The 57,671-nt window shown below is 67.8% G+C and carries 43 protein-coding genes and 2 tRNA genes (1 of these 45 running past the window's edge); 16 read left to right on the top strand and 29 right to left on the bottom strand.

What is annotated here, in order from left to right:
* The 16 genes from VGR67_02465 to VGR67_02390 form a co-directional block, all read right to left on the bottom strand.
* A protein-coding gene (locus tag VGR67_02465; protein HEV8335263.1) for a type II secretion system protein crosses the window boundary here: on the bottom strand, window positions 1-259 show its 5' portion. The gene continues 209 nt to the left of window position 1, outside the view; 259 of the gene's 468 nt are visible here — the first part of the coding sequence; its start codon is at window positions 257-259; the stop codon falls past the left edge of the window.
* 16 nt (window positions 260-275) lie between these two features.
* A complete protein-coding gene (locus VGR67_02460; GenBank protein ID HEV8335262.1) occupies window positions 276-2,648 on the bottom strand; it encodes a cohesin domain-containing protein in 2,373 nt (790 codons plus the stop codon).
* A gap of 46 nt (window positions 2,649-2,694) precedes the next feature.
* On the bottom strand, window positions 2,695-3,396 hold the full coding sequence (locus tag VGR67_02455) for a hypothetical protein (protein HEV8335261.1): 702 nt from the start codon (window positions 3,394-3,396) through the stop codon (window positions 2,695-2,697).
* Complete coding sequence (locus VGR67_02450; protein ID HEV8335260.1) at window positions 3,396-4,025, bottom strand: GspMb/PilO family protein; 630 nt, start codon at window positions 4,023-4,025, stop codon at window positions 3,396-3,398. Before VGR67_02450 ends, VGR67_02455 begins: the two co-directional genes overlap by 1 nt.
* On the bottom strand, window positions 4,022-5,338 hold the full coding sequence (locus tag VGR67_02445) for a hypothetical protein (GenBank protein HEV8335259.1): 1,317 nt from the start codon (window positions 5,336-5,338) through the stop codon (window positions 4,022-4,024). Before VGR67_02445 ends, VGR67_02450 begins: the two co-directional genes overlap by 4 nt.
* The gene (locus tag VGR67_02440) at window positions 5,335-6,381 is read right to left on the bottom strand and encodes a hypothetical protein (protein HEV8335258.1); all 1,047 of its coding nucleotides are present in this window, start codon (window positions 6,379-6,381) and stop codon (window positions 5,335-5,337) included. The genes VGR67_02445 and VGR67_02440 overlap by 4 nt, the downstream gene beginning before the upstream one ends.
* 7 nt (window positions 6,382-6,388) lie before the next feature.
* Window positions 6,389-7,993, bottom strand: coding sequence for a GspE/PulE family protein (locus tag VGR67_02435; GenBank protein HEV8335257.1), 1,605 nt, complete (start codon window positions 7,991-7,993; stop codon window positions 6,389-6,391).
* A gap of 118 nt (window positions 7,994-8,111) precedes the next feature.
* Window positions 8,112-9,329, bottom strand: a complete 1,218-nt coding sequence (locus VGR67_02430) for a type II secretion system F family protein (GenBank protein HEV8335256.1) — start codon at window positions 9,327-9,329, stop codon at window positions 8,112-8,114.
* 16 nt (window positions 9,330-9,345) lie between these two features.
* Window positions 9,346-10,074, bottom strand: a complete 729-nt coding sequence (locus VGR67_02425) for a secretin N-terminal domain-containing protein (GenBank protein ID HEV8335255.1) — start codon at window positions 10,072-10,074, stop codon at window positions 9,346-9,348.
* Window positions 10,075-10,215: 141 nt separating this feature from the next.
* Window positions 10,216-10,659 carry a hypothetical protein gene (locus tag VGR67_02420; GenBank protein ID HEV8335254.1) on the bottom strand — a complete coding sequence of 148 codons (444 nt, stop codon included), beginning with the start codon at window positions 10,657-10,659 and terminating at the stop codon, window positions 10,216-10,218.
* The gene (locus VGR67_02415) at window positions 10,659-11,237 is read right to left on the bottom strand and encodes an RNA polymerase sigma factor (protein ID HEV8335253.1); all 579 of its coding nucleotides are present in this window, start codon (window positions 11,235-11,237) and stop codon (window positions 10,659-10,661) included. Before VGR67_02415 ends, VGR67_02420 begins: the two co-directional genes overlap by 1 nt.
* A gap of 240 nt (window positions 11,238-11,477) precedes the next feature.
* Complete coding sequence (gene thiL, locus VGR67_02410; GenBank protein HEV8335252.1) at window positions 11,478-12,617, bottom strand: thiamine-phosphate kinase; 1,140 nt, start codon at window positions 12,615-12,617, stop codon at window positions 11,478-11,480.
* Window positions 12,571-14,982: an endopeptidase La gene (gene lon / locus VGR67_02405; protein HEV8335251.1), complete on the bottom strand. Its 2,412-nt coding sequence runs from the start codon at window positions 14,980-14,982 to the stop codon at window positions 12,571-12,573. Before lon (VGR67_02405) ends, thiL begins: the two co-directional genes overlap by 47 nt.
* Window positions 14,979-15,422, bottom strand: a complete 444-nt coding sequence (locus tag VGR67_02400) for an Hsp20/alpha crystallin family protein (protein HEV8335250.1) — start codon at window positions 15,420-15,422, stop codon at window positions 14,979-14,981. The genes lon (VGR67_02405) and VGR67_02400 overlap by 4 nt, the downstream gene beginning before the upstream one ends.
* 91 nt (window positions 15,423-15,513) lie before the next feature.
* Entirely contained in the window at window positions 15,514-15,972 is a 459-nt protein-coding gene (nrdR, locus tag VGR67_02395) for a transcriptional regulator NrdR (protein HEV8335249.1), read from the bottom strand.
* Complete coding sequence (locus VGR67_02390) at window positions 15,969-16,991, bottom strand: lysylphosphatidylglycerol synthase transmembrane domain-containing protein (protein ID HEV8335248.1); 1,023 nt, start codon at window positions 16,989-16,991, stop codon at window positions 15,969-15,971. Before VGR67_02390 ends, nrdR begins: the two co-directional genes overlap by 4 nt.
* A gap of 248 nt (window positions 16,992-17,239) precedes the next feature.
* Between VGR67_02390 and VGR67_02385 the strand changes: the two genes are divergently transcribed.
* Window positions 17,240-17,452, top strand: coding sequence for a DUF5668 domain-containing protein (locus VGR67_02385; GenBank protein ID HEV8335247.1), 213 nt, complete (start codon window positions 17,240-17,242; stop codon window positions 17,450-17,452).
* Complete coding sequence (locus VGR67_02380) at window positions 17,449-18,660, top strand: DUF4097 family beta strand repeat-containing protein (protein HEV8335246.1); 1,212 nt, start codon at window positions 17,449-17,451, stop codon at window positions 18,658-18,660. The genes VGR67_02385 and VGR67_02380 overlap by 4 nt, the downstream gene beginning before the upstream one ends.
* Here the strand turns inward: VGR67_02380 and VGR67_02375 are convergent.
* From VGR67_02375 to VGR67_02365, 3 genes are all read right to left on the bottom strand, one after another.
* Window positions 18,657-20,396 (bottom strand): NFACT family protein, encoded by a 1,740-nt coding sequence (locus VGR67_02375; GenBank protein ID HEV8335245.1) that lies wholly within the window; start codon window positions 20,394-20,396, stop codon window positions 18,657-18,659. The genes VGR67_02380 and VGR67_02375 overlap by 4 nt on opposite strands.
* Window positions 20,397-20,486: 90 nt before the next feature.
* Window positions 20,487-20,993: a CarD family transcriptional regulator gene (locus tag VGR67_02370; GenBank protein HEV8335244.1), complete on the bottom strand. Its 507-nt coding sequence runs from the start codon at window positions 20,991-20,993 to the stop codon at window positions 20,487-20,489.
* 85 nt (window positions 20,994-21,078) lie between these two features.
* Window positions 21,079-21,879, bottom strand: coding sequence for a hypothetical protein (locus tag VGR67_02365; protein HEV8335243.1), 801 nt, complete (start codon window positions 21,877-21,879; stop codon window positions 21,079-21,081).
* Window positions 21,880-21,965: 86 nt separating this feature from the next.
* Here VGR67_02365 and VGR67_02360 point away from each other — a divergent pair.
* The 5 genes from VGR67_02360 (at window position 21,966) to VGR67_02340 (ending at window position 27,077) form a co-directional block, all read left to right on the top strand.
* A tRNA-Leu gene (locus VGR67_02360) sits at window positions 21,966-22,051 on the top strand.
* Window positions 22,052-22,159: 108 nt separating this feature from the next.
* Complete coding sequence (locus tag VGR67_02355) at window positions 22,160-24,856, top strand: protein kinase (protein ID HEV8335242.1); 2,697 nt, start codon at window positions 22,160-22,162, stop codon at window positions 24,854-24,856.
* Window positions 24,820-24,941, top strand: a tRNA-OTHER gene (locus tag VGR67_02350). The genes VGR67_02355 and VGR67_02350 overlap by 37 nt, the downstream gene beginning before the upstream one ends.
* Before the next feature lie 134 nt (window positions 24,942-25,075).
* On the top strand, window positions 25,076-26,386 hold the full coding sequence (locus tag VGR67_02345; GenBank protein ID HEV8335241.1) for a PDZ domain-containing protein: 1,311 nt from the start codon (window positions 25,076-25,078) through the stop codon (window positions 26,384-26,386).
* A 493-nt stretch (window positions 26,387-26,879) separates the two neighbouring features.
* The gene (locus VGR67_02340) at window positions 26,880-27,077 is read left to right on the top strand and encodes a hypothetical protein (GenBank protein ID HEV8335240.1); all 198 of its coding nucleotides are present in this window, start codon (window positions 26,880-26,882) and stop codon (window positions 27,075-27,077) included.
* A gap of 94 nt (window positions 27,078-27,171) precedes the next feature.
* Here the strand turns inward: VGR67_02340 and VGR67_02335 are convergent, their stop codons facing one another.
* From VGR67_02335 to VGR67_02320, 4 genes are all read right to left on the bottom strand, one after another.
* Window positions 27,172-28,506: an MFS transporter gene (locus VGR67_02335; GenBank protein HEV8335239.1), complete on the bottom strand. Its 1,335-nt coding sequence runs from the start codon at window positions 28,504-28,506 to the stop codon at window positions 27,172-27,174.
* Window positions 28,503-29,846: a lysophospholipid acyltransferase family protein gene (locus tag VGR67_02330; protein HEV8335238.1), complete on the bottom strand. Its 1,344-nt coding sequence runs from the start codon at window positions 29,844-29,846 to the stop codon at window positions 28,503-28,505. The genes VGR67_02335 and VGR67_02330 overlap by 4 nt, the downstream gene beginning before the upstream one ends.
* Before the next feature lie 117 nt (window positions 29,847-29,963).
* Entirely contained in the window at window positions 29,964-30,422 is a 459-nt protein-coding gene (locus VGR67_02325) for a CBS domain-containing protein (protein ID HEV8335237.1), read from the bottom strand.
* 163 nt (window positions 30,423-30,585) lie between these two features.
* Window positions 30,586-31,281 carry a carboxypeptidase-like regulatory domain-containing protein gene (locus tag VGR67_02320; protein ID HEV8335236.1) on the bottom strand — a complete coding sequence of 232 codons (696 nt, stop codon included), beginning with the start codon at window positions 31,279-31,281 and terminating at the stop codon, window positions 30,586-30,588.
* Between the two features lie 222 nt (window positions 31,282-31,503).
* Here VGR67_02320 and VGR67_02315 point away from each other — a divergent pair, with 222 nt between their 5' ends.
* The 3 genes from VGR67_02315 to VGR67_02305 are packed head-to-tail and all read left to right on the top strand — an operon-like array spanning window position 31,504 to window position 37,883.
* Window positions 31,504-35,334 carry a tetratricopeptide repeat protein gene (locus tag VGR67_02315; protein ID HEV8335235.1) on the top strand — a complete coding sequence of 1,277 codons (3,831 nt, stop codon included), beginning with the start codon at window positions 31,504-31,506 and terminating at the stop codon, window positions 35,332-35,334.
* A 15-nt stretch (window positions 35,335-35,349) separates the two neighbouring features.
* Window positions 35,350-37,509: a tetratricopeptide repeat protein gene (locus VGR67_02310; protein HEV8335234.1), complete on the top strand. Its 2,160-nt coding sequence runs from the start codon at window positions 35,350-35,352 to the stop codon at window positions 37,507-37,509.
* The gene (locus VGR67_02305; protein ID HEV8335233.1) at window positions 37,506-37,883 is read left to right on the top strand and encodes a hypothetical protein; all 378 of its coding nucleotides are present in this window, start codon (window positions 37,506-37,508) and stop codon (window positions 37,881-37,883) included. Before VGR67_02310 ends, VGR67_02305 begins: the two co-directional genes overlap by 4 nt.
* An 11-nt stretch (window positions 37,884-37,894) precedes the next feature.
* Here the strand turns inward: VGR67_02305 and VGR67_02300 are convergent, their stop codons facing one another.
* Window positions 37,895-39,454 (bottom strand): hypothetical protein, encoded by a 1,560-nt coding sequence (locus VGR67_02300; protein ID HEV8335232.1) that lies wholly within the window; start codon window positions 39,452-39,454, stop codon window positions 37,895-37,897.
* Between the two features lie 133 nt (window positions 39,455-39,587).
* Here VGR67_02300 and VGR67_02295 point away from each other — a divergent pair, with 133 nt between their 5' ends.
* A complete protein-coding gene (locus VGR67_02295; protein ID HEV8335231.1) occupies window positions 39,588-40,553 on the top strand; it encodes a threonine/serine dehydratase in 966 nt (321 codons plus the stop codon).
* A gap of 31 nt (window positions 40,554-40,584) precedes the next feature.
* On the opposite strand, the gene VGR67_02290 is transcribed toward VGR67_02295, so the two are convergent.
* The 3 genes from VGR67_02290 to VGR67_02280 all read right to left on the bottom strand — a co-directional run bounded on the left by VGR67_02290 (window position 40,585) and on the right by VGR67_02280 (window position 48,234).
* Window positions 40,585-44,052, bottom strand: a complete 3,468-nt coding sequence (locus tag VGR67_02290) for a UvrD-helicase domain-containing protein (GenBank protein HEV8335230.1) — start codon at window positions 44,050-44,052, stop codon at window positions 40,585-40,587.
* Window positions 44,052-47,210, bottom strand: coding sequence for a PD-(D/E)XK nuclease family protein (locus VGR67_02285; protein ID HEV8335229.1), 3,159 nt, complete (start codon window positions 47,208-47,210; stop codon window positions 44,052-44,054). Before VGR67_02285 ends, VGR67_02290 begins: the two co-directional genes overlap by 1 nt.
* 106 nt (window positions 47,211-47,316) lie before the next feature.
* Window positions 47,317-48,234 carry a hypothetical protein gene (locus tag VGR67_02280; GenBank protein HEV8335228.1) on the bottom strand — a complete coding sequence of 306 codons (918 nt, stop codon included), beginning with the start codon at window positions 48,232-48,234 and terminating at the stop codon, window positions 47,317-47,319.
* Between the two features lie 131 nt (window positions 48,235-48,365).
* Here VGR67_02280 and VGR67_02275 point away from each other — a divergent pair, with 131 nt between their 5' ends.
* Window positions 48,366-49,649 carry an amidohydrolase gene (locus VGR67_02275; GenBank protein HEV8335227.1) on the top strand — a complete coding sequence of 428 codons (1,284 nt, stop codon included), beginning with the start codon at window positions 48,366-48,368 and terminating at the stop codon, window positions 49,647-49,649.
* Window positions 49,646-50,998 carry an amidohydrolase family protein gene (locus VGR67_02270; GenBank protein ID HEV8335226.1) on the top strand — a complete coding sequence of 451 codons (1,353 nt, stop codon included), beginning with the start codon at window positions 49,646-49,648 and terminating at the stop codon, window positions 50,996-50,998. Before VGR67_02275 ends, VGR67_02270 begins: the two co-directional genes overlap by 4 nt.
* A 113-nt stretch (window positions 50,999-51,111) precedes the next feature.
* On the opposite strand, the gene amrS is transcribed toward VGR67_02270, so the two are convergent.
* Entirely contained in the window at window positions 51,112-52,209 is a 1,098-nt protein-coding gene (gene amrS, locus VGR67_02265; GenBank protein HEV8335225.1) for an AmmeMemoRadiSam system radical SAM enzyme, read from the bottom strand.
* Window positions 52,210-52,463: 254 nt separating this feature from the next.
* Here amrS and VGR67_02260 point away from each other — a divergent pair, with 254 nt between their 5' ends.
* The 3 genes from VGR67_02260 (at window position 52,464) to lon (VGR67_02250) (ending at window position 56,509) form a co-directional block, all read left to right on the top strand.
* Window positions 52,464-53,009 (top strand): arginine decarboxylase, pyruvoyl-dependent, encoded by a 546-nt coding sequence (locus VGR67_02260; GenBank protein ID HEV8335224.1) that lies wholly within the window; start codon window positions 52,464-52,466, stop codon window positions 53,007-53,009.
* 62 nt (window positions 53,010-53,071) lie between these two features.
* Window positions 53,072-53,980 carry an agmatinase gene (speB, locus tag VGR67_02255; protein HEV8335223.1) on the top strand — a complete coding sequence of 303 codons (909 nt, stop codon included), beginning with the start codon at window positions 53,072-53,074 and terminating at the stop codon, window positions 53,978-53,980.
* Window positions 53,981-54,058: 78 nt separating this feature from the next.
* Window positions 54,059-56,509: an endopeptidase La gene (lon, locus tag VGR67_02250; protein ID HEV8335222.1), complete on the top strand. Its 2,451-nt coding sequence runs from the start codon at window positions 54,059-54,061 to the stop codon at window positions 56,507-56,509.
* A 15-nt stretch (window positions 56,510-56,524) separates the two neighbouring features.
* Here lon (VGR67_02250) and VGR67_02245 read toward each other — a convergent pair whose 3' ends face one another.
* A complete protein-coding gene (locus tag VGR67_02245) occupies window positions 56,525-57,436 on the bottom strand; it encodes a hypothetical protein (protein HEV8335221.1) in 912 nt (303 codons plus the stop codon).
* Between the last annotated feature and the right edge of the window lie 235 nt (window positions 57,437-57,671).

The raw sequence follows: 57,671 nt of genomic DNA, 5'->3' as shown, positions 1-57,671 counted from the left end.
CCAGCGTGTCGAGATCCGGCGGATACCCTTCCGAGTCGAGTCCCTCCTTCTCGATCTGCCCCGTGTCGGAATACTGCTTGTAGAGATCGATCGCCTCGCGCATCGTCCGGAGGGTCCGTCTCAGCTCCAGCTCCTTCTGGCGTTTCAGCGTGACCTTCGCCAGCGGCATCACCGCCCCCGCCAGGATCAGCAGCACCGCGATGACGACCAGGACCTCGATGATCGTCAGACCCTTCGTTTTTCCTCCTCGAAGCTTCACCGCGTCTCATCCTTCGCTACTGGATGCTGACCTGGACCACCGGTCCGAACTGGGCCGGCAGCGGCAGTCCGGACGGATCGAGAACCGACGACTCCTTGAACGAAAGCGTGGTGTTGCCGGTGGCGACCGCCTGGAACGTCAGGGTGCAGAGGACGCCGTTGCCGCTGACCCCGGTCGGCACCCCCAGGCGCGCCAGCGCCACGAAGACTTCATTGAGGGAGGAAGCCTGCGCGTTGAAGACGGTCGAAGCACCGTCGCGCTTCAGGAACTCACCCTCCTCTCCCTTGACGAACTGGAGGATCTTCGGATCGTAGGCGACGTGGAAGGGAGCGCTTCCCACTCGCGTCCCCTGGTTGAGCAGCACCTGCACCTGAATCGTGTCCCCGGCGTGGCTGAGGAAGCTGGTCGGGCTGAAAGTGACGAAGGCCTGCGCCGGCGGCTGCGGCGTCGGCGGCGCCTCCCCCTTGGAGATCGCTTCCTTGCTGCCGAATCCATCGCTCGGCGGCGTGCCCGGCTCGGCAGGCTGCGGCTCGATGCGTCCCGCCAGCGGCGCGCCCGGAACCATGACCCCCAGCGAGGCGCCCGCCGCGTCTTCTTCGCGGCTCTCCTCTTCGGAGCCGTCGGGCTCGAAAGGCGCCCCGAACGGGCTGGTGCGCGACACGCCGCGGAGCCCCACGTCCTGGTCGGTCCCGATCCACAAGGGCTTGAGGTCGGTGGCGGTGATGTCGGGGATCCGGATGATGTGGGGCGTCAGGGTCAGGACGATGTCGGTCTGCTGGACCGTCGTCTCGGTGCTTCCGAACAAGCGCTTGAGGACCGGGATCTGGGTCAGACCCGGCACGCCGCTTAAGGAGGTCCTTTCCTCCCGGCGGATCAGCCCGGCGAGGAGGTTGGTCTCGCCGTCCTTCAGACGTATCTGGGTCTCGATCTCCCGGGTCCCGATGATCGGCTGCGTGACGCCGCCGCCCGCGTTGACGGAGCCCGCAAGCGACGAGAGCTCGACCTTGAGCTTGAGCGTGACTTCCTTGTTGTGGTGGACCCGCGGCTCGAGGTCGATGTTGATCCCGACGTTCTGGTAGGTGAAGGAGGTGATCGGCACCACCGTGCCGCCGACGGTCTGCGTCGTGTTGAACGTCGTCGTGGGGATCGGGATCCGGTCGCCGATCTTCACCGACGCCTTCTCCCCCTCGGAGACCCGCAGCTGCGGCTTGGCGATGACCTGGGCGTCGGCGTCGGTGAGCAGGAAGTTCAGGATCACGGCCGGGATAGGGCCGACGCTGTAGTTGCCGAGCTGATTGAGCAGCCCCAGGTTGTTCAGCGGGACGGAGGTTCCCCCGGTGTAGCCGATCGTCAGGGACTTCCCCGTTCCCCCGCTCGATCCCCCGGTCAGATCGATCCCGAGGTTCTGCAGGAGGTTCCGGTTGAACTCCAGGAGCTGCACGTCGACCACCAGCTCCGCCTTCGCCTTGTCGTTGGCCTCGATGATCTTCTCGGCCACCTGGACCCGATCCGGAGTGTCGCGGATCGTGATGGCGTTGAGCCGGTCGTTCTGCGCCAGCTGCCGGGCGTCGAGCAGGGAGCGCAGCAGGACCTGAACGTCCTTCACGTCGGCGTTGCTCAGGTAGAAGGTCTGGATCACCAGATCGTCGTATTCCTTGTGCTTCTGCTGGTTGTCGTCGGCGATCATGATCGTGTTCTCGTCCCAGATCTTGTAGAAGTGCTTGTTCTGGGCCATCAGGATCTCGAGCGCCTTGGCGAAGTTCACGTCGACCAGATCGATGTTCACCTTCTTGTTCAGATCGACCCGCTCGTCGTAGAGGAAGTTGATGCCGCTCGCCTTGCTGAGGGCGTCGTAGACGTTCTTCGCCGTCTCGTCCTTGAACTTCAGGACGATCGGAATGTTCGATTTCGGGTTCAGCCGCGGCGTGACCCGTCCGGCGAGCCTGGCCCGCTCCTTCATCTTCTCGATGTCGGACTGCTCCTCGCCCCGGCGCCGCTGGTATTCCTTGATCGCCTTGTTCAGCTCGTCGGCGGCGTACTGGTTGTTGGGATCGAGGAAGACCGTCTGCTGCAGCTCCGCCATCGCCGGCTCCAGCTGCCCCGCAGCCAGGTACTTCTTGCCGCGATCGAAGTGCTCCTGGGAGGCGCGCAGCCGCGCCCGGGCGAGCGCCACCTTGTACTGCGTGTTCCCGGGACTCTGGGAGAGCGCTTTGGAGAAAGCGAGGACCGCCTGGTCCCAGTTTTCCGCCTCCGCGAGTTTCTCACCTTCATGGAAGGCCTTGGAGGAGGCGCAGGCCGCGGTGAGGAGGAGCGTCAGGAGCAGGAGAACTCCGGAGAGCGCGCGCGCCCTCCGCAGCTTCCCGGAGGTTGCCCGGCTTCGCTTGGTCATCGCGTTTGCCTCGCTGGGTCGCCCGTTGCGAAAAAAAGCCCCCGCGTCACGGTCCCATCCGGAGTTTCTGATACTGGTCCGCGAACTGGGGGTCTACGTATCCGATCTTAACCCAGTCATAGCCTATATCGAGCACTTTGAATTGTTTCTCCACCGTGTCTCCGACGCGGGCCAGGATCACGTCCTGCCCGCTGTACAGCACCGCCATCCGGTTCTCCGCCGCGCCCAGCACCCCCGAATAGCGCAGGGAGATCGCCGGCGGCGAGGGGCGCGGCGGGGGCGGGGGAGTCTGCCCGAACGGCAGGCCGGTCGAGGGATCGATGGGGGGCAGCTTCGCCCGCGCCTCCTCGTCGGCCTTCTGCCGCAACAGGTTCTCCTGCTCCGCCCGGATCGCCGCCTGGCGCGCCGCCTCGGCCTGCCGCCGCGCCTCGTCGATCCGCGCCAGCTCCTCCGGACTCGGCGGAGGGGGCGGAATGTTGCCGTAGCGGAAGATGTTTCGCTGGGTCGGATCGTACGGCGCCTTCCCCTCCTGCAGCCGGTCCAGCATGACGCTCGGGAGCTTGACGGAGGAGAGCTGCGCGAGCGCCTTGGTCACGGCGGCAGGCGGGGCCGTGACGAAGACCGCCTGCTCCCCGGCTCCCGCCTCGGAGCTCCCGGCGCGGTAATAGAGGAAAAAGGCCAGGGTCGCCACCAGCACCCCCCCCAGAATCAATTCGCGCCGGTGCTTCTGCAGGTCGAGCGCCGGCATCACGTCTTCCCTGCCGGCTTCGCGGCCGCCGGAATCGTCTTCAGCTCGGGGGCGTTGAAAAAGGTCGAGAGCTGGATGTTCAGGTCCAGCAAGGCTCCTCCCTCCTTCGAGCCGCCCAGCGTGACGCTGTCAATCGTGAGGAAGTTCTGCGAGTTCTCGATCTTGCTGATGAACTGCCGGAGATTCCGGTAGTCGCCCGCCAGCGGCACGCCGATGGTGAACCGCACCAACCCCACCTTCTCCAGGAACTCGGGCTGATAGGCGATGCTCTCGGGATCCATGCCGAGCGACGCGGCGATGGCCCGCACTTCCCTCTGGATGCGGATCATCCGCGCGTCCTTGGTGCCGAGCAGATCGTTGTAGAAGATGTCCACTTTCCCCTTCTCGCGGCCGAATCGTCGATCGAGATCCTTCATGATCCCGACCCGCCGGGAGAGCTCGCTCAGGCTCTGGGTCAGCGCCTCCACGCGCCGCTGCTCCACCGACTCCCGGTGGATTCGGGGAAGGCTCATCGTCAGGTAGAGGATCAGGTTGAGCCCGGCGACCGCCGCCAGGACGAGGGCTAGACGCAGCTTCTCCTCGCGGATGTCGAACCGCGAGGACAGGCCCCCGAAGGGCGCCGCGCTCACGGCTGCTCCTCCGGAGGGGGATTCTCCGGCGGCGCCTCGTCGCCCGGCGTGTCGTCCGGCGCCGGCTCGACCTCGACCGGCGGCTCCTCCAGAGGCTCGCCCCCCGCCTTGAGGGCGAGACGGTAGGCATGCGGCCCCTCCTGGTTGATCTGGCAGTCGAGCAGCTTGGCGAGCTGCTCGACGATCTGCACCTCCTCCTTGTCGTTCAGGTCGATCGTGACTCTCTGTCTCAAGTCCAAGTCGCCCGAGAACAGAAACGTCATGCCGCGGTTCTTCATCAAGTAGTCGAAAACCGCCTGAACGGGCTGATTGGTGAAGCGGGCCGCCGCCTCCATCTCCGCCGCGCGGTGCGCGACCCGGCCCATCGGGCCGCCCGCTCCCCGCTCGCGCGCCCCTTTCATCTGCCCCGGCTTGTAGGCGGGCCTCCCGGCTCGAGGTGGGGGCTGGCGCGTGGCGGGCCCGGGCGCCGGAGCGGGGGGCTTCTCGGTGGCGGCGCTCTTTTCGCCGCCGGCCGGAGGCGCCGCCGGGGTGACGGCGGGCCCCGGCGCCGGCTTGCTCTCGGCGGGAAGGGGCGCGGCCGCCGCCGACACGATCGGCGGAGTAGAGACCACCTTCGGAGGCGGAGCCGGCGGGCTTGCCGCGGGAGCCGGCGCCGGAGCGCTCGCGTCGCCGCTGGCCGGGCCGGCGGGGGCCGGCTCCTTCGGCGGAATCGGCTCCTTCTCCGCCGCCGTCACCGATCCGGCGGCCCCGGGGCTCTCGGGAACGTAGTCGAATTTCAGGGAGAACCGGAGATCCTGCCCTCGCTGCTCCCGCCGCTCGCTCCCCGGATAGATCCGCGCGAAGTGGAGGTCGCGGATCAGGTTCTCCTCGAACTGGAGGAGCCCTTCCTGATCCTTCGCCGTACCTTCCGCGACAATCGAGATCCCGTCTGCCTGGATCTCGGGACGGATGGCGGTCATCATCACGGTCGGCGGAACCACTCCTTCGAGCCGGTTGAAGAGGCGCGTCCACGAGAAGGTCCGGCGGCGGATCGCGTCGTTGGCGAACTCCGACTGCACCGCCAGTCCCTTGAAGTCGAGCTTCGTCAGCTTGACGCTCAGGAGCCTCTCGTCCCGGGCCAGCGAGTCCCGGCGCTGCTCCTTGGAGGTGAAGTCTTGGCGGTGCTGGCGCATCGTGCTCCCGTATCCGAGGAAAACCCAGACGTTCACGACGGTGAGCGCCGCCAGGGTCAGCGCCGCGAAACCGAAGCCCGTCCAGAGAAGGGTGTTGTTCCGGAAGGGGCGCGTCGCCAGATTGATGTCGATCGCCCTCACGCCGGCCTCCCCATCGCCGCCCCCAAAGCGGGAGCCAGGCGCTGCCACCTCGGATCCGCCGGATCCGCGCCCGCCGGAAGGACGGCCGCGCGGGAAGGATCCAGGGGGCGCGCTCGGCACCCCATCTCCTCCTGGACGATACCCAGGACCACTGCCGGATCTCCCTCGACCACCCGCACCACCGCCTCGGAGAATCCCGCTCCCGCAAGGTGCTCGCGGTAGTAGGCCGCGCAGGAGGCCATCTCCCGCCGCAGCGCGCCGTGCAGCCGTTCCGGCAGCGCCCGCTCCTCCTCGGCGAGCGGCTTGCAGCGGTAGAAGTTCAAGAGTCCGTTCCGGAAGTAGAGGACGGTGAGGTAGCCCGAGGCGGCGTTGACGAGGGCGCGATCCCCGGCCTCCTCCCCGTCGGTCCCGCCGGTGCGGGCGAGGAGGTTCGCGAGATTGAAGCTCTCCAGGTCTACCAGGCCGGGAATCCGATCCCGGGCGCTGAACAGGCGCTCGAACTGGAAGAGGACCGGGCGCTGAATCAGGACGGCGAGGAACTCCGTCTCCTCGCCGTCCGCGTCGGAGAGGAGCTGAAAGTCCAGGGAAGCCTCCTCCACCCGGAAGGGAAGGACCTTCTGCATCCGGAAGCGGATCAGGTCGGCCACCTCCTGCCGCGTCGCCGGCAGGCGGCCGAACCTCAGGAGCGACACCCGCGCGGCCGGGTCGGGCAGCACCACGGAAATCCGGCTCTCCCGCGGCGCGACCGTCGCGAGCACCGACTCGATCGCCCGCGACAGGGGCGTCAAATCCAGGAGCTGGGAAGGTCCCGTGAAGGAAAGCGAGGCGGCGCCCGGGATTTCCGCCTCGGCGTGTGCCACGACCCTCGGGCGCTCCGCCGATCCCCTCTTTCCCGGCGCCGAGCCGCCGAGACGCACGGCGGAGACGTGTCCCGCCGACACGTGGGCCGCCGTCGAAGGCAGGCGGGGCCTCAGGCGCGCCGGCCGGGGGCCCGGCGCCAGGCCGAGTCGCTGAACCACGCTTTCCCAAGACGGCAGGGGCACGTTCTCCCTACTCCACGAAGGTCACTTTGTTGATTTCGCGCAGCGTCGTCACGCCTTCCAGGGCGCGCGCCACCGCCACGTCGCGCATGAAGACCATCCCCTCTTCACGGGCGGCCCTCTTGATCTCGGCGGCCGATCGCCGATCCAGGATCAGCTGGCGGATCCGATCCGACATGTCGAGGATCTCCGCGATCGCCATCCGGCCCTTGTAGCCGGTGCCGTTGCAGTCCAGGCATCCCTTCCCCTCCTGGAACACGTGCTCGGCGTACTGGTTCGCGTCGATTCCCGCCTCCTCGAGGATCGGCCGGGCGTAGCGCACCGGATGGCAGCACTTCGGGCAGTTCAGGCGGACGAGACGCTGCGCCACGATGCAGTTCAGCGCCGACACGAAGTTGTACGGCTCGACTTTCATGTTCAGGAAGCGGCCGAGGACGTCAACCACGTTGTTCGCGTGGACGGTGGTGAACACCAGGTGGCCGGTGAGCGCCGATTGGATCGCGATCTGCGCCGTCTCCTCGTCGCGGATCTCCCCGACCATGATCTTGTCGGGGTCGTGCCTCAGGATCGACCTCAGCCCGCGGGCGAAGGTCAGCCCCTTCTTCTCGTTCACCGGGATCTGCGTGATCCCCTGCAGCTGATACTCCACCGGATCCTCGATCGTGATGATCTTGTCCTCGATGCTCTTGATCTCCGACAGGGCGGCGTACAGCGTCGTCGTCTTGCCGCTTCCCGTGGGTCCGGTCACCAGGATCATCCCGTACGGCTCCCGGATGAACTTCCGGAGCTTCTTCAGGTCCTCCGCGGTGAACCCCAGGACGTCGAGGCGCAGCTCGGCGAACTCCTGGTTCACCGACTCCTTGTCCAGGATTCGGATCACGGCGTCCTCGCCGTGCACGCTGGGCATGATCGAGACGCGGAAGTCGATCGCCCTCCCCCGGATCTTCAGCTTGAAGCGCCCGTCCTGCGGGATCCGCTTCTCGGCGATGTCCAGCTCCGACATGACCTTGATCCGCGAGATGATCGTAGAGTGGAACTTCTTGTCGATCGGCTCCATCGCGTTGTGGAGGACTCCGTCGATCCGGTACTTGATCATCACCTCCCGGTCCCGCGTCTCGATGTGGATGTCCGAGGCGCGGCGCTGGAGGGCGTTGAAGATGGTGGTGTCCACGAGCTTCACGATCGGGCTCTGGTCCGACGTCAGCTTGTCGATCGTGAGCTGGTCCTCGCCGTCCTCGTCCTCCTGCACGAGTTGGAGCTTGAACTCCTCGGTGGCCTCTTCGAGGACGCGCTGGGACGACTCGCTCTTCTTCAGGATCTCCTGGATGGCCGAGGGGCTTCCGACGGTCGGCACGATCGGGCGGCCCAGCAGGAGCTCCAGCTCGTCCATCATCAGGACGTTGCTGGGGTCGGAGATCACGACCACCAGACGGCCCTCCTCCATCTTCCAGGGGAAGAAGTTGTAGCGGAACATCAAATCGACCGGAATCGACCGGAACAGGTCGGCGTCGATCTGGAATTCCTTGAGATCGACGTAGGGCACCTTGAGCCGCTCCGCGATCCGCTGGGCGTGGAGATCCTCGGAAAGCGTCTCGTCGCGCTTCCGGTCGGCCAGCGGATCGCGGGACTCCTCCCGGGTCACCACCGGCGCCGTCTTGGTTTCCTGTCTTGCGGCCACGATTCACCTCGTCGGAAGCTCCCGGCTCCTCGCCGGGATCCGCGTTCGGGGGCGCCTAGCGCCCTTGCATGCCGTAACTCTTGATGAGGGGCAGGTAGATCGCCAGCAGAATCGACGCGATGATGGCCCCCATCACCACCAGCATCACCGGCACGAGCAGCGCCTCGATCGTCTGCAGGCTGTTGTCGATCTCTTCGTCGTAGAACTGCGAGACGTTCTCCAGCATCTCCTGGAGGGCCCCGGTCGACTCTCCCACCTTGATCATCTCCAGGGCGAGGTCCGAGAAGAGCCCCGTCTCGTCGAGCGACTGGGCCAGGGCGTTGCCTTCGCGGACCTTGCGCGACACCGCTTCCAGGCGGCTCTCGAAGACGCGGTTGCCCGCGGCCGGACCGGCGATCTCGAGCGAGGTGACGAGCGGGATCCCGCCGGTGACCAGGGTGCCGAGCGTCCGGGCGAAGCGGGAGGCGCAATACTTCTGGATGATGCCGCCGATGAACGGAATCCCCAGCTTCCAGCGGTCCACCGCCAGCATGCCCGAGGGCGTCCGCCGCCAGGCCGAGAAGGCCAGGAAGCCCGTGAGGGCCGCCGCGACGATGGCGATCACGTGGTTCTGCACGAAGAGCGAGGCGCCGACGAGGATCTTCGTGATGAGGGGCAGGTTCTCGATCCCGCCGAACCCCTCGTAGATGGTGGCGAACTTGGGGAGGACGTAATAGATGAGGATTCCCACCACGACGAAGGACATGAAGAAGAGGATCGCCGGGTAGATCAGCGCCGCCACGACGCGGCCCTTCAGGGTCATCAGCTTCCTGGAGTGCGCGATGTACCGCTTGAGGACCGTGGCCACCTCCCCGCTGCGCTCTCCCGACGCCAGCGAGGAGGAGTAGATCTTCGGGAAGAGATCTCCCTGGGAGTCGAACGCCTCGGAGAGGGCGGCCCCCGCCTTGACCTGGTCCCGGATGTCGGTGAGGGCCTTCCGGAAGATCGGATTCTTCCGGCGCTCCAGCAGGACGTCGAGGCTGGAAACGATCGGCAGGCCCGCCTGAATCAGGGCCGCGAGCTGCTGGTTGAAGATCAAGAAATCCTTCATCTTGATCTTCTTGCGGCCCATCGCCGGGAAGAGCCCGAGCGCCCCGCCCTTCTTCCGGATGGAGAAGATGAGATAGTCCTTGCGCTCGAGGTCCTTGCGGAGGGCGTCGGCGTCGTCCGAGACGTAGACCCGCTCGATCACGTCCCCTTCCACCGTTCCCATCCGGCAAACAAATTCCGGCATCGTCCTTCCTCTCTGCCTAGCGCTGCGTCGACGCGGAGATCGTCATGAAAAGCGCCCGGGAGCTTCCCTCCATCTTCGACGCGCCGAAGATGTAGAGCTTGTCCTCCTTCAGGTTCAGCGCCGTGTCGAGGACCCGGGTGTAGGTCGCCTCCGACGATTCGGCGTCGCGCGAGCGGTCGCGGCGGTCCAGGACCAGCCGCTTGAACCGCACCAGTTTCTGCTCGTCGATCGCGTAGTCCACCGCGAAGCTGATGCGGTAATCCTCGCCCAGCTCCGCACTCGCCTTCTCTCCCTCGCTGCACGGCACGGTGGCGCTGCCCAGCAGCCGGTAGTCCGACCATTTCGTCGAGATCTCGTTGAGCTTCTGGATCACGCCGCGAATGCGGGGCGAGATCGTCTCGGGAGGTTTCTCGGCCGCGGTGGCGAGGATGAGCTGCAGAGCCACCGCCACGCTCTTGGGAGGCAGGTCGTAGCTCTGGATCAGCGCTTCGATCTTCTTGAGCGTCTCCTCGTCGTCCGTGACCGCCAGGGTCCTGAGACGAGGCTGCATCTGCACCGATCCCCGCTGCGAGAGCAGCGGCTCGATCAGCAGGTAGACGTCGTTTACGTCCTTGAAGCGGACGGTGAAGAGCTGCGTCGGGAGATGCGGCCGTGGCGCCGGGACCGGATCCGACAGGACGGGAAGCGTGATGAGAAGGAGGAGCGGCAGGCCGACCCGGACCAGCCCTCTCGGGCGAGGTGTCATGATTCCCTCCTTCGCGAAGATCTACAGCGTCGCGTCACGGCCGTAAATCGGCCGCGGGTCAACCCGGGCCTCCGGAGCGCGCGGCGGCAATCAGGCCGCGGGTCAACCCGCCGGGCGCAGCGTGATTTCAGGGGCGCGATGCTAGATGTCAAGGCTCTCGTCCACGATCAGGATCACCTCGGTGGTATCGGCGGCCTCGCCGACGCGGAAGGTATAGACCCTGGCCGAAGCGGAGCGCAGGTCTTCCAGCACCGGCCGCGGCGCGCTCTCGCCGCGGCGCGCCGCGGCGGCCGCCGGCGCCGGCACCGGGCGCGTGGGGCGCACGGGGCGCAGCGTCGGAGTCGCGAGGAAGGCGGCAACGAAGACGGCCGCGGCCGCCATCGCACCCGCCGAAGCTCCCAGAAACACGGCGCGGAAGCGGCTCGCGGCCGGCGGGACCGGAGCCTCCGCCGCGCGGAGCCGGGCCCGGACGGAGGGCCAGAATCCTTCCCAGAACTCTTCGGGGGGCTGGGCCTGGCCCAGCACCCGGAAGAACCGGGAGGGATCGCCGCCAGGGCTCGGATGCGTCGGTTCCGGCTCGTCCATCATTCCTCCGTCCCGTCCTTGCCGCGGGCGTATTCGGGAAAAAACCTGCGAAGCCCTTCCTGCAGAACCTTCCGCGCCGCGTGCACGTGATTGCGCACCGTCGATTCGCTCATTCCCAGGATTTCCGAGACGTCCTGGGTGCTCATTCCCTCGATTTCCCGCAGGACGAACGCCGCTTTCTGCCGGGAGCCCAGCCGGCGCGACAGGATTGCGAAGATCCTCTGAATCTCGCCGGGCTCCGGATTCTCCGCCGGGCGAGCCGTTCCGGCCAGCTCTTCCAGCTCCCGGGCGTCCATCCCCCGGGCCCATTCGCGCGACTCCCGCTGCCGGGCCGCATCGAAGGCCAGGTTCACGGTGATGCGGTGGAGGTAGGCTCCGAACGACCCTCCTTCGCGGTACCGCGGCAGCGTCTGCCACAATCGGACGAAGACCATTTGCGCGATGTCCTTCGCCTCCTCGTCGTTCCCCACGATCTGGCGCGCGACGCGAAAGACCTGCGCCCGCCGCGCCAGGACCAGCCGTTCGAAGGCCTGAAGGTCCCCCGCCTGGGACTTGCGAATCAGGTCCCTCTCGTCCATCCGGGATCCTCGGAGCGAGGAGAGCTCCGGAAGGGGCGAGGTAGCTCATCCTCACAAACGGATTGGGGTCGTCCGGCGTCTAGGCCTTTTTTCGGGATCGGAGCCGGTCTGTTTAGAAGCGCAGCCGGAGACCGCCCGGCCATGGCCCGCAAGGCTCTCATCCGGCACGATTTCCGGCTGACTATTGTACCCTGCCCGAAGGAATGGCGAAAAAGGGGGAAGGAGGGAGAGCGTCGAGCTTTAACGGCGGCGGGTCCCACCGCCGCGCAGATGGTCGTGCCCGGCCGGGATCAAAGGGACCGCCTTTCCGGCGGAGACGGCCACCAATCGCTTCGGGCTCGAGGTGAGAACCCCGATCCGCGTGATCCGGGGCGCTCGCGCCAGGCGCTCGAGCGCCTCGATCTTGCGGGGAGGGACCGCGAAGAGGAGCTGGTAGTCCTCGCCGCCGTGGAGGGCCATGCCAATCGCCGCCGCTTTCCCGCGCAGCCGGAGCGCGGCCTCCGAAACCGGAAGACGCTCGGTCTCGATCCGAGCTCCCGTCCCGCTCGCCAGGCAAAGGCGATGGAGATCGGTGGAGAGCCCGTCGCTCAGGTCGATCGCCGCCGAAGCGATTCGCCGGCGCGCCAGATTCCGGGCCAGCGTATAGTCGGGAGCCGGCGCGAGATGGCTCCTCAAGGCGGCCGCGGCGAGCCGCGCGCCCTGTCCCCTCCGCGCCGCCCGCTGCCCCGTCAGCCGCCAGCCTTCCTGGAGCAGCTCCAGCCCCAGGGCCGACCCGCCGAGGGATCCGGTGACGAACAGCAGGTCCCCGGCTCTCCCGCCGCTGCGCAGAAGAGGCTTCGTTCCCCGCGGCAGGCTCCCCGCCAGGCAGATGTCAACCGCCAGAACGGGCGAAGCCGTCAGGTTCCCTCCCACGAGGCTCACGCGCCGGCGACGCGCTTCCGTAGAAAGGCCGGCGAGGAGCCCCTCGAGATAGCGATCGGGAAGGTCCTGCGGCAGGAACAGGCTCAGCAGGAACCAGCGCGGCCGCGCCCCCATGCCGGCGACGTCGCTGAGGTTGACCGTGAGCGCCCGCGCTCCCAGAAGCTCCGGAGGATGGGTGGAACGGCGGAAATGGACCCCTTCCACCATCTGGTCGGTCGTGAGGACGAGGTCTTCGCCCCCGGAGAGCCGGACGCAGGCAGCATCGTCCCCGATCGCCACGCGAACGCCGGCGGGCGGAGGCGGAAAAATCCGGCGGATCCGGCGGACGAGACTTTCCTCGCCGGCGGCGCTCCATCGAGACAGGCGGAGCTCCTTTGCCGCGTCGGTCGGCGAATGCGTCAGGTGACGGGGATCAGACGGCCGCGTACCGGCCTGGATCCGGGCGATCGCGCCGGGCATCCCGTCGATCGGTCGGCGGCTCGAGCGCCAGGGGGAAGACTTCCTTGACGTCGGAAACGAAGTAGAGCGCCAGGCCCTTGCGGACGTCGCGCGGAATCTCTTCCAGGTGCTTCCGGTTTCCCTCGGGGACGATGATCGCCGGAATCTTCGCCCGGCGCGCCGCCAGAATCTTCTCCTTGAGCCCTCCGATCGGCAGGACGTTGCCGCGCAGGGTGATCTCCCCGGTCATGGCCACCATCCGGTTGACGGGCTGATCGATGAACGCGGAGAGCATGGCGGTCGCCATCGTGATCCCGGCCGAAGGTCCGTCCTTGGGGATCGCTCCCTCCGGGACGTGGACGTGGACGTCGTGCGTGGCGAAGTAATCGTCCGCGATGCCGAACTCGCGGGCCCGCGAGCGGGCGTAGGAAAGGGCCGCCTGGGCCGATTCCCGCATCACGTCTCCGAGCTGTCCGGTCAGGATGAGCTTCCCCTTCCCCGTCATCGTGGTCGCTTCGACGAAAAGGATGTCCCCTCCCGTGGCGGTCCAGGCCAGTCCGGTGGCGACCCCCACTTGATTCACCTTCAAGGCCGCCTCCGGCGTCACCTTCGACACGCCCAGATAGGTCGACAGGGCGGAAGGATTGATCCGGGTGGCGGCGCTCTTCCCTTCCGCGACTTGGCGGGCCACCTTGCGGCAGACCTTGGCGATCTCGCGCTCCAGGTTCCTCAGTCCCGCCTCCCGCGTGTAGCCCGAGATGATCCCCCGCAGCGACGAATCGCTGAAGGCGATCTGCTCGGGGAGCAAGCCGTTCTCCTCGATCTGCTTCGGGATCAGGTGGCGCCGGGCGATGTGCTGCTTTTCCTCCTCCGTGTAGCCGGAGAGATGGATCACCTCCATGCGGTCCCGGAACGCGGGGTGGATCGGATCGAGCAGGTTCGCCGTGGTTATGAACATCACGTTGCTGAGGTCGTAGGGAACGTTCAGGTAGTGGTCGCGAAAGCTGACGTTCTGCTCGGGATCGAGGACCTCGAGCAGCGCCGACGAAGGATCGCCGCGGTAGTCGGCCCCGATCTTGTCGACCTCGTCCATCATCAGGATCGGGTTGGCCGTCCCGGCCTGGTGCAGGCTCTGGATGATCTTCCCCGGCATCGCCCCGACGTAGGTGCGCCGGTGGCCCCGGATCTCCGCTTCGTCGCGCACTCCTCCCAGGGAGATGCGCACGAACTTCCTTCCCAGGGCCCGGGCGATGCTGCGGCCCAGCGACGTCTTGCCGACTCCCGGCGGCCCGACGAAGCAGAGGATCGGCCCCTTCATCTTCTTCTTCAGCTTGCGGACCGAGAGGTACTCGAGGATGCGCTCCTTGATCGGCTCCAGGCCGTAATGATCCTCGTCGAGGATTGCCCGGGCCTTGGTCAGGTCCAGGTTGTCCTTGCTCTGCGCCGACCACGGCAGCGAGACCATCCAGTCGAGATAGTTCCGCACCGTCGCGGTCTCGGCGGAATCGGGATGCATCCTCTCCAGCTTCTTGATCTGGCGCTCCACCTCTTCGAGGACCGCCTTGGGCATGCCGGCTTTCTCGGCCTTCTCCCGGTACTGCTCCACCTCCTCCGCCAGCTCGTTCCCCTCGCCGAGCTCGGTCTGGATCGCTTTGAGTTGCTGGCGCAGGAAGTATTCGCGCTGGGACTTGTCGATCTCCTCGCGGGCGTGGGTGTTGATCTCCTGCTGCATCGTCAGCAGCTCGATCTCCTTGCCGAGGAACTCGTTCACCTTCCTCAGCCTTTGGAGGGGCTCGACGATCCGGAGAATCATCTGGGCGTCTTCGACCTTGAGCTCCAGGTTCGAGGCGGTGAGATCGGCGAGGCGGCCGGGGTCCTCCAGGTTCGAGGCGATCACCATCACCTCGGAGGAGATCGACTTTCCCAGGGAGGCGCTCTTCTCCAGGCACTTCTTCACGTTGCGCATGAGCGCCTCCTGCTCCAGCGAGGGGCCGCTCACCCCCGGCTCCGCGATGCGCGTGATGCGCGATCGGAGATAGGGCAGGCCGGTCTCGAACTCCTCCACCTTCGCCCGGCTGACGCCTTGCACCAGGACCCGGACCCGGCCGTCGGGGAGCTTCAGCATGCGCATGATGACCGCCACGGTGCCGATCGGGTAGAGGTCGGTCTCCGCCGGCTCCTCCACGTTGCTGTCCTTCTGGGTCAGCAGGAGGATCATCCGGTTCTCCGCCAGCGCCAGATCCACCGCCTTCAGCGAGCGCTCCCGGCTGACCGAGAGGGGGACGATGATGAAGGGGTAGACGACGAGATCCCGCAGCGGAAGCACCGGGAGGTGCTTGGGGATCTTGAGCTGGTCTTCCGGAAGATCGGCCCGGTAGCTCGTCATGCGGTCTCCTTGATGGGGATCGCGACCTCCTCCCCGCGGCGGTTCGGCACCTTGGGGAAGGTGATCTTGAGCAGTCCATCGCGGTAATCGGTGAGGGCCTGGTGCGTGTTGATGGGCGTGCCCAGGCGGACGACCCGCTTGAAGGAGCCGAATCCCCGCTCCAGGCAGTGGAACTTCGCTCCGGGCCGCGGCTCCGTCCGGGGCTTGTTCCCCCGGAGGATCAGGTTGTTTCCGTTGACGGAAAGATGGACGCTTCCCGGATCCACTCCGGGCAGGTCGAACTTGAGCACCAAGTCGTTCGCGCCCTCGTAGATGTCGACGTTCGGAGTCCACGAGGCGGCCGGGTCGCTGCCCTCGTGAAGCTCCGAGAGGTGCTCGAAGAGACGGTTGATCTCGTTCTGGATCCGGTTCAGCTCGAAGAACGGACGAAAGGTTTCCATCGGGAGCACCCCCCGGGCGGATTCGCCGCCTAATATAATGATGGGGGTGAAGGGATGCAAGACTTCGGAGGCGGCCGGCACGCGATGGGGGCTATTTCCTTTGTCCCAGGAGCGTTTTCAGCTCCTCCATGAACTCGTTCAGATCGCCGAACTGACGGTAGACGCTGGCGAACCGGACGTAGGCGACCTGATCCAGGTCCCGCAGCCGCCCCATGAGCCTCTCCCCGATGGCGGCGGCCGGAAGCTCCTTTTCGGGGCTTTCCTGGAGGAGGTTCTCGATTTCATCCACCACCTTCTCCAGGACGCTCATCGGAACCGGCCGCTTCTCGCAAGCCTTCACCAATCCGGTCAGGAGCTTGTTCCGATCGAAAGGTTCGCGCCGGCCGTCTTTCTTCACCACCATGTAGGGAATCTCGTCGACGCGCTCGTAGGTGGTGAAGCGGCGGGCGCAGGAGAGGCACTCCCGGCGTCGGCGGACCACGCGCCCCTCCTTCCCTTCGCGGGAATCGACCACCTTGTCTTCGGCATGTCCGCAGAACGGGCACTTCATCGCGCCACCGACTCTTCTTTTCGGACCATCTTCCCCACCTGCCCGAGTGTCAGGCCCTCCTTCCAGATCAGAACCGCCCCCAGCGCCAACACCGGGATCACGGCCAGGCCCCACTGCGCCCAAATGGCGGCCAGCGCCAGATCCTGGCCGATCCCGAAGAACGTCACCAGGCAGAACAGGCCGGCCGCCTGGTAGGCGCCCAGCCCTCCGGGCGTCGGAACGGCGATGCCGCCCGCCAGGAAGGCGATCAGCAGGAACACGTCGGCAAAGTCCAGCCGAATCCCGAAGGCTCTCAGCCCGGCCAGGATGCTCAAATCGATGATGCACCAGGTGACCAGCGTCAGAATCATCGAACCCGCCAGGGCGCGTCCCCCCTTGAGCACCTCGAAGCCGCGGACCACGGCGTGGAAGAAATCCACCACGCCGCGCGCCCAGCCGCCGGGGCGGGTCCACGCCTCCAGCCGATCGAACAGGTGGGTGCGCAACAGCACGATGGCGTACAGTCCGATCACCGCCGCGAGAATGGCCGCGCCGACCACGATGCCCCAGGAGCGGAACTGGTGCATCCATTCCGAACCGCTCGCGGGGAGGCGGGAGGAAAAGCCGATCAGGTAGACGGAGAAGAAAAGCAGGACGGTCAGAAAATCCATCATCCGGGCGAGGGCCACCGTGGCGATCACCGACCCCTTGCTCATCCGCTCCTTGACCGCGAGGAGAACCGGGCGCGCCAGCTCCCCCACCCGCCCGGGCAGGACGTAAGAGACCATGAAGCCGATGACGGTGCAGTTGAACAAGCTGACGAACGGCACGCCGCGCCGCAGGTGGCCCAGAAGGACGCGCCACCGCAGCGCCCTGACGGCGAACGTCAGAAGGGACAGCGCGACGGCGACGGCCAGGTAACCCGGGCGCGCCTGGCGCAAGGCCGCCCAGACCGCCTTCGGATCGGTGCCGCGGAAGCAGATCGCGATGAGGACCAGGGAAAGGACTATGCTGAGTCCCACACGGATCAGGCGCTTCATCGGAGACCCGGTGCCTCGCGCCGAGGGCCGTGCGGTCCTCAGTGCAGCGCGTTCCGCCCGGGAGAGCGCGCCCGGATCCGCGGAACGAAGAAGGGAAGATGCTGGAGCCAAAACGCCCCGGAATGTACACTAGCGCCCCCGAGGCAGTCAACCGCCGCGGGATCTCCGCGCGGCCGCATCCGAGGGCAGCGAGGCGTGAACTTTTCGTCCCCAATTCCGTTTACGCGGTTGAAAGGGAGGTGCTGAGCATGACCGTTCGGAACCGCGGCGAGTCGCTGATTTGGGGTCTTTTCGTGCTGTTGCTGGGCCTGGTTCTCCTGCTCGGGAATCTCCGTCCTGAGTGGCACATCTGGCGCAACCTCTGGAAGTTCTGGCCGGTGATCCTGATCGTCATGGGGATCAACGCCCTGATGCGCTATTTCTCCGCCCACTCGACGCTCCCGCCCGAGCCGCCTCGATGAGACGTCGCGACTTCGCCCTGCTGGTCCTCATCCTCCTGATCGGCGCCGGCCTCCAGCTCGGACAGCAGATCAAGCAGGGCCGGCTTCCCCTCGGCATCGAGGTCGACGGGCTCGATTTCATGCGCGGTCCGCTGCACACCTTCTCCGAGTCGCGGGAGGCGCCGCTGCGCGAGGGCGCTCTGCTCGCGATCGACGCCGGGCGCGGCGACGTGGAGGTGCGGACCTGGAACGAGCCCAAGGTGCGCGTCGAGGTCCGCAAGGAGCTGCGCGCGGAGAGCGCCGAGGCGGCGGCGAAGATCGCCGGCTCCGTCCGGCTGAGCCTCGACGCCGGCGCGGACGGCTTGATGGTCCGCATGGTCCCCGAAGGTGGCGCCGGCCGGGCGGGCGGCCTGCGGAGCAGCTTCACCGTGACGGCCCCGCCGCAATCCCGGCTCCGCGTCACCGCCACCCAGGGCGACGTGACGCTCCGGGGGATCGCCGGCGATACCTTCGTGCAGACGGCGCACGGCGACGTGACCGTCGAGGATCTGGGCGGCGCCTGCGAGATCGTGAATCGTCACGGCGAGGTGCGCGCCGACTCGGTGAAAGGAAGGCTCAAGATCGCCGACGAGCACGACGACGTGACCGTCTCCCAGGCCGGCTCGGACGTGGAGATCGACTCGGCGCACGGCGCCGTCTCGGTCACGGGGGCGCGCGGCAGCGTCAAGATCCGCGATCGTCACGGCGAAGTCCGCGTGGAGGAGGCGGGGGGAAACGTCGACGTGGAGGCGCCCCATTGCTCCGTCACGCTCCGGAAGATTGGCGGCGCCGTGACGGCCCGCGTCGAGGCCGACCCCCTTGAAGTCTCCGACGTGGCCGGGGCCGTGACGGTGAACGCCGAGCTGACCAGCGTGCGTCTCGCCGGGGTCCGCGGCAGAATCGAGGTCGAAGGAAAGCACACCGACGTCAGCCTCGACCGCCCCGGCTCCGACGTGGAGGTCCGGACGACCCATCAGGAGATCGATCTTTCGGGCCCGTCCCCCGGCTTTCGCATCGACGCCGCCTCGGAGGGGGGTGAGATTCAGAGCGACCTGGCCGCCCTGCGCCTTCCCGAGGAAGAAGTGTCCCGGTTCGCGGCGACGGTGGGCGACGGCCGGGTCCGCTACAAGCTCTTCACTTCCCACAGCACGATCCGCATCGCGGGCGGCGCGCCAGCCGAGAAGCCCTAGCCCTCCTTCTCTCCCGGAATGCCCGGCTCGACTTCCAGCGTCCGATGGTTGCGCAGCGTCACCCGGCCCGCGGGAAAGCCTCTTCCCTTGCGCACGTGCTTGCGCAGGGTGTAATGCACCTCGACTTTGCCGCGTCCGCGCGAGCGGCTGTAGTAGGCGGCGATGCGGGCCGCGGAGATCAGGAGCGGGCGCGGCAGCTCCTTGAGCCTCGCCGGGTTACGGACCACGACATGGGCCCCGGAACCCTCGGCGGCGTGCAGCCAGAAATCGTGCGGAGACGAGACCTGGAAGGTGAGTCGATCATTGTCGGCGGCGGTCTTCCCGACCAGGATGAGGACGCCCTCGGTGGTGCGGAACCTCCGGATCCCCGGATCGCCTTCCGGCGAGCTGGACGGGCGCCCGGAGGGCGCGCGTTTCGCCGCGGGAAGGAGTCCCGCTCTCCGCAGATCGACCTCCAGGCTCTCCATCGCTTCCATCCGCTCGGCCGAGTCGAGGCGCTCGCGCCAGGCCCGCGCGCGCTGCCGCGCTTCCCGAACCGCTTCGAGCCGGCCCCGGATCGTCCCGGCGCCGCGGCGCAGCTTGCGGGCGCGGGCATAATGACGCTCCGCGTTCTCGCGCGGCGTAAGCGCCGGATCGGCGGGAATCTCGATCTCGCGCCCCCCGGGATCGTACAAGTCGGGAACGACGATCGAGCGGCCCGTCACGCTGGCTCGCGGATGGGCGAGGATGAGATCCCCGAAGCGCTGGAACTCCTGTTCCCGCCCCGCCTGAACCAGCTCCCCTTCCAGCTTCTCCGCCAGACGCTCCAGCCTGCCGGCCTCGCGTGCCAGCGCCGAGGCGAGCCTTTCGCGCTGCTCCCGCTCGCGGCGGATGTCTCTCTGCAGGAAAGCCTGCAACCGGACCGCCTCCTCGGGATCGGGGATGGAGGTTTCGACCGGCAGCGGTTTCCGGTGCAGCGGGAAGGAGGAGAGCACCGGCATCGCGCCTCCGGCCCGCGGGGGATCGCTCAGGATCGTCGCGGGCTCGACCGGCGTGTAGAGGGTGGGCTCGAGGCGCCCGTCGCGCGCCGCCGCGAGAAACGCCGCGAGCGTCCCTTCGGGATCGGCGGCGGCTTCCTGGCGCTGCGCCAGGTCCGCTCCGAGCATGGGGCTGAATCCGCCGACGACCGCCGCCACGGCCTGGCGCGGAGATCTCCGCTCCGCGAATCGATCGAGATACTCCCGCGCTCTTTCCGGATCGAGCGTCATTCCCGCGAAGCCCGGGCGGGGGTTCGGGCCGCGGTACGGCTCGCCCACCGAGGGGGCGCGGAACGCGCTGGCGATCTCCTTCGCGTAGGCGAGGACTCTTCGCGAAGCGTCAAGGAGAAGCAGGTTCGCCGACTTGTCCAGGAGCTCGGCGACCAGCATCCTGGAGCCTGCGGCGCGCGACTCCCACTCCATTTCGACCACGCGATCCAGACCGGGCATGCGAATGCTCGCGAGCCTTTTCCCCTCCAGCTCCCGGCCGACCAGAAGGACGAACGGATCCGGGGGCAGGATCTCCGAGCGGCGGCGCCGATCGGCCCGGAACAAGAAGGGATGGGGAGGAGCGAGACCGAAGAGAAGGCAGTCGGCGTCGGACGGGTCGAAGCGGAGCGCGTACTCCTGGTCGCCCACCCGCTCGGCCCCGCGGAGGGTCCGGCCGGCAAGAACGCGATCCAGCTCCCCGGCGACGCCCCGTAGGATCAGGAAGTCCATCGGGGCGGCCCGGTCGCGCCGCGGCGCGCTTCAAAGCTCATCGGTGGAATCTCAGGGAGGAAGAGAGGCCGGAAGCGGAGCGGCGGAGGCTCAGTGATCCTTGACGTTGCGAATCGATTTGGCCACTGCCTTGTCGACCCGCTCCTCGACCTGCGCCTCGGGGGTTTTTTCCACTTCGGCGATTTCGCTGATCACCAGGTAGCGGGCCTTGTCGAGCATTCTCCGCTCCCGGTAGGACAGGTTCTTGTTCTGGCTCAGAAGGCTGAGGTTCTTCAGAACCGCCGCCACCTCCAGAATCTCTCCGGTCCGCATCCGGTTGGAGTTCTCCTGAAAGCGCCCCTTCCAGTTGCTGTACACCGGGATGTCGCCATCCTGAAGGATTCCGAAGACCTTCTCGATCTCTTTCTTGCCGATCACCCTTCGGAGTCCCACTTGGGTGGCGTTGCCGGCGGGGACCATGACCGTGCTGTCGTTGGCGAGAATCCGGAGACAGTAGTAGGAGCCGTTGGATTCGCTGGCGGGCGATTTCTGGATGGCTTCGATGACGCCGATTCCGTGGTTCGGATAAACGACCTTGTCCCCGATCTTGAAGTCCACGGAACCTCCCAGTGGCGCGCCCTTCACGTCTGAGCAAGGTTGGAGAATGGGCCCATTGTAGCGTTTCGGCACCCTCCCTGTCAATTCAGAATCGGAACACGAACCCGGCGTACGGCCCCTTCTGCGTCGCGTCGGCGGCCCCGAAGTCCTCCAGATCGACGTCGATCCGCACCCGCCGGTAGCCGGTGATGATGCCGAAGAAGTGCGACCAGTACACCTCGGCCTGGATCCGCGCGTCGTAGAAAGTCACTTGGTTGCCGCTGAAGTGGCCGCCGATCCCGTTGATTTCCCCAAGGAATCGGAGCATCGGTATGGGTTCGAAAGCCACCCCCAGCCCGGCCACGGGATAGGTCACGCTTTCGTCGATCGAGGCGCGGGAGGGCGTCGTGGCGGAGTCGAGCGTCGCATCGACGCCGAGCCGGTTTGCTCCGATCCGGAATCCCAGCTTGATCAGACGGAGGCTCAGGAAGTCGTAACCGTAGAGCAGCGACTTCAGCTCGGTCTGGAGCCGGGTCTTCACCTGCTCTCCCGGCAGGAAGACCTGGTCGTCGAAGATCACTGGCGAAGTCAGGAGCTTGTTCCCCTCCCGGCGGCTGTCGTAGGTCGTGTAGATCAGGGAGTTCTTCTTGAGCCAATGGAGCCAGATCCGCCCGGCCGCCAGCTTGTCCGTTTCCTCGAGACCCAGCGCCTCATGCGGGTCGACCTTCGTCCCCTCGACCAGGTCGCCGTCGATCCGCCACGTCCCCTCCATCCTTTGGCTCCAGTACTGGGGCTCGAATCCGATGAAGTCGCCGACGGCGAATGCCGGAGCGCCGGCGCTTCCGCTTCCCACGATGAGCAGGACTCCCGCAGCGAGCTTGAAAATCGATGACCTGCCTCGATGCATGCCGCACCTCCGGGCGACAATATAGGGCATTTCAATACGCCTTGCCTCACGGCGGCCCGATCCGCTACTCTTCCCGCGACTTCGGCGCCGGAGTGGCGAAATGGCAGACGCACGGGACTCAAAATCCCGCGGGGGCAACCCCATGTCGGTTCGACTCCGACCTCCGGCACCAATGCCTTCAAACGTTTACACAATTGCCTCTGCCGATTTCCCTCCCGTGGTCCACCCAGAGTAGAATCGGCCCGATTCGCGCACACCCCCACGGGAAATCCAGAACGCAATGACCCTGGCGTCCGGATCGCGTTTGGGACCCTACGAGATCGTCGCTCCGCTCGGCGCCGGAGGCATGGGCGAGGTTTACCGCGCGACCGACGCGCGGCTGCGCCGCCAAGTCGCGCTCAAGGTGATTCCCTCCGCACTGGCGCGCGACGCCGACCGCCTGGCCCGCTTCCGGCGTGAAGCCCAGGTGCTCGCTTCGCTAAATCATCCCAACATCGCCGCAATCTACGGACTGGAGGAAGGAGACGGAGTCCCGTTCCTGGTCCTGGAGCTCGTCGAAGGAGAGGATCTCGCCCAGCGGCTGGCGCGCGGGCCGATGGCGATCGAGGAAGCCCTGGCGATCTCCCGCCAGATCGCGGAAGCCCTGGAGGAGGCCCACGAGAAGGGGATCGTCCACCGCGACCTGAAGCCCGCCAACGTCAAGCTGACGCCCGACGGAAAGGTCAAGGTCCTGGACTTCGGGCTGGCGAAAGCGTATGAAAGCGACGCCGCGGGCGGCGCCGGGATCGATGGTACGCGATCGCCGACGATGACGCACGCCGCGACGGTGGCCGGAATGATCCTGGGCACGGCGGCCTACATGTCGCCGGAACAGGCCCGGGGCCGGACGGTCGACCGCCGTGCCGACATCTGGGCCTTCGGCGTCCTGCTCTACGAGATGCTCACGGGGCGCAGGGCCTTCGAAGGCGAGGACATCTCCATCACCCTCGCCAACGTCCTGAAGGAAGACGTCGACTGGCAGGCGCTGCCGCCCGATCTCCCGCCTTCCGTGCGGCGCCTGCTGCGCCGGTGCCTGGAGAAGGACCCGCGCCGGCGCCTGAGCGCCATCGGGGACGCCCGCCTGGATCTCGACGAGAAGGAGCCGGCCGCCGCGCCGGTCGCCGTCCCCTCTTCCCCGCGCCGGTCGATCGGTCTGCCCCTCGCCGCGACGATCGCGGCCGCCGCGATCCTCGGGACGGTAATCGGCATGCGCGTCTTCTCGCCTCCCTCGGCGCCCGCCCACGGCGGAGTGATCCATCTGACGATCGCGCTCCCGCCAGGGGAGCAACTCGTCGGCACCGCCCTAATGCCGCTCGCCCTATCTCCGGACGGATCCGCGCTGGCCTACGTCAGCCGCGGCGACGGCGCCCAAAGGATCTGCCTGCGCAGGCTCTCCGAGCGCGAGCCGGCCGAGCTCGCCGGCACGGAAGGCGCCTTCAGCCCCTTCTTCTCGCCCGACGGACAGTGGATCGGCTTCTTCGCGGACGGGAAGGTGAAGAAGATCTCGGTGAGCGGGGCGGGACTCCAGGTGATCTTCGACGACACTCCCGATCCGAGGGGCGGGGACTGGGGCGCGGACGGCAACATCTACTTCGCACCGGTGAGCACCTCGGGCATCTGGAAGGTGCCGGCGACGGGTGGCGCGGCGGCGGAAGTCACGCGCAAGGATACGGCCCAGGGCGAAATCAGCCACCGGTGGCCCCGTTTCCTGCCCGAGCATCAGGCTCTTCTCTACAACATCTGGACGGGCCCGGGACTCGACGAGCGCGCGATCGTGTTCCAGTCGCTGGCGACGGGTGAGCGGCGCACCCTCCTGCGCGGGGCAAACACGCCTCGGTACCTGGATTCCGGATTTCTCATGTACGCCCGCATGGACGACCTTCTCGCGGTTCCCTGGGGGCCGGAGACGAAAGATCTCGCGGGCGTGGTGCCGCTCACCCTCCCGGAGCACCCCCGCGAGGTGGGCGAGAGTGCCGCCATGTATGCCGTTTCCCGCAACGGGACGCTCGTGTACGTGCCGGGCGGAGCCCGGTGGTATGCGCAACGCGTCCTCTGGGTCGACCGCTCGGGAAGGACGGAAGTTCTTCCGTTGCCCGAGCGCGACTATGAGAGCGTGGCAATCTCCCCGGACGGGAGCCGCGCAGTCCTGCAGACGACGGAAGGGACGGTCCATCTCTGGATCTACGATTTCTCGCGCCGCACCCTCTTGCCGTTCCTCACTGCCGGCAGCAGCCAAGCCCCGGTCTGGACCCTGGACGGACAGCGGATCATCTACCGCGCCACGCGCAAAGGCCGGAGGAACCTGTGCTGGAAGGCGGCCGACGGCACGGGAGAGGAGGAGTGGCTCACCGAGAAGGAAGGGATCCTCCAGACGCCGACCTCGGTCACCTCCGACGGCCGCTGGGCGATCTTCTCCGAAATGGGCCTCCGCGGGTCTACGAGCACGACGCTGTGGGCCCTTCCCCTGACCGGGGAGAGGACCCCGCGTCCCGTGGTCCAGGCCCCGGGACGTGTGGCCGACGGGCAAGTCTCGCCCGACGGCAAATGGCTGGCCTTCAACTGGAACGGCTCCGGCCGGCTGGAAGTCTACGTCCAGCCCTTTCCCGGTCCTGGACCGCGGGTGCAAGTGTCGAACGGCGGCGGCAGCGAGCCCCGCTGGTCCCGCGACGGGCGGGAGATCTTCTATCTCAATCTCAGCTACGACAAGCTCATGGCGGCGGCGGTGCGGCCCGGGGCGGCCTTCTCCACGGGAGAGCCGCGCGTGCTGATGGAAGGGCGCTACCGGCCGAGCGGTAATGTCAACACCGCCTACGACGTCTCGGCCGACGGACGCCGGTTCCTGCGCATCCAGCAGGTCGAGCCCCAGGGGCCGATGAACCAGCTGGACGTCGTCCTGAACTGGGCGGAGGAGCTGAAGAGGATCGCCGCGAATCGGTGAAGTTGTCGATTCATCACTCCTTCTCGAATCCACTGCTGGGTCGAGGTTCAACCCCATGTCGGTTCGACTCCGACCTCCGGCACCAGCGGCCGCCGCTTCTCCCGATTCGCCGCCGAACTTTTTCATCCTTCTTCACGTCATCCTAGTCATATAGGACGTAAGGCGGGTCGACGGACTCGTCCCCCCAGGGTCTTCAAACTCGATGCGGAGGGAGGCAGGATGGCGGATAAGCGATTGAAATACGTGATATTGACCTTTTCGTTGTGCCTGGTGGCGCTCCTGCTCTTGTCGCTCTCTCCCGCCTCCACGGCGGGAAACCGCTCCGCCGTTCCTCCCGTTCCGGCAGCTCCGGCCGCGGCGCCGCGCGAGCCGAGTCCGCCTCCGGCGCCGGACGCTCCGGACGCCCCCGAGGCTCGGCGGGCCTGGCTCGGCGTGGTCCTCTCCGAGGATGAAGAAGGAAGAGGGGTCCGGATCACCGACGTGAAGGACGGGAGCCCGGCGGCCAAGGCGGGGCTTCAGGAAGGCGACCGGATTCTCGAGCTCGACGGCCACGACGTCGACGACGCGGGGGACATTCGGCGGGCGATGCGGGATGTCGAGCCAGGCGACTCGGTGCAGATCCGGATCAAGCGCCGATCCTCCGAGAAGACGCTGAACGCCACGCTGGGAGAGTCGCCGCGGTCGCGCACCTTCCACAAGCGCGCCGGACCCGGCTGGTTCGAGAACGAGGAGGGCGAGACACCGGAGCCGATGCCCTTCGGCATGCTGGGAATGTCGCGGAATTTCATGGGCGTGCGGGTCCAGGGCATGACGGAGGATCTGCGCGCCTACTTCAAGGCGCCGCGGGGCCGCGGAGTGCTCGTCAGCCGGGTCGAGGAGGACACGCCGGCGGCCAAGGCGGGACTGCGCGCCGGCGACGTCATCATCGCCGTTGACGGCAAAGGGATCAGCGAGCGCGGCGACATCGCCGAGGCCCTCTCGGATCATGAGCCCGGCGACCGCGTGGCGGTGAAGATCGTCCGCGACGGATCCGACAAGACGGTGGACGTCGAGATCGCCGAGCGCTCCCGGCCCCGGCATCGCTCGATGTTCCTCCCCGAGGAGCACGACCACGAGATGGAGAAAGAGGAGGAAGAGGAGGCGTCTCCCGAGGTCGAGGAGTCGGTCCTCGAATCGCTCCGCCAGGCCCACGACGAGATCGAGCGGGCCTCGAGCATCGACTTCTCCATGCAGATGAGCGCGGCCGAGGCCGCGCTCCGTCAGGCCGGCATGCTTGATCGCCGAAGTCAGGAAGAGATCCAGCGGCAGATCGAGCGGTCAATGCAGGAGGCCCGGGACGCGATGCGCCAGGCCTCGAGCATCGACGTCTCGAAGCAGATCCGCGAAGCCCAGGCGGCGCTCCGCCAGGCCGGCATGTTCGATCGGCGGAACCAGCAAGAGATCCAGCGTCAGATCGAGCGGTCGATGCAGGAGGCCCAGGACGCGATGCGCCAGGCCGCCGAGAGGATGAGCGAGGAATCCTCCTTCTAACCAGGCTCCACTCGCCTCGGCCGGACCCGGGAAGGAACCCGCTTCCCGGGAACGTTCCGGCCCAGGCGCCTCCCCCCACGATCACCGCCCCTCTTCCCCTCCGCGATCCGGGAAGAGGGGCGGATCGATTCTAGCCTCGGGATCTCCCCACAGCGCAGAGCGGGCGGGGCTTTGAAGCTGGCAGCCTCTTTGCTATTCCCTTCGACAGCGCCGAACGCCGGCACCGGATTCCGGCCCGGGCGGGCGGCATATGGAGGGGAACATGAAGAAATTGCTTGCAGTTGCCGGGACGCTCCTGCTAGGAGCCGCGCTGGCTGGTCCCGTGATGGCCTCAGGACATCGTGGCCACCGCGGGGGACACTACCGAAGCAGCGGGGGACACTACCGAAGCAGTGGACACCATGGGAGCCACCGGAGTTTCAGCCTCGGGATTTCGTCCTTCCCCTTACCCCGACTTCACCTCCCGTCCCCGCGCATCCGCTCCTCGTTTTCCTTGAGGCTCGGCAGCCCCGCGTACCGATACGACCGATACGATCGGTACGACCGGTACTATGACGACGTCTACTACGAGCCCGCCTATTACTCGCCGCGCCGGGTCTACGTGGAGCCCTGCGAGCCGGTCTGGGTTCCGGGCCATTACGCCTATGACGAGGGCTATCGCGTCTACATCGAGGGACACTGGTCTCGCTGACGCTCTGACCATCCGCTAGCGCTTCCCTCCGGCCGACGACTTCCCGGCCGGTTCAAGAAGAAAGCCCCCGCTCGAGGCGGGGGCTTTTTTTTCGTCAGGACGGCGGGGCCGGCTCGATGCCCGCCGCCCGATCCAGGTCGCCCGGAAGGTATCGCGAGCCCACCAGCAAGAAGATCCCCGAGATCACCATCGCCACGACCGCCAACTGAATCCCAACCTGAAGCGACGAAAGGTCAGCGACCCAGCCGATCAGGAAGGGGGACGGCGCGTCCCCCAGGAGGTGGATGATGACGATGTTGGCGGCCACCGCCATGGAGCGCAGACGGGGTGGACTCACGCTGACGATGACGGCGTTCAGCAATCCGGTGTTCAGGAACAGGCAAAAGACGGAGGCGGCGAGGCAGGGGATGAAGAAACCGCGCGACGTGGAGAAGATAAAGGCCAGCGCGAAGGGCACCGCGGCCAGGACCCCGGCGCCGGAGAGAAGGAGATGCGCGCGGCGGCTCCGGCGCATCAGCCAGTCCCCGCCAAACCCTCCGGCGAGCGTTCCGGCCAATCCCGCTCCGGCGACCACCGAGCCGGTCAGATGGTTCGCTTCGGCGAACGGCAGCCCCTTGATCGTCTCGAGGTAGCGCGGCATCCAGAAGGCCATTCCGCCGATCGCGAAGGTCAGCGCTGCGTAGCCGAGGTTGGTGTTCAGGTAGGAGCGGCTCCGGATCAGCTCGCCGTACGCCTCGATGACCTGCCGGATTCGCTTGGCGTAGGAGAAGCTCCCCTCTTCCATCCTCCGCGCCTCCGGGAGGCGGCGATCGGGAGCATCCATCCCGCCGCGAACCGGCTCCCTGAGGAAGAAGATCGGGACGGCCAGAAGCAGGCCGGGCAGGCCCACCAGCCGGAAGCAGAAGCGCCACCCTTCGGTTTCGCCCAGATACCCGGCCAGCAGATAGGCGAGAGCCGCCCCGGCCGGGATCGTCAGGAAGAAGATCGCCATCACGCGGCCCCGCTTTCCGACCGGAAAATAGTCGGCGAGAAAAGGGGGAGACAGCGTCCCGAAGGAGGCCTCGCCCACCCCCACCAGACCGCGCGAGAGAAGCAGCCAGAGGTAGGAAGGAGCCAGGGACGATCCGGCCGTCGCCAGGCTCCAGAGGATCGCTCCCAGGGCCAGGATCCCGCGGCGGGGAAAACGATCCCCCAGGTAGCCGAAGACCGGCGCGGTGATCAGGTAGACGAGAAAGAAGAGGGTCCCGAAGAAACCGAACTCCGCGTCGCTGATCGGGAAATCCCTCCGGATCAACGATTGCACGGAGGAGATGATGTATCGATCGACGTAATCGAGAAGGTTGAGCGTGGTGAGCATCGCCAGGACGTAGTGGGGATACGCGCTTCCCGGGGCCGGAGCTTGGGCCCCCGCGGAATTCGCCGCGTTCACCGTCGAGCCTCCGGGGTCCCCGTGAAAGGACGCTGGAGCGGCATGCTCTGATACAGGTGCATCACCTTGTCGAGGATCTCCTTGCGTCCCGCGCGAATCTCGCCGATGGCGCCGCCGACCCGGGACGCCAGTCCGAGCGCCCGGGCGGCCCGCAGAAGCAGCGCGAAGTGATCGGCCACGACCAAAGCCGCCCAACCCGTCGCCGGGAGCAGGATGATTCCGGCGACGAGGGCCCGGAAGCCGGCGAGCGCGTAGAGGACGACGGCGAAGATCAGGTAGGTGAGCGGAAAGAAGGCGAGCCCGGCCATGAGCTTGATGGTGGCCGAGAGGTCGGGATGCCGGTTCATCCGCCGCTCCAGAGGGCCGCACAGCGAATAGGGAATGACGTGGACCAGGAACCCGGCGGCGGCCGGCAGGGCCAGCAGGAGGACGACGAGCCCGCTTCGCAGGAGAAGGAGCGCCGTCCTTCCCGGCGTTTCGGCGAGATCGACCTCCTCATCGCTCACCGAGAGCTCCGCGAGCCGCCGGCGATAGGCCTCCCACCGGTCGCGAATCTCCCGCACCGCGGAGGGCTCCGAGGCGCGGTACGCCTGATACTCCGCGATGAATCGCTTGATAGCGGGCGCCTCTTCCGCCAGCGTCGCCGACCTTCCTCCGAGATAGAGATCCTTGACGCCCCGGATGAATGTCAGCTCCTCCCAGGAGTCGAGGCCCGGAACCAGCGCCGAGAGGGCCGCTTCCATCCTTGCCGTCAGCTCCTCCACCGCTTCCGGCGGGCCGTCCCGATCCAGGAGATCGGCGGTCGGGACCGGCGCGGCGAAAACGATCAGGACGCGCGACCGGAAGGCCGTCTTCGACTCGAAGTTGATCCCCACGGGGATCAGGCGGACCGGCGCGTCGCTGGCCCCCGACGCCAGAAGGAAGATCCTCGCCGCCCCCGTCTTGAGGGTGGACAGACGCGGGCGGTCGTGACTGATCCCCTCGGGGAAAAGGCAGATCGCTCCTCCCGATTGCAGGATCCTCCGGCACGCCTGCAGCGTCTCCTCGTTGCGGCGCGACTCTCCGGGAGCATCCTCCCGGCGATAGACCGGCAGGCCGCCGATCCGCCGCAGGACGAATCCGACGACCGGCATCCGGAAGAGCGTGTGCTTGGCGAGGAAGGAAATGGGACGGGAGATGAGGGAGAGGAGCAGCAGGGCGTCGAGCAGCGCGTTCCCATGATTGGCGATCAGGAGGAGCGGGCCCTGGCGCGGGACCGATTCGAGCCCGGGCGTCTCGATCTTGCGGTAGTAGACGCGCAGACAGATCGAGATGAAGGCGCGGAACAACCTGTAGAACATCGATGCCCTCCGGCAGGCCGCCGGATTATATCCCGGGCTCGAGAGGCGCCGGCGCAGCCCGCCGGGTGGCGGAGGAAGCACACCGGCCGGAGACGGCGGAATCTGGCGAGGAGGAGGCTATTCGGGAAGGCGGACGTTTCCCAGGGCGATGATCCGGCAAAGATCCAGGGCGGAGACGATGCCGCTGAGCTTGCCGCCCCGGGTGATCGGAATTCGATGGATGCGCCGCTCCCACATCGTGCGGCACAGCTGCTCCACGGGCGTCTCTTCGTCCGCCGAAATCACTTCCCGCGTCATGATGTCGCCGACCCGGAGGGGCGTGTCGCTCTCGGCGAACGAGGCGAAGCCTCGCTGGAAAAGATCCTTGATGTCCTTGGGCGGCTGGAAGGCTTCGTTCCTTCCCCCTTTGCGGAAGATGACGTCGTCCTGGGAGACGATTCCGACCAGCTGGCCGGCCTCGTCCACCACGGGAGTGCCGTTGATGTTCTCGCGGCGCAGGACGTCGCACAGCTCCTCCATCGTGGTCTGAGGGAGCGTCGTGATCGGTTCCCGGGTCATGATCTCTTTGGCCTTCATCGTCGTCTCCCGCTCTTCCTTCCGGCGAGCGCTCCGGATTTGGGTACATTAAGCCGCGCTCCCCGGCGAGTCAAGGCTGGACCATCGTTCCGACCGACGCAGAAAAGCCCGGCCAAGGCCGGGCTTTTCGTTGACAGACCTTCGACCCGCTGCGCCGCGCTTCTTAGGGAGTGCTCTGGCTCGGCGGCTCGGGCACCGAACTGCTGTCGCCCGCGATAGAGGAGGCCAAGGCACCGAGCACGATCGCTCCGCCTCCCAGACCCACCGCGACGCCCCAGCCGCTCCGCCAGAAGCTTCCCCCCTTCTTCTTCTTGGCAGCCTCCTGCTCGGCGGGCGTCTTCTTCTCTTCGGGCTTTTTCTCCTCCGGCTTCGTCTCTTCGGGTTTCGTCTCCTCCGGCTTGGTCTCCTCGGGCTTCGGAGCCTCCGCAGGGGGTTGCGCCGGGGGCTCGCTCGGAGGAGGCGGGGGAGGCGGAGTGTCGCCAGGATTGTCCTGCGCCGATCGGTTCAGAGCGAGAGAGAAGAGGGTCTTCCTCCCCTGCAGGACGGGGACTCGCTCCAGGTTCACGTAGAGGCCTTCGCCCGTGTCCACCGCAACCTGGTACTGGCCGGACGGCAGATCGCCGAGAACGTAGCGGCCGGAGCGATCCGTGAGGGCGGAAGTGAAGATTTTCGAGGTGGTGAGGTTCGCCGCCTTCACGATGACGCCGGGGCGGGGCGTCACTCCGTCGGCGACGAAGATGCGACCGGCCAGGGACCCTGCCGCCTGGGCGGACTGCCCGAAAGAGATGGGAAAGCCACAAAGCGATACCGCCAGTCCGAGGACCGCCAGCCGACGACCGACTGCCGAAGCGAGCCGCATCACGCCTCCTAGAGAGATCTCTTCCGCAAGAAAACTGCTTCGCTGTATCGAGTGGCGCCAATATACCCAGAGCCCTATCCCGAGTCAAGCGACAGCTAAGTTGCTAAACAATCTTGAAATCCGTCTCTGCATCTCTATATTTTCCATGGTCCTGGCCGGGCGATTCTCGCCCGTCGGACAAGCCTAAGCGCTGGCCGGAGAGCAGCTTGAGCCTCGAGGCCCATGAAGCTTCCTGACGTTTCTCTCCTCAAGACCCTCACCCAGGGGCCCGAGGCCCGGGCCCTCGAGAAGGCCCGCACCTCGCTCAACGAGGGGCGCGCCGACAAGGCGATCGAGGCCCTGGAAGCGGGGCTGGCGCGCAACTCCGACAGCGAGCCGCTCCTCTTCGAGCTTTCCCGCTGCTTCCTCGCAGCGGGCCGCGAGACCGACGCGGGAGAATGTCTCAAGAAGGTCCTCCGCCTCCGTCCGAAGCACATCGATGCGGTCCAGGAGTTCATCGAGGAAGTGAGGATGAAGGGGCGCGAAGTAGGGACCTTCTACGATGCCGTCGCGGAGCACTACATTCGGCAGGAAGACTACCCCCGCGCCTTGGATGCCTTGGATCGAATCAGTCCCGAGGCGCTGCGCGTGTATCACGGGAGGCATCTCGCCAAGTGGGAGGCCGTCCGGAAGAACGCCCCGACGGCGAAGCTGACCAAGACCTCCCTCCACTCCGCCTATTACGTCGCCCTGGCGCTCGAGCGCGCGGGGGATTACGGGAAGGCGACCCAGGCCTACCGGAACCTGATCGAGAAGAACCCCGAGGAGACCGGGAAAATCTGCGCCCGCTTCGAAGCGATCCTGGCCCGCGATTATCACAACCTCCCGCTCCGTTTCGGCCTCGTCGATCTGCTCCTCGAAGCGGGAAAGACGGAGGAAGCGCTGGCGCAGATCGATCACGCCATGGAGGCGGACGCCGCGGGGGCCGCTCCTCTCGCGGCGGCGCGGATGGACGCGGCCCTGAAGGAGAGTCCCGACAGTCCCGGCCTGCTTTGGCTGCTCGTCCGCGCCCGGTGTCAAGAGGGGAAATTCGCGGAGATGCTCGCGGCCCTCTCCCGGCTTGGCGCGCATGCCTCGCACGGCCCGCCGATCGTCCAACTGCTCGAAGAGCTCACGCCGAAGATGGAGGAGCATCCGGAACTGCGCCTGGCGCTGGCCGACGCTTATGTCCGGGCCGGCAAGCCGGTCCTCGCCGTGGAGGCGATCCTGCTCGCCTCGGAGAAGATCGGCGACGCCAAGAGCGCCGCCGCGTTAGAAAAGGTGGCGGCCGCGTTCCCGGATCACGCGCGCACCTTCCTGCTTCTGGGAGAGCTGGACTTCAAGGCCGGGCGATCCGAGGAGGGGGTGGTCCGCTACGAGCGCGTGCTGGCGCTCTCCCCCGAGGACGGGCCGATTCTCGTTCCGAAACTCCTGGCGATGCTCGAGCAGAACATTGCCTCCGCCCCGATTTCAGCCGCCCTGGCCAAGATCTTCCTGCAGCAGAAGGAGCTTGGGCGGGTCGCGCTCCTGCTGCGCAACCGGATCCGCCGCGACCCGAAGGCCGCCACGGAGGCGCGCGCCGCCGTCCAGGAGGCGCTGCTCGCCGACCCGTCGCACCCCGGGTTGCGGATCGCGCTGGCCGAGTCGTTCGTCGCGGCCAGCGAGCCGGTGGAGGCCGTGTCGGTCCTTGGAGGGCTCCTGGCCGACGATCCCGGCCGCGCGGCGGAGGTCCTCCACCTCCTTTCCGAGGCGTCGCGGTGCTCCCGGGAGGCCGCCCGCGCCGCGCTCCCGGTGTTCCGCGACGTGGCGTCGGGCGGGGCGCTCCCGGCGGCGGCCCGGTTCGGCCAGGGGGAAGCGGCCATGATCGCGGGGGAGATCGGCGAAGCGGTCAACGCCTTCCAGGAAGTCGCGGTCCTGGCCCCGGAGCGGATGGAAGAGATCGAGGAGATCTTCGAGACCCTGCTGGCCCGCCATCCGGAGACGACCGAGGTGCGGTACATCCTGGCGGGACTGCACCTCCAGCAGAAGGACTACCGGGGCGCGACCGCGGAGCTCCGCAAGATCCAATCGCTGAACGCCGACTTGCTGGCCCCCGTGCTGGCCCGCTACCGGGCCGCGCTGAAGACCTCTCCCGACGATCTCGAGGTCCGTATCGGCCTGTCGACCGCCTTGTTGCTCTCCAAGCAGTTCGAGCAGGTTCAGGCGCTCGGCAGCGAGACGCTGCGGCTCCGGGACGACCATCAGACCGCGCCCATCCAGATCCATCTCGGCGAGGCCTTGCTCGAGCGGGGGGACGCCACCGCCGCCGTCAAGCGCTATTACAACGCCTTCCGAAAGAGCTCCTCCCTCGCCTCCGAAGTCGCCGCGAAGCTCGAGCGCGTGCTGGATCTCCATCCCAACCTGTCCCTTGGGTCGCTGGCGCTCGGGAAGATCCTCCCGGAGATCGGACGGGTGGCGGAGGGAGTGGGCCACCTGCTGGAGGCGTTCCGCAGCGATCCGCGCATCTCCGAAGGAGTCCTGTCCGAGCTGGATCGAATCCGCTCCTCCCATCCCATCTCTCCTGAAGCCGCCGTCGCCCGCGTCGAGATCCTCTTCGGACTGGGAAACGACAAGGCCACGACCGAGGCGATCACGACTGTCCTGGAGTCGCATCCGGAAAGCGCGCGATCGATGATTCCGCGCCTGGAGACCATTTTGGCGCGCTCCTCCCGGCTGTCTTCCGGATACCTGGCGATGGCCCGCGCCCAGCGGACGCTGAAAGACATCGCGCGCGCCGCCGAAGCCTGTCGGGGGGCCTACCGCGTCGACAAGGCCTCGGCTCCGCAGGTCATCCGCTACTGCTCCGAGATGATCTCCGAGGATCCCAAGGCGGCGCTCCCCTACCTCACCATGGCGGAAGTGTATCTGGCGGACGGCGAGATCGCGGGAGCGGCCGAGAAGCTCTTCCAGGCGGCCTCCCGGACCGACGGCCCCCGCGATGAGGTCCTGCGGATTCTCGAGGAGATCATCTCCCAAGACGCCGGGACAGCCCGGGTGGCTTTCCTGTCCGCCGAGATCCTGTTCCGCTTCGATCGACTGCCCGCGGCCGTGCGCGCCTATCGCAAGGCGCTGGAGCGCGACCCCGGGCTCCTGGACTCGGTGCTCAAGGGGTTCACTCTGCTGATCGAGAAAGACCCGCGCCTCGGCGAGGCGAGGCTGGCCCGCGCCCAGGGACTTGCCCTCCGGCAGGAATTCAACGCCGCCGTGGAGGATCTCGAGACGGCGGCCCGCTCCGTCCCCTCGCTCGCTCCCGAAGCGCTCAACGAGGCGCGGCGGCTCGAGCCGCGGTGCCCCGGCAACTATCGCCTGGCGGCCTTGGTCGCGGATCTCCTGCTGGCCGCCGGGCGGCCCCAGGAAGCGGCCGAGGCGCTGCAGCAGGAGCTTGCGCGCCCCTGGGAGCCTAACGAGAGGCTCAGCCTGCTCGTCCGCCTCTGGCGCGCCTGCCTGGCCCGCGGCGAAACCGCCGCGGCGAAGCAGGCCCTGGCGGAGGCGGAATCGCTGGCTCCCGATCGCAATCGTCTGCTGTCCCGCGTGCACGATACCGTGCTGGCCCACGTCCAGACCGAGGTCGGCGCCCTGCGGGAGCGCCTGGGTAAAGGCGAGACGGGGGGAGCCGAGATGCGCCGCCTGGCTCTGGGTCTCCTGACCCTCGGCGAGACGCGCGAGGCTCTCGATCTCACCGGCGCGGCGGCCGGGGTCCTGGAGGCGAGCGATCTGCTGCGCATCCATTCGGAGGCGGCGCTGCAGGAATCCGACTACTTCCGGGCCGCCGAGATTCTCAAGCCCTGCGGGCCCGACCGCCGCCTGGCCTTCGCCGCCGAGCGCTGCGGTGACTACGTCCTGGCCTGCCGGACGCTGGAGCGGATCGCCGAGGGGGATCCGAGCCCGGAGATCCGCTCCGCCCTGAAACGCGCCTACCGGCGGCTGGTGCTTCACGACCTCGAGCCGGAGCGGCAGAAGCTCCTGGGAGAGACGGTTCTTCGATTCGGAAAATGAGCCAAGGAGAAGGCGATGGAAGATGCCAAGAGTCCGAACCGCCCCTCGAATAGCGCCGGCGACGACGAGACGCGCATGCACAACAATCTCCGCAAGGACATCCTGACCTCGCTGCTCGAGGTCGATCAGTCGATCAAGGGACTCGAGCACAACCTGCTCGGGAGGATCGAGCGGATCAGCGAAGGGTTGCAGACACCTGCCCCGAGGACCGAAGCCTCCGGGCCCGAGCCAGCGCGGAAGTGCGAGTTCGATCCGGCCGCCATCACCGCCTGGGCGCTGCGCCTGCTGCAGGACAATCTGCATCCCCTCGGCGCGGATCTGGCGCGGCTGCGTGAATCGCTCCCGACCCTGATGCCAGCGGCCGCGCCCGCCCCGGACCTCGGCCCCCTCCTCGAGGAGCTCGCCGGCCTGCGCCAGGAGATCGAGGAGCTGCGGCGGAATCCTTCGGAGGGGCGCGGCCTCGAGCCGCTCGCGGGGGAGATCGCCTCGCTGAAAGGCTTGGTGGAGACACTGCGGGGCGACGCGGCCCGCGCCGACGCGTTCGCTCCGCTGCGGGGCGACATGGCGGGCTTGAAGGAGCAGATCGACACCCTCCGCAAGAACCAGCCGAATCCCGAAGGGATCAGCTCCCTGCTCGACGAGCTCGCCTCCCTGCGGGAGGCCGTGGACGAGCTGCGGCGGAATCCTCCGGAGGCGCGCGGCCTCGAGCCACTCGCGGGGGAGATCGTTTCGCTGAAAGAGTTGGTGGAGACGCTGCGGCGGGATGCCGCCCGGGCCGACGCCGGCGCTCTCCTGCGGGGCGACATCGGATCCTTGCGCGAGCAGATCGAAGCGCTGCGCCAGAGCCAGCCGAAGCCCGAGGGGATCGGCCCCCTCCTCGACGAGCTCGGCGGGCTCCGCGAGTCGATCGACCATCTCGGACAGAAGCAGCTCCGGTCGGAGAGCCTCCAGCCGGTGGTGGACCATCTTGGGGCCTTGAAGGCTTCCTTGGCGGACCTGGCCCGGAATCCCGGAGCGGGCGACGCGCTGGCGCCGGAAATCCACTCGCTAAGGGAGGCGTTGCGCGATCTGCGCGACGGAACGCGCGAGGCGATCACGCCTCTGGGACAGGAGATGCAGCGCGTCTCCGACGCGGTCACGCGTCTGAAGGAAACCCTGTCGCCGGTGCGGGAGTCGACTTCCGCCGCGACCGGCTCGATCGCGGCCGTGGCGCAATCCCTCGCGGCCCTCCGGGAGGAGATCGGCTCTCTTCCGGGGCTCCTGCGCTCGGTCCGGGAGGAAGTAGAGGCGCCGGTCCGCAAGATCGGCGAGGAGCACTCATCGTTGCTCCGGGAGATCGGCGGCCGCGTCCTGGAGGAGCTGTCGCTGATGGCGGCGGAGCAGCGGCGCAGCAGCGCGGCGGCGCCCGACACGGCGGCCAAGACCGCGGCGCTCCTCGAGACGATCGCGGCGGCGCAGCGGGAGACCGGCGGCACGATGGCGCGCATCCGCGAAATCCTCGAGCAGAACGCCTCCGCCGAGCTCACCCTTTCGGCCGTGCAGGAGATCCAGCAGCAGATGGAAGGCGCCCGCGCCGCCCTCGAGCGGATTTCTCAGATCGTCCAGCAGAGCGGGTCGGCCCTTCAGGCGCTGGCCGAATCCAACGACCACGTGGTGAAGTCGTTCGAGACCTATCACGCCACGGCGCGGGAAGAAACGGAGAGAGTCCGGCACCGCACGGCGCAGGAGCACAACAATCGCGGCGTCCTGCTCTATTATCGCGGCGCCCCCGAGGCGGCGGAGGACGCGTTTCGCAAAGCGCTGGAGGCCGAGCCGGGGTACGCCGAGGCATGGAACAACCTCGGGCTGACGCTGAGCCGCCAGAGCAAGGAGGCGGAGGCGGCCGCCGCCTTCCAGAAAGCGATCGAGATCGATCCCAAGATGGGGGAGGTCTACAACAACCTCGGCTTCCTCTACCACACGACGCTGCAGTACGACCGGGCGCTCGAGATGTTCAACCAGGCGCTCCAGACCGGCTCCGATTCGGCGATCGCCTACACGAACCTGGGCAACACCTTCTACAAGATGTCCCGGCACGAGCAGGCGGTCCAGGCCTGGAAGCGGGCGCTGGAGCTCGATCCCCTCAATGAGAACGCGCGGCGCTGCCTGAGGCTGTACCAGCAGGAGGGCTCATGAAGGGGCCGCTCGATCTCTTCCGGAGACTGGAGCGGGAGCTGCGGACGCATCGCGAACGGCTTCCCATCGACGCCTTCCTGCCGCCCGCGGAGACCCTGCCCACCGAGTTCCCCGATCCCCCTCCCTCGGCGCTCCCTTCTCAAGTCCGTGAGCTCGGGACGGTGGCCGATGCCGAGGAGGAGCGGCGGCAGCGACGCCGCCAGCGCCGCATCCGCAAAGCGGCCGCCCCCGAATCCCCTCCGGAGGCCCCCAAGAAGCTCGAAGAGGAGATTCAGGAGTTCATCAACCGGGATCGCCCCCCGGGAAGCCGACCTGAGGAGTTGTCGGAGTTCCTCGGCGGTTTCGATCCTTCCGACATTCCCGAGGAAAAATAGGCCGCACGGGTTCAAGACCCCCTGCGACTCCCGCCTGGGCGCAGCAGCCGGCGCCCCTGCCCGACGAAGACCGCCGCCCAGATCCCGAACCATGCCGTCACGATGCCGGGCTTTCTCAGGGACTGCGTCAGGAGGAAGTTCTCCGGCGAGGCGAAGCGCCAGCCGCGCCGCAGCGGGGAATAGGCCCAGCTCCAGCGATAGAGCTCCGTGGACGTCCCGAATCCGGCCGCTTCGAAGGCCGTCCGGCGGCTCTCGTACGTTTCATGCAGCCACCCGTGGAACGCGTTGACGTCGATGAGAACGCCGGCGATCGACACCAGCATGGCCAGGGCCAGGACGGCGAGGACGCCGGCGCGCCCGGCGCGCGAGCCGGGAAACGACTCGAAGAGTCCGGCCAGCGGCGGGAGCAGGACGGGAATGGCAGGAAGGAGAAACCGCGGCCCCCAGCACCATCCTCCTTCCCAACGGGACCATCGGGCGTAGGTCACCAGAAGGGCGAGAGGGCAGGCCGCGATGAATGCCGCTTCCAGCGGAAACGCGGCGGCGAAGCGCCGGAAGGCCAAGGCGACGAGCAGGGCGAGGGGAAAGTAGAAGAGCATCCCCCGTCCCGGGCTGAGCAGCAGGCCCGCCGTGCCGCTCCAGAATGGAGTCGTCCACTGCCTCGCCTCCGCGCCATATCCCGTCTCGAGGAAGCTTCCGAACCGGGCCTGGTTGTAAATCAGCATCGCCGCCAGGGCGAGGCTCAGCCCCGCGAGGCAGGCTCCTGCCCGGCCGGCCGCCCGCCGCCACTCCAGGCCGCGCGCGCCCCCTCCCAGGAGGATGGCGGCCGGCAGGAGAAGCACCAGATGCGCCGGCTTGGCGAGGATCGCGACGCCCAGGGAAGCGCCGGCGGCGAGGAAGCTCGCATGGCGATCCTCCCGCCGGCCGCGCAGCGCGAAGTAGAAGAACGCCGCCAGGCCGAGGCCTCCGAGCGGCTCGGCGAAGAACGTCCGGGAGTAGGCCCACAGAGGCGTCGCGAAGGCGCCCGCCAGGGCCGCGGCGAGCGAGCCGCCTGATCCGAATCCCAGCTCGAGCCCAATCAGGAAAACGACGGCGAGCGTCGCCGCCACGACCGCGGCGTTCGTCCAGGAGGCCGCGAACGCGCCGAAGGCTTCCCGGAAGTTGTCCGGACCCACGTCGTACCAGAGTCGCCGTCTTCCACGTTCGGCGTCGAAAAGATCGGCTTCGCCCCGGCGGGCGAGGGGGGCGAGCCAGCGCCCCGCCGCGTAGCAGGGGATCGCCGCCAGCGGAAGGCCCAAGCCGTATTTGGGATAGAAGCGCGCGGCGCCGCCGCGCCGGTCGGGAACTACAAGCCCTCCCCAGGTTCCGGCGCCGGCCAAAGGCTCCACGGCCGCGGCGCGCCGCTCCACCAGGCTCTGGGTGACGCGGAACATCAGGACCCCGTCCGGCGTGTCGATTCTGCCGCTCGAGCCGAGCAGGTAGAACGCGGTCAGCGTCAGGAAGAGAGGACGGGCGAGACGGCGCCCGCTCGGCGGGGAGCTTCGGCCAGCCTCCTCAGGGGCGCGGAGCATGGGGAATCGTAACGCGGCCGCGCCAGCAGTGTCCAGCCGCGCGGGAACCGGCCCGCGTGGGTTAGAATCGGTGGTCGCGCCGGCGGCGTTCCCACCGGCCACCGGTGCGCGCCTCCCGCCGCGGAGAATCTCGATGCACGACTGGAACGACTACCGCCGCGAGGCGTTCGAGGCCGCCAGCCGGAGCCTTTCGGGCGCGGCGCACCGCACGCCGATCCTGCGGTGCGCGACGCTGTCGCGGCGCGCCGGCTTCGACTTGGCGTTCAAGTGCGAGAACTTCCAGAAAGTCGGGGCCTTCAAGTTTCGCGGCGCGCATTACATGATTTCCACGCTGGCGGAGCCGGATCGGACGCGCGGGGTCATCACCTATTCCTCGGGAAACCACGCCCAGGCAGTCGCTCTTTCCGCCCGGCGGTTGTCCGTCCGGTCGGTGATCGTCATGCCGACCGACGCCACCGGCCTCAAGCTCGCGGCGACGCGGGACTACGGAGCGGAGGTCCTGCAGCACGGCCTCACCCCTCAGGAGCGAAAGGCCTTCGCCGAAGGGGTGGCGCGCGAGCGCGGACTGACGATGGTGCCGCCCTACGAGGATCCACGCATCCTCCTCGGCCAGGGGACCGTGCTGCTGGAGATCCTCCAGCAGGAGCCCGGCGTGGAAGTGGTGCTGGTGCCGGTGGGCGGAGGCGGACTGCTGGGCGGCGTCTGCGCGGCGGCCCGCGCCTTCCGGCCCGAGATAGAAGTCTACGGCGTCGAGCCGGAGGTGGCGGACGACTGGGCGCGGTCGATCGAGGCCGGCAGAATCGTGCGCATCGCATCTTGTCCGACGATCGCGGACGGCCTCCGGAGCCTCGAGCCGGGACAGGTCCCTTTTCCGGTGGTCCAGGAAGTAGTCCGCGGCATCCTCCGCGTCAAGGAGGAGGAGATTCGCGAGGCGATGATACTCCTGCTCACGCGGGCCAAGATCGTGGCCGAGCCGTCGGGGGCGGTCGCGACGGCTGGTGCCTTGTTCCACGGAGAGAAGTTCCGGGGGCGCCGGGTCGTCGCGGTGATCAGCGGCGGCAACGTGGAGCCGGCGGCCCTGGCGCCGCGGAGCGCTTGAGCCCGCCGCGCCGCCATCCTCGCCTGAATCCTCACCTTCTTCCCGGGCCCGATCTTTCCCCCGAAAGAGCGCCCCGAAGATCCGGGCAATAGGCTTCCAGATAGCCGCACGAGAAGCAGTGCCGCGCGGGATTCTGCGGGAAAGCGCGCCCGCGGTGCGCTTCGAAGAAGGAGGCGATCGAGGCCTCCGCCTCCTCCAAGGCGGCCGGCGTCACTTCCACCGGATGGACCACGTCCGGCTCGAGGAAATACAGACAGGCGGAGGCGACCCGCCGTCCCAGGATCTCGCGGGCCGCCAGCGCGTAGATCCGGAGCTGCAGCTCGTAGTCGAGCGCTTTCTCCTTCACCTCGGCGGCGGCGATCCGGCTCGTCTTGTAATCGACCAGCTGCAGCCCTCCGTCCGGGCTCGCCAGGATCAGGTCGATCTGGCCCCGGATCGTCGCCTCGTTCCGGCGGATCGCGAAAGGCACCTCCTTCATCGCCGCTCCGGCGGCGGCCTCCCGCCCCAGGCGACTGCCGCGGAAAGTCTCCACCTGGCGCAGCGCCACGATCCGATCGCCCGCCGAGAGCGTCGCCAGGATTTCCTTCACCCTCGGAGAGTCGGGCGCCTCGGCGAGAATCCGGTGGACCCGGTCTCCCAGAAGGTCCGCGGGGATCTCGTCGTCCTGGTTCTCCGCGCCGGGCCGCTCGCCCCCGTCGGCGCGCGACCAAGGCTCCCGGGCGGGCGCCGCCAGCAGATAGCGAAGGTGGTAGCGGCGCGGGCAGATCCGATGCTGAACGATTTCGGTCGTCGTCGTCAGGAAGGGCGTCTCCGCGGCCGGCGGAAGGGGAAGCGCGATCCGCCGGAGGAGCCGCTCCGCCTCGTCCCTCGCCGCGGCGCTCTCCGGAAATTCCGGCAGCGGAGCGCCCGCGGCCACCGCCTCGCCGTGCCGCTCCAGCAACGAAGTCCGCCGGGCGCGCGGCGAGGGCTGGCGCGACGCCGGCTCCCAGCGCAGGGCGGGATCGGCGCGCAGCGCGTCCTCGCCGCCCAGGGCTTCGAGGATCGCCTTCAGCCAGGAGCGGCTCGCCGCTCTCCCCTTCTTCCGCCACCCGCTGAGAATCAAATGCTCCTGGGCGCGGGTCACGGCGACATAGAGGAGACGGTTTTCCTCCTGGGCCGCCGATTCCTCGAGCGCCCGCCGCGCGGCGGCGTAGCTCGCAGGATGGAGGCCGCGGAGGCCGGTTTCCGGATCCTGGAGCGGGATTCCCAGGCCCAGGTCGCGCCGGAAAATCTCGCGGTGGCTTGCGGCCCTCTCCTCGCGGCCGAGATCGGCCAGGACCACCGCCGGAAACTCGAGCCCCTTGGCGGCGTGCACCGTCATCAGCTGCACGACGTCGTCCCCGGACGCTTCGATCGTGGCTTCCGATTCGCGGACTTCCGGAGCCGCGGCGGCTTCGAGGATCTCGACGAGCTCGGGAAGAGAGGCGCTCCCCCGCGCCTCCCAGTGTCGCACCAGCTCGACCACTTTCCTGAGGTTGGCGAGACGACGCTTCCCGTCGAAATGCAGGAGCGCCGCCTCGGTCAGCCGCGTGGCAGAAACCACCTCGTCGAGGGCCATCCAGAGCGGGCCCTGTCCTTTCCGCATCCGGAGCCGGTCCAGCAGATCGGCGAAAGCCTGGAGCCGGCCGCGGCTCCTCTTCGGGAGCTGGTCGGCGCGCGCGGCGAGATTCTCGACGAGCTTTTTCGGCGGCGGGCCCGGGGCCCGCCGGCACAGGAGGTAGAGATCGTCCTCGTCGAGTCCGCACAGGGGCGAGCGCAGCACCGCGGCGAGGTGAGCGTCGTCCCTCGGGTTGTCGAGAACGCGGACGAGATTCACCAGATCACGCACCTCCTGGGTCTGAAAATATCCCCTTCCCTTCTGGACGAAGTAGGGAATCTGTCGGTCCGCCAGGGCCCGCTCGTAAAACCGCATCCCCGCCGTGCTGCGGAACAGGATCGCGACGTCGCCGTACGACAGGGGCGCTCCCGCCTTTTCCGCATCCGTCCGGGTGGCGACTACGGCCCGTTCCTCCACCAGCTCCTCGAGGCGCGCTGCTAGCGCTTCCGCCTCGGATCGCCTGCCTTCCGCCGCGCTCGTCCCCTCCGCCACCAGGAGCTCCACCGAAGGAATCGATTTGCCGGAGAAATCGCCCGCGGGGGCCATCGCTTCGAAGGCGATCTCTCCCGGCCTCCAGAGGCCCGATGCGAAGAGGCGGTTGGCGAAGCTGACGATTTCCGGCCGGCTGCGAAAGTTGTCGGCCAGCGCGACGTGCCCCCGCGCCGGCTCGACCTCCCTCCGGAACCGGGCGAGGATCCCGACGTCGGCGTCCCGGAAGCCGTAGATCGACTGTTTCGGGTCGCCCGTCGCAAAGAGACAATTCCCCGCGCGCAGCAGGTCGAGGATCTCTTTTTGGAGCGGATTCGTGTCCTGGAACTCGTCGACGAAGATGTGCCGGAACGTGCGGGCCAGCCGTCGGCGCACCGCGGGAGATCCGGCGAGCAGGGCGCGCGCTTTCCATCCCAGATCGGCGAAATCGAGCGACGCGGCCGCGCGCTTTCTCGCCTCGTACACGCCATCCAGCTCGCCCAGGAGCTCTCCGAAGAGCGCCCGCAACGGCCGCGCCTCTTCTTCCAGCCGCTCCGACAGGCGTTCCGACAGGGCGTTCTGGACGCCCTGGAGCGCCACCTTGAGCGGCTCGTTCTGGCTTGCCGGCAGCCGGACGCGGGCGGCGAGACGCGCGAATTCCGCGGCCATCTCGGCCGCCGAGCCGCGGACCCCCTCGACCTCCTCGACCAGCGGGAGCAGCGCTCTCCCCTTCTCGAACTGAAGCGGCGTCGGCGTCCCGGCCTCGAGCAGCCGGCGAACCTCGGCGAGGGCGCTCCGGAGATTCGCGGAGGCCGGCTCCGGCAACGCCGGCGGGGAAAGCGTCGCCAGGTCGACGGCCTTCCCGGTGGCTCGCACCTTCTTGTAAAGCTCGCAGAGCGTCTTCGGCAGGTCCGGGATCCCGCGGCGCGCGGGAAGAGCCGGAATCCCCGTCCGGCTCAGGAGGTCCGCCAGCTCCACTTCCGGCCTGGCGAGCAGGACGGCGTCGACGGCCTCCTCCAGGAGACGGTCGGCGTCGAGCTCCTCGAGGACCGTGAAGCGGGGATCCACCGACGCGTCCAGGGCGTTCTCGCGGAGGATCCGGGCGCAGAAGGAGTCGATCGTCGAGACGGCGGCGAATTCCGCCGCTCTTCGCCACTCCTCCCCGCCGCGCGCTTCGAGCGCCTGGGCGATGCGCTCCTTCATTTCCGCGGCGGCTTTCTCGGTGAAGGTGATCGCGAGGATTCGATCGGGCGGCACGCCGGCGTCGAGGACCAGGCGGACGAAGCGATCGACCAGGACCCGGGTCTTTCCGGAGCCGGCGCCCGCCGTGACGCACAGATCCGGCGCGTCGCGCTCGACGGCGTCCTTCTGGGCCCGCGTCGGCGTCCCCGCCATCACTCCTCCGCGTCCGTCCGGCCCACCCACCGGTCGAAGCGACAGATGTCGGCGGCGTCGCACTCCCCGGGCCCGCACGCCTCCGGGTCGGCCGGATGCGTGTCGATCTCGCCTGCCCGGATTCGCCGCGCCAGACGGCTCATCGCCACGCGCGCCCGGTCCAGGAAAGCGCGGAACTCGCTTTCCTCGAGAAGCTCCCAGTCCTCTTCGAGGTCCCGCTCGAGACCCGCGTCGCGGAGGAGATCGCGGCGCCCGATTCCGAACCGCTCGACCCTTTTCTTCAGCGACACGAGCTCCGCGCCCGCCGGAAGAAGCCCGAGCGCCTCTTCGAGCGCGAGCAGATAGATGGCGACCTGGAAGGCTTTGATCTCCCCCTTTTTCCCGAGGCTTTCATCGCGCTGCTTCCGGACGCCGGCGGCGGAGCTGTACTTGTAGTCGACGATCACGCCCGCCCGCCCTCCCGGCAGGAGGTCGATCCGGTCGATCTTCCCCGACAGGCGCTCGCCGCGCCCCTCCCCGTCCAGCATGACCGCGGGGGACGCCGACTTCGAAGTGCCGAAGTCGTGTTCGAAGCGCCCGGGGGAAAGACCGAGGCGGCGAAGGCGTTCCGCTTCCTTCGGCAGGAAGGCCGCCAGCGCGCGGCGCAGCTGCCACCGCTCGGCACGGCGGCGGAAGGAAACGCGTTTCGCGGCCGCCGCCGCCCGGAAGTGGCGCTCGAGGCATTCCAGGAAGTCGCTCTCGCCGCCCGACTCGAAATGCTCCTTGAGCACGTCGTGAATCAGGGTCCCCAGGTCGAGGGGTTCCATTTCCCGGCCGGGCAGCGCCTCGACGCGCAGCTGTTTCTTCACGAAATGAAGATAAGGGCATTGGAGGAAGGAACGCAGGGCGCTGTCGCTCAGCGCGGCGTCCGCGGCGGCGAGCTCGGCCAGGATGGCGGGATCCCGGAGCCGCGGCGGCGTCCGGGACAGCAGGCCGGCGAAGCGCTCGCGGAACGAGGGAGCCTCGCGGCGCAGGCCGTAGAGCGCGGCGGCGAGGCGGATTTCCTTGCGTTCCTCGGGCCGCGGATGCCGCGCCGCCAGTCCCGACATCGCGATCCGATCCACTTCCTGCAGGTCGGCCGCGGTCTCCGGGGAGGGCAGCACTTCCGAGGCCGGCCGTCTCACCGTCCGGCCGGAGAGCCCCTGCGGGGAAAAGATCCGCTCGACCTCCCGCAGGAAGAAGGAGGGCAGCGCCCGATTGCCGCGCTCGTCGGAGTCGGGGTAGGAGAGGATCAGGCGGTCGCGGGCACGGCTCACGGCGGTGTAGAAGAGAAACCGCTCCTCGTCTTCTTTCCAGGATCGATCGCGAAATCTCAGCCCCGAGGCGTTCAGGCAGCGGCGGTCCTCGTCGTCGAAGAGCAGCCCCTCGACGGGAGCCGGGGGAAACCGGCGCTCCAGGATGCCGCCCACGAAGACCGTCGAGGCCTCCCATTGCCGTGCTTCCCGCGCGTCGATGAGGTTGACCGCGTCGCGCCGCCGATCACGAATCCGGAAGCCGGCCTCGCGGACCTCCTCGCCGACGCCGCGGAGAAGTCGATGCAGCAGGGCCTCGGCGTTCCCCGGCGCCCGCCGCGGTTCGGCGGATCGCTCTCTTTCCGGGAGCGCGGTCCACTCCGCCGCCTCCTCGACGATCCTCCAGAAGGCCTCGATCGCGGCGCACTCTTCCGGACCGCGAAGGCCCGTCTCCCCCAGCCGCGCCGTCTCGATCCCCGCCGGCAGGGCGACTTCCAGAAAGGTCTCCCGCCAGACTCGCGCGACCCCCGGCAGGCTGCGTTGCGCGGCGAGGCGCTCGCGGCCCCGGGACACCACCTTCAGGAATCGCTTGAGCCCAGGCAGGTCGAGCTTCAAGGCAAGCGCCGCCCAGCCCTCCGGATCGAAGGGCGGGGCGTTCTCGCGCAGGGCCACGTCGAGTCGATCCACCTCTTCGAGCTCCAGCCAGACCGCATACGTCGATCTCCCGAGGCGGATCATCGTTTCGGAATCGCAGACGCCGCCCACAACCCGGCCGAGATCGAGGAGAAACCGGACTACCGGCTGAGCGCCGAGAGGCTTCGGGTGGGAAATCCGCACCGGGATGCCGAGCCGGTGGAAAGTCCCCTCTGCCCGATCCGCCACTCCTTGCAAGTCACGGAAGACGACGGCAATCTCGCGCCACGCGACTCCTTCTTCGCGAACCAGCCGGAGGATGGCCCGCGCGATGCTCTCCACTTCCGCCTCTTCCCGTGACGCCCACAGGATCCGCAGCGAATCCCCGGCCGGCCCCGCCTCCCGCGGCCCCTCGAAGAGGGCGGCCTCCAGCCGGACCAGCGTCGGATCGAGGGTGCGCCGATTCGCGGCGCGCGGCATCTCTCTGAATCCGAGCTCCAGCAGGCGCCTGCGGGCGGGGACCGACGCGGCGAAGGCTGCGTGTCCGGGGCTCGCGGGATCGAAGCTCAGCGTGAAGATCGACTCCGGAATCCGCTCGGAAAGCAGCTCCAGCAGGCGGAGCTCGACCGGAGTGAAGTCATGGAAGCCGTCGACCAGGAGGAGCCGCCGCGAGGCCAGGAGCGTCGCATCCGTTTCCAGACGTCCGACGGCGGCGAGCATCATCCCTTCCGGGTCGACCCTCCGCCTCTCGCGGAGGAGCCGGACGTAGGCGGAATACGCCCTCTCCAGCTCCCGGTGGCGCGGCGACGCCCTTCCCGCTGCGTCGAGTGGAGCGAGAATCCGGCGCGCATAGTCGTCGGGCGAGACGAGGTTCTCCCTCAGCTCGCGAAGGCCCTCCCCGAGGAGCCGCCGGAAACCCGGGAACTCCAGGACGCTTGCGAAGCTCGGGAAGCGCTCCGATTCGAGAAGGAGGCGGATCAGGAAATCCCGGCCCTCCTCCGGGACGAGCGCCTCGGGAAGACCCTGGAACAGGCTCCGGCTGAAAGTGAAGAAGGTGTGCGCGAAGAGGTCCTGGAAACCGCCCCGCCCGGAGCGCAGCAGGATCTCCTTGAGGTGATCGACCTGACTTTGAGTCGGGAGAAGGAGGAGGCACTCCCCTTCCCGGCGTTCCGCGATCAGCCCGGCGACGCGGGCCAGGACGGCTGTCGTCTTCCCCGTCCCCGCCCGGCCGGCGATGAGGGTCTTCTCCGCCACCGAATCTCCCGCGTCCGGCGCCGCTACGCGTCGCGCGCGCGGCCGTCGCCTCGGCTCCCGCAGCTCCGGCCGGCGCGCGGACCGTCCCGGTCCATCGGGCGTCTCTTCAGGAGGCGGCTCCCTGGCCGATCCGCCGCGCTTCCAAGGGGCGGGCGTGCTGGAGGAGGCGATCCAGGAGCGTCGCCTCGAACGGATCGGAGACATGAGGGCGAAGATCGTGCAGGAGGCGCTTCGCTCCGGCCCAGGCGCCGACGCCGAATCTCCCGTTCAGCGAGGCCGGATCGGGCAGCCCGGTCCGGTGAGGCAGCTGGCGGCGCAAGCTTGAGGAGAGCAGCCGCCGGAGCGCCAGGCTCCAGGACTCCTGCGCCTCCAGGCTCTGCGCCAGGACCAGCAGCGAGAAGCTCACCGGCCGGCGCTGCATCCGGCTCCGGCCCTCGGCGTAGGCGAGTCCGGCGTCGACCAGGCGCAGGAGCCGGGTCCTTTTCTCGTCCGAGGCAGCCGGCTCCCCTGGAGTATCCGCCGTCCGGGGGATCGCCACGAACAGGGCAAGGCTCGGACATTTCACCACGACGTCCAGCTCCACCGGCTCCTCCAGGGGCAGCCGGCGTCGGGCCCGGATCTTCAGCTCGTCGCGCAGCTCCGAAAGAGGGATGACGCGCCCTTTGCGCTTGCGCCCCACCGGGGGGCGGAGCTCGCCGCCCAGGGCGCGCTGCCGCAGCCAGGAGAGCCGCTCGGGAGGAGGCTTCACCCGCTTCCAGAGCGTGAGCGCAAATCCCGCCGACAGCGCTTCGGCCTCGGGGAGCAGACGGATGCCGCCGAGCGCCATCAGGCGCGGCAGCCAAAGCGCCGGATCGACCTGCGCCAGGGTGCGGAAGATGTTCCAGATTTCGGTGTCCGGGCAGCGCGGATCGGCGAGCGCCGCCTGCCGCCGCAGCGGCAGCCGCGAAAGGACCGAGCTGTATCGGTCGATCAGGAGCCGACTGCGAAAGTCCGAGGGGAGCCCGGAGGCGGCCCTTTCGATCATGGCGGAGGCGCTCTCCTCAAAGAGATCGAAATTATAACACGCGCTCCGCGGCCCGCCTTGCGCCCTGAAGACGAAACCGGGTAGAGTCCGCGAAGGCTGCGCAGTGAGCGGGGCCACGCGGGAGGTCGTTCATGCGACGAGGGTTCTTGGCGGTCGCGCTCGCGCTCCTCGCGGCCGGTTCGGCGGGATCCGCGCCGAGCGAGCCGGTCGTCATCTACGGGGGAAGGCTGCTCACCGTCACCCACGGCGAGATCCCCAAAGGCTCCATCCTGATCGTGGACGGCAAGATCAAGGAGATCGGTCCGACGGTCGACGCGCCGCCTGGAGCGCGGGTCATCCTGGCCGAGGGGAGGTTCGTGCTCCCCGGCATCGTCGACACTCACTCCCATATCGGCGTCTATTCCTGGCCGGAAGTCGACGCGAACTCCGACGGCAACGAGATGACCGACCCGGTCCAGGCCGGCGTGCGCGCCATGGATTCGATCAACCTGGAGGACCCCGGCATCGCTCGCGCCCTGGCCGGCGGGGTGACCACGATCCAGGTCCTTCCGGGGAGCGGGAACGTGATCGGCGGCGAGGCGGTGACGGTGAAGCTCCGGCCCGGCGCGACGATGGAGGAGATGGTCTTCGCGGGGGCGCCGCGGGGGCTGAAGATGGCTCTCGGGGAGAATCCGAAGCGAGTGTACGGCTCTCGCAACAAGCTGCCGTCCACGCGCATGGGGATCATCTACACGATGCGTGACGCCTTCCAGAAAGCCCGGGACTATCGGGCCAAGTGGGACGCCTGGCAGAAGAAGCCGGCGGCCGATCGCGGCGCGGCTCCGGAGAGGGACCTGAAGCTCGAGACCCTCGCCGACGTCCTGGCCGGCAAGGTGAGGGTCCACGTCCATTGCTATCGCAAGGACGAGATCGAGGCGCTGTTCCGCGTCGCCGACGAGTTCGGGTTCAAGATCGCCTCGCTGCAGCACGGGCTGGAAGCCTACAAGATCGCGGACGAGATCGCCCGTCGCAAGGTCGGCGTCGCCACCTTCGCCCACTGGTGGGGCTACAAATGGGAGGCCTGGGACGGGATCCCGCAAAACGCCGCGATTCTCGCCGACCACGGGGTCCGCGTGGCGATCCACTCCGACTCCGCCGACTTGATCCAGCGGCTGTACGAAGAGGCCGCCATCGCGATGCACTACGGCCTGCCTCGCGAAGAGGCCCTGAAGTCGATCACCCTGAACCCCGCCTGGATGCTCGGCCTCGAGGATCGGATCGGGAGTCTCGACGTCGGGAAGGACGGCGACGTCGCCATCTTCTCGAAGGATCCCTTCGATATCACCACGCGGGTGGAGATGACGCTGGTGGACGGCAAGGTCGTCTACGATCGGGCTCGGGCCGGACGATCGGCCGATCCGGGCGGCGAACGGTGATCCGCAAAGCGGTCCGGAGGGCGGGCTTCCTGGCGCTGCTCGCCGCCGCGGCGCTCGGGGCCGGGGCGGTCCCGCAGCGTCCCCTCCCTTCGCCGGCGCCGCCCGTCGCCCTGATCGGCGGCAAGGTCTTTCCCGTCTCCGGGGCGCCGATCGAGTCAGGGACCGTCCTCATCCGGGACGGACGCATTGAAGCCGTGGGCCAGGGCATCCCCGTGCCGCCCGACGCGCAGAAAATCGACGCCGCCGGGCAATGGATACTCCCGGGACTCATCGACTCCCGCACCCACCTCGGCGTGTGGGAAGTCGATCTCGATCCCGTCAGCCGCGACGAGGACGAGAGGACCGATCCGATCACTCCCCAGGCGCGCGTCATCGACGCCTTCTACGACCAGTCCGAAAACATCCGCGTCACCCGGCAAACCGGCGTCGCCGCCGCCCTGGTCACCCCGGGAGAAGACAACCTGATCAACGGCCAGAGCGCCCTGGTGGATCTCAGCGGGGAGGACCTCGATCAAGTCTTGATCAAGTTTCCTGTGGCGATGCATTTCAGCCTCGGAGAACCCCCCAAGACCCGCTACGGCGCGCGGACCCAGCTCCCCTCCACTCGCATGGGAAGTGCGGCCCTGATCCGCTCGACGCTCATTCAGGCGCGGGAGTACCTGGCGAAATGGGACGTCTACAAGGAGCAATCGCTGGAATGCGAGGCGCGGCCGGCGGGTCGCTCGAAGGCCAGGAAAGAGGCGAAGTGCCCTCCCGAGCCGCCGGCGCGGGATCTCCGCTGGGACGCGCTGTCTCCCGTCCTGAAAGGCGAGGTCCCGGCCATCTTCCGGGCCCAGAGGATGGACGACATCCTCACCGCCTTGCGCCTCGCCGAGGAGTTCAAGCTCCGCCTCGTGGTGAGCCACGCGGCCGAAGCGTACAAAGTGGCCGATCTCCTGGACGCGAAGAAGATTCCGGTGATCCTCGGCCCGGTCACCACCCAGCCCGATCGGATCGAGACGCTCGGCGCGATCTACGAGAACGCCGCGCGGCTCGAAGCGGCGGGCGTCAGGATTGCCATTCAGACCGACCGGACGAACGACGCGCGGACTCTTCCCTGGGAGGCCGGCCTCGCGGTCGCGTATGGCTTGCCCTGGGAAGCCGCTTTGCGCGCCGTCACGCTCACCCCGGCCGAGATCCTCGGCGTGGCCGATCGCCTCGGCAGCCTCGAACGGGGGAAAGTGGCCAACGTGCTGGTCACCGCCGGCGATCCCTTCCAGCCGCTCACCTCCGTGAAGCACCTCTTCATCCGCGGCCGCGAAGTCGAGCTTCGAAGCCGGCAGGACGACCTCGCGGATCGGTACCGCTGACCAGGGGTGGGTCTCCCAATAGCCTCAACATCGAGACCGGCGAGCCGGGATGCCTCGGCGGCCGAGGCCGGCGGAGAGAGCCCGCACGCGGTGGGCGCGAGCGCGCTGCCGCTTCAGCCGGCCGATCGTTGCTCCGGCGCTCCGGCCGCGGCCGGCAGGGTCCATCGCCCCGGGACGGGACCCCCGCAATCGGGGCAGCTTCCGGAGCGCAGGCGGTTCTCGAGGATCCGGTAGCCGCGGCGCCGGACGAGGCAGGCGCCGCAGCTCGGGCAGCAAGTGTTCTCGAACTCTCCGACGTGACCGGGCAGATTGCCGGCGTAGACGAACTGCAGACCCGCCTCTTTGCCGATCCGCGCCGCCCGCAGAAGCGCCTGCGGCGGAGTATCGGCCGGGTCGGTCATTCTGTAGTCCTTGTGGAAGGCGGTGACGTGCCAGGGGATCTCCGGGGAGACGGAGACCAGGAAGGCGGCGGCGTCACGCAGCTCCTCGTCAGAGTCGTTGAAGCCGGGAATCACCAGCGTCACGACCTCCAGCCAGAAATCCATCGCTTTCAGCCGGCGGATCGTGTCGAGGACGATCCGCAGCTGCCCTCCGAGGGCGCGGTAATTCGATTCCCGCATCGACTTGAGATCGACCTTGTAGAGATCCAGCCAAGGGCGGAGATAGCCGAGCGCCTCCTCCGTACCGTTGCCGTTCGAGATGAACGCTCCGAGAAGCCCTCGCGTCCGTCCTTCGCGGAAGACTTCCACGGCCCACTCGCTCGTGATCAGCGGCTCGTTGTAGGTCGAGGCGAGGACGGGAGCGCTGGCTCGCAGTGCCAGAGCCACGAGATCCGCGGCGGTGACCGCTTCGGGACGCGCCGTCGCCTTCGGGTCGCGAATCGCCTGCGAGGTGAACCAGTTCTGGCAGTAGCCGCAATGGTAGTCGCATCCCAGCATGCCGAAGGAGAGCGCCGGGCTTCCCGGGAGGACGTGGAAGAAAGGCTTCTTTTCGATCGGATCGACGTTGAGGGCTCCTACGTAACCGTGGGGAACCCTGAGGATTCCGGCACGATTGAAGCGTACTTTGCAGATTCCTTCCCGCCCGGGGCGAATCAGACAGCGATGCCCGCAAGCGAAGCAGGTGAGCGAGCCGTCGGGGTGCTTCTCGTAGAGCTCCCCCTCGCGGGTGAGACGATGGAGCACCTCGGCGAGCGCGACGGCCTGAGCCATGCGGGACCTCCGGAACGGTGACGCGGCCTACATTATTTTAAGGCATTTTTGCCGCCGGGTCCGGCCGGGCGCGGCGGACAACCCCATCAAAGCCAAAATCTTGCGTTGACATCGCGCAACCTTTTCAGTATAAATTCCCCGGTTTTTTGAGCCGACCCCAGATCCAGGCACGCATCACGGTCCATTGAAGCGCGTTCCCGGCGGGCGAGAGTCGCCGTCCCGCGCGGCGACGGCCACGGGGAGAGAGTCCGACGATGTTCGTCTCCAAGAAGATGTTCCTCACCAAAGGGGTCGGCCGCTCGAAGGAGAAGCTGACCAGCTTCGAGCTGGCGCTGCGGGACGCCGGGATCGCCCACTTCAACATCGTCCGCGTGTCGAGCATCTTCCCGCCCGGGTGCAAGATCATTCCCAAGAAAGAGGGATTGAAGTACCTGCGGGCCGGAGAGGTGGTGTTCTGCGTCCTGTCGGAGAACTCGACGAACGAACCGCACCGCCTCATCGCAGCGTCCACCGGCATCGCCATTCCCAGCAAGCCGGACCGGCACGGCTACCTGTCGGAGCATCACTCCTACGGCGAGACCGAGGACAAGGCGGGCGAGTACGCGGAGGATCTCGCGGCGCAGATGCTCGCCACGATCCTGGGCATCGAGTTCGATCCCGACAAATCCTACGACGAGCGGAAGGAGCTCTGGAAGATCAGCAGCGAGTTCTACAAGACCATCAACGTCACCCAAACCGCCGTGGGAGACAAGAAGGGACTCTGGACCACGGTGGTTTCCGCCGCGGTCTTGATCCCCTGAGAATCCGGAGTTCCCCGCCGTACTCTCCCCCCGGCGCACCCGTCGACAGGAAGAGCGCGTCGATGAACCTCCATCCGGACCATTTCGGCGGCATCGGCCCTCCCCATTCCGATCTCGACCGGGCGAAGGCCGTCGTCCTGCCCGTTCCCTACGATCGCACCGCCACCTACGGAAAAGGAGCGGCGCGTGGCCCCGCCGCGTTGATCGCCGCCTCCTGCAACCTTGAGCTCTACGACGAAGAGCTGGGGACCGACACCTTCACGGAGGGGATTCATACCGCCCCCGCCGTGTGCGGCAACGAGACGCCGCCGGAGGAGATGGTGCGCCTCGTCGAGCAGGCTGCCGGCCGGTATCTCGACGCCGGAAAGCTGGTCGTCACCGTCGGCGGGGAGCACTCGATCTCCTTCGGCGCGATCGCGGCTTACCACCGCCGGCACCCGCGCATGACGGTGGTCCAGCTCGACGCCCACGGCGATCTGCGCGAGACTTACGAGGGATCCCGTCACAACCACGCCTGCGTGATGCGCCGGGTGCGCGAGCTCTGTCCGGCCCTGGCGATTGGGATCCGTAGCCTCTCCCGCGAGGAGGCCGATTGGCTCTCCAAGAGCCCGTCGCCCATGATCTCGGGCCGGCGCGTCGCCGCCGGACCGGAATGGTTCGACGAGGCGCTGGCGGCGGCCGGGGAGGAGGTTTACGTGACGATCGACGTCGACTTCTTCGACCCGGCGCTCGTTCCCGGAACCGGAACTCCCGAGCCGGGGGGGGCGGACTGGTACACGACCCTGGCGTTCCTGCGCTCCTTGTCGCGGCGCCGCAAGGTCCTCGGTTTCGACATCGTCGAGCTGGCGCCGATCCTGGGCCAGCCGGCGTCCGATTTCCTCGCCGCGAAGCTCCTTTACCGGACGCTCGGCTATGCCCTCTTCGAGGGGTGCGACGGGCGCCCGGGAGCTTCGGAACCTATATTGAGGTAGATGCGGGGCGCACGCGCGGCCGCGTCCGCTTCGGCATGGCGGATCGGCGGGAGCTGGACGATGCGCCGGGAGACTGAGGTGCCCAGAACGCTGGAAAGAGAAGAGGTGATTCAGGAGCTCGAGATTCCGGACGAGCTGCCGGTCATCCCCCTCGTCTCGACCATCGTCTTCCCCAACATCGTCGTCAACCTCCAGGTGGTCCGCAAGAGGAATCTCCAGCTGGTGCGCGAGCTGCCCCCGGAAGGGATCGTCGGGCTGGTCATCCAGCGAGGCAGCGGCCTGGAGTTCCCCCCCGTCGAGGACCTGACCCCAGTCGGCGTCGCCGCCCGTCTCGTCACGCGCATCAACGTCTCGCGAAACACCATCCAGATCATCCTGCTGGGCCTGGCGCGCTTCCGCGTCCGCGATTACGTCCGGACCGACCCTTACCTGAGGGCCCGCGTCGAGGTGCTGGAAGAGTCCGCCGTGGAGTCGATGGAGGCGAACGTCCTGATGGGCAACGCCATCCACCTCCTGGAGACGCTGGTCCGGCAGGACAGCCGCCTCTCCGAGGAGATCCTCCACTTGATCCGGAACAACCTCACCGGTCCCGGGAACCTGGCGGATCAGATCGCCAACCATCTGAGCTTCAAGCTGGAGGAGAAGAAGGAAATCCTGATGACCATCCCTCCCCTGCAGCGGCTCCAGGTTGCCATCCGGCTCCTGAAGAAGTCGCTGGAGCAGATCAAGGTCGGCCAGGAGATCCAGGAGGCGACGCAGGAGGAGATCACCAAGGCCCAGCGCGAATACTACCTGCGCGAGCAGCTCAAGATGATCAAGAAAGAGCTCGGCGAGGGGAACGAAGCGGAAACCATCGTCGCCGATCTCCGCAAGAAGCTCGCGGAAGGGAATTATCCCGAGGCCGTGGTCAAGGAGGCCGTCCGCGAGATGGATCGGCTGGCGATGATCTCGTCCGCCTCGGCCGAGTACAGCGTGGTCAAGACTTACGTCGACTGGCTTTTGGAGCTTCCGTGGAGCGTCACCACGGTGGACAACCTCGACATCGCCGCCGCCGAGAGAGTCCTCGAGCGGGATCATTACGGGCTGGCGAAGATCAAGGACCGGATCCTGGAATACCTGGCGGTCCGGAAGCTCAAGGCCGACATGAAGGGCCCGATTCTCTGCTTCTACGGCCCGCCCGGCACGGGAAAGACCTCGCTCGGCAAATCGATCGCCGAGGCGCTGGGCCGGAAGTTCATCCGGATGTCGGTCGGCGGGATGAGGGACGAGGCGGAGATCCGCGGTCATCGCCGGACCTACGTGGGAGCGCTTCCGGGGAAGATCATCCAGAGCCTCCGGCGCGCCGGGACGGCGAATCCCCTGATGATGATCGACGAGATCGACAAGATTGGCTCGGATTTCCGCGGGGATCCGGCCTCCGCCTTGCTCGAGGTCCTGGATCCCGAGCAGAACCAGGGCTTCCTGGACCTCTACCTGGACATTCCCTTCGATCTCTCCCGTGTGATGTTCGTGACCACCGCGAACCGCCTCGACACGATCCCGGATCCGCTGCGCGACCGGATGGAGATTCTGCACCTTACCGGATACATCGAGGAGGAAAAAGTCGCGATCGCCCGCCAGTACCTCATTCCGAGGCAGCTGGATGCCCACGGCCTCAAGCCGGAGCAGCTGTCATTCGATCGGCGATCGATCGTGGAGATCATCCGGGGCCACACCTCGGAAGCCGGCCTCCGGAGGCTCGAGCAGCTTCTCGGGCAGATCTGCCGGAAGGTGGCAAAGTCGGTCGCCCTGAAGGAGCCGGCGCTGAAGAAGATCACTCCGTCGGACCTGCAGACCTACCTGGGCCCCGCGCCGTACGTGCCGGAAGTGGCGGAGCGCGACGACGAGGTGGGGATCGCCACCGGCCTGGCCTGGACCGCGGGCGGCGGCGACATCCTTTTCATCGAAGCCACTCGGATGAAGGGGCGAGGCAGCTTCAACCTCACGGGACAGCTGGGAGAGGTGATGAAGGAATCGGCCCAGGCGGCCCTTTCGTTCGTCCGATCGCACGCCGCCTCGCTGGGAATCGCCGAGACGGCCTTCGAGAAGACCGATATCCACGTGCACGTCCCCGCCGGAGCCATCCCCAAGGACGGCCCGTCGGCCGGCGTGACGATGGCCATCGCCATCGCCTCGCTGCTTTCCGAGCGCCCTACCCGCCACGACGTGGCGATGACGGGGGAGATTACGCTGCGGGGGAAGGTGCTGGCGGTGGGCGGCGTCAAGGAGAAGGTGCTCGCCGCCCGGCGCGCCGGGATCCACACCGTCGTCCTCCCCGCCCGCAACGAGAAGGACCTGGTCGACATTCCCGAGGAGGCGCGCAAGGCGATGCGCTTCGTCTTCGTCAAGGAGGTCGGCGAGGTCGTGAAGGAAACTCTCCGCGCTCCGCGCGATCGCAGCGAGTCCTCCCCGGCCGGTTCGGGCAGGACCTCAGGAAAGAGCTCCGCGACCAAGCCGCGGGGCGCGCCGGCGGCCGCGAAAACCCGCTGAAAGCAAGACTCTCAATCAATAATTAGGATCACGAATCTCGATGTGCGCTACGGTGGCCCCATCTCCTCCGGAGGGCGCCCCGGCGGAGACCAGCGCATTCTTCGTGCTCACCGGCAGACCGGGCTTCGACGTGGCGGCGATGATCTCCCAGCTACCTCCACATTGCAGCGGCAGGCTGCAATCCCGGATGGTCACGCTGACCACGATCTCGCGGCGGATCTCGTTCGGAAAGACGATTTGGGTCGCATCACCGCAGTTCACACAGGGTTGATGCTGGGTGTAGGTCGTGAGGCCATCCGTAATCGACAGGTCGCATCCGGGAGCCGCCCCGTAGTCCCCGGGCAGCCCGAAGTCGCACCCCCGGAAGGTCGCCGCCACCACCGTCCCCACCACCTGGATCGGCTTGAACGCGAAGTTGTTCCCTTCCTCGACCTCGTTGATCTCCTCCGCTCCGTCGACCTTCGCCCCGATGACTCCGAACTGAGGCTGCGGGCAGTCGGGGTTCGTGGAGTTGCAGAAATCGCTGAAGCGATTCAGAGTCTCGCCGCCTCCGTAGGGACCGGTGTAGGTGAAATCGAGGCTCCCTCCGGGCGGGATGGGAGCGGTGATGATCTGCTCGAGAAAGCCGACCTCGTTCAGCTCCCAGGTGCCGTCGGTGGACAGGTTGAAGCGGATCCGGAACGAATCGCCGAGCATTTCGTTGGCCGTCTCGCTCCCGACGTTTTGAATCGTCCCGGAAATGGTGATCGGATCGTCGGCGTCCGCGGCGGCCGGCGACACGGTGAAATTGGCCTCTGAGATCGCCAGATCGACGTTGGAGCGCGGCGGGGAGGAATGATGGGTCGACCCCTTGCCACCGCACGCGGACAGAAAAATGAGGAGCGGGATGAGAAGGACGCTGCGGTGCGGACGATCCCGAAAGAGCATCGGCGGGGCCTCGCTTCCGATGCCCGTATTCTAGCATGGCGCCGTTCCGGGGCCCGGAAACGCCGGGGCCGCCGCGGTGTGGGAACCGCTGAGCGCCTAGTGTCGCGTCTCAAAAATCATGTTACATTCGGCCCCCGATCCATCCCGGCTCGCCGCGTTGCGCCTCGCTTGCGTACCGCCTTGGGTACGCGACGCTCTGGCGCGCCTTGCGATCCGGGCGCCTCGGCGACCTCGG

The organism is Candidatus Polarisedimenticolia bacterium, assembly GCA_036004685.1.
Taxonomy (GTDB): Bacteria; Acidobacteriota; Polarisedimenticolia; order Gp22-AA2; family AA152; genus DASYRE01.
The sequence above is the reverse complement of the archived record's forward strand: the minus strand, read 5'-3'. Positions and strand labels throughout refer to the sequence as shown.

Coding starts and splice junctions, on each gene's coding strand:
- VGR67_02460 (HEV8335262.1), bottom strand. CDS start 2,648: ATGACCAAGCGAAGCCGGGCAACCTCCGGGAAGCTGCGGAGGGCGCGC.
- VGR67_02455 (HEV8335261.1), bottom strand. CDS start 3,396: ATGCCGGCGCTCGACCTGCAGAAGCACCGGCGCGAATTGATTCTGGGG.
- VGR67_02430 (HEV8335256.1), bottom strand. CDS start 9,329: ATGCCGGAATTTGTTTGCCGGATGGGAACGGTGGAAGGGGACGTGATC.
- VGR67_02425 (HEV8335255.1), bottom strand. CDS start 10,074: ATGACACCTCGCCCGAGAGGGCTGGTCCGGGTCGGCCTGCCGCTCCTC.
- VGR67_02420 (HEV8335254.1), bottom strand. CDS start 10,659: ATGGACGAGCCGGAACCGACGCATCCGAGCCCTGGCGGCGATCCCTCC.
- VGR67_02415 (HEV8335253.1), bottom strand. CDS start 11,237: ATGGACGAGAGGGACCTGATTCGCAAGTCCCAGGCGGGGGACCTTCAG.
- thiL (HEV8335252.1), bottom strand. CDS start 12,617: ATGCCCGGCGCGATCGCCCGGATCCAGGCCGGTACGCGGCCGTCTGAT.
- lon (HEV8335251.1), bottom strand. CDS start 14,982: ATGACGAGCTACCGGGCCGATCTTCCGGAAGACCAGCTCAAGATCCCC.
- VGR67_02400 (HEV8335250.1), bottom strand. CDS start 15,422: ATGGAAACCTTTCGTCCGTTCTTCGAGCTGAACCGGATCCAGAACGAG.
- nrdR (HEV8335249.1), bottom strand. CDS start 15,972: ATGAAGTGCCCGTTCTGCGGACATGCCGAAGACAAGGTGGTCGATTCC.
- VGR67_02390 (HEV8335248.1), bottom strand. CDS start 16,991: ATGAAGCGCCTGATCCGTGTGGGACTCAGCATAGTCCTTTCCCTGGTC.
- VGR67_02385 (HEV8335247.1), top strand. CDS start 17,240: ATGACCGTTCGGAACCGCGGCGAGTCGCTGATTTGGGGTCTTTTCGTG.
- VGR67_02380 (HEV8335246.1), top strand. CDS start 17,449: ATGAGACGTCGCGACTTCGCCCTGCTGGTCCTCATCCTCCTGATCGGC.
- VGR67_02375 (HEV8335245.1), bottom strand. CDS start 20,396: ATGGACTTCCTGATCCTACGGGGCGTCGCCGGGGAGCTGGATCGCGTT.
- VGR67_02365 (HEV8335243.1), bottom strand. CDS start 21,879: ATGCATCGAGGCAGGTCATCGATTTTCAAGCTCGCTGCGGGAGTCCTG.
- VGR67_02355 (HEV8335242.1), top strand. CDS start 22,160: ATGACCCTGGCGTCCGGATCGCGTTTGGGACCCTACGAGATCGTCGCT.
- VGR67_02345 (HEV8335241.1), top strand. CDS start 25,076: ATGGCGGATAAGCGATTGAAATACGTGATATTGACCTTTTCGTTGTGC.
- VGR67_02330 (HEV8335238.1), bottom strand. CDS start 29,846: ATGTTCTACAGGTTGTTCCGCGCCTTCATCTCGATCTGTCTGCGCGTC.
- VGR67_02325 (HEV8335237.1), bottom strand. CDS start 30,422: ATGAAGGCCAAAGAGATCATGACCCGGGAACCGATCACGACGCTCCCT.
- VGR67_02320 (HEV8335236.1), bottom strand. CDS start 31,281: ATGCGGCTCGCTTCGGCAGTCGGTCGTCGGCTGGCGGTCCTCGGACTG.
- VGR67_02315 (HEV8335235.1), top strand. CDS start 31,504: ATGAAGCTTCCTGACGTTTCTCTCCTCAAGACCCTCACCCAGGGGCCC.
- VGR67_02310 (HEV8335234.1), top strand. CDS start 35,350: ATGGAAGATGCCAAGAGTCCGAACCGCCCCTCGAATAGCGCCGGCGAC.
- VGR67_02305 (HEV8335233.1), top strand. CDS start 37,506: ATGAAGGGGCCGCTCGATCTCTTCCGGAGACTGGAGCGGGAGCTGCGG.
- VGR67_02300 (HEV8335232.1), bottom strand. CDS start 39,454: ATGCTCCGCGCCCCTGAGGAGGCTGGCCGAAGCTCCCCGCCGAGCGGG.
- VGR67_02295 (HEV8335231.1), top strand. CDS start 39,588: ATGCACGACTGGAACGACTACCGCCGCGAGGCGTTCGAGGCCGCCAGC.
- VGR67_02290 (HEV8335230.1), bottom strand. CDS start 44,052: ATGGCGGGGACGCCGACGCGGGCCCAGAAGGACGCCGTCGAGCGCGAC.
- VGR67_02280 (HEV8335228.1), bottom strand. CDS start 48,234: ATGATCGAAAGGGCCGCCTCCGGGCTCCCCTCGGACTTTCGCAGTCGG.
- VGR67_02275 (HEV8335227.1), top strand. CDS start 48,366: ATGCGACGAGGGTTCTTGGCGGTCGCGCTCGCGCTCCTCGCGGCCGGT.
- amrS (HEV8335225.1), bottom strand. CDS start 52,209: ATGGCTCAGGCCGTCGCGCTCGCCGAGGTGCTCCATCGTCTCACCCGC.
- VGR67_02260 (HEV8335224.1), top strand. CDS start 52,464: ATGTTCGTCTCCAAGAAGATGTTCCTCACCAAAGGGGTCGGCCGCTCG.
- speB (HEV8335223.1), top strand. CDS start 53,072: ATGAACCTCCATCCGGACCATTTCGGCGGCATCGGCCCTCCCCATTCC.
- VGR67_02245 (HEV8335221.1), bottom strand. CDS start 57,436: ATGCTCTTTCGGGATCGTCCGCACCGCAGCGTCCTTCTCATCCCGCTC.